This is a genomic window from Thermocatellispora tengchongensis (assembly GCF_014202315.1).
Taxonomy (GTDB): Bacteria; Actinomycetota; Actinomycetes; order Streptosporangiales; family Streptosporangiaceae; genus Thermocatellispora; species Thermocatellispora tengchongensis.
On sequence record NZ_JACHGN010000005.1, the window covers coordinates 226,984 to 284,452 of the forward strand.

General features: G+C 72.6%; 51 protein-coding genes, 1 tRNA gene and 1 pseudogene (3 of these 53 only partly in view). 24 read left to right on the forward strand and 29 right to left on the reverse strand.

The annotated features are described in order from the left end of the window. The 8 genes from mads6 to HNP84_RS13200 all read left to right on the forward strand — a co-directional run. Positions 1–1,393, forward strand: the 3' portion of a protein-coding gene (mads6, locus tag HNP84_RS13165; RefSeq protein WP_185049952.1) for a methylation-associated defense system protein kinase MAD6. The gene continues 116 nt to the left of window position 1, outside the view; 1,393 of the gene's 1,509 nt are visible here — the last part of the coding sequence; the start codon falls outside the window, past its left edge; the stop codon is at positions 1,391–1,393. Positions 1,394–1,561: 168 nt separating this feature from the next. Then, complete coding sequence (locus tag HNP84_RS13170; protein ID WP_221336213.1) at positions 1,562–2,656, forward strand: Gfo/Idh/MocA family protein; 1,095 nt, start codon at positions 1,562–1,564, stop codon at positions 2,654–2,656. Between the two features lie 63 nt (positions 2,657–2,719). Beyond that, complete coding sequence (locus tag HNP84_RS13175; RefSeq protein ID WP_185049954.1) at positions 2,720–3,622, forward strand: sugar phosphate isomerase/epimerase family protein; 903 nt, start codon at positions 2,720–2,722, stop codon at positions 3,620–3,622. Between the two features lie 407 nt (positions 3,623–4,029). Next, positions 4,030–4,770 (forward strand): FadR/GntR family transcriptional regulator, encoded by a 741-nt coding sequence (locus tag HNP84_RS13180; RefSeq protein ID WP_185049955.1) that lies wholly within the window; start codon positions 4,030–4,032, stop codon positions 4,768–4,770. 144 nt (positions 4,771–4,914) lie between these two features. Continuing rightward, the gene (locus HNP84_RS13185) at positions 4,915–6,426 is read left to right on the forward strand and encodes a M48 family metallopeptidase (RefSeq protein WP_185049956.1); all 1,512 of its coding nucleotides are present in this window, start codon (positions 4,915–4,917) and stop codon (positions 6,424–6,426) included. A gap of 210 nt (positions 6,427–6,636) precedes the next feature. Further along, positions 6,637–7,620, forward strand: a complete 984-nt coding sequence (locus HNP84_RS13190) for a BtrH N-terminal domain-containing protein (protein WP_185049957.1) — start codon at positions 6,637–6,639, stop codon at positions 7,618–7,620. A 162-nt stretch (positions 7,621–7,782) separates the two neighbouring features. Further along, positions 7,783–8,175, forward strand: coding sequence for a hypothetical protein (locus HNP84_RS13195; protein ID WP_221336214.1), 393 nt, complete (start codon positions 7,783–7,785; stop codon positions 8,173–8,175). A gap of 99 nt (positions 8,176–8,274) precedes the next feature. After that, positions 8,275–8,949 (forward strand): DUF6766 family protein, encoded by a 675-nt coding sequence (locus HNP84_RS13200; RefSeq protein WP_185049958.1) that lies wholly within the window; start codon positions 8,275–8,277, stop codon positions 8,947–8,949. Here the strand turns inward: HNP84_RS13200 and HNP84_RS13205 are convergent. Next, positions 8,874–9,791: a 1-aminocyclopropane-1-carboxylate deaminase/D-cysteine desulfhydrase gene (locus HNP84_RS13205; protein ID WP_185049959.1), complete on the reverse strand. Its 918-nt coding sequence runs from the start codon at positions 9,789–9,791 to the stop codon at positions 8,874–8,876. The two genes, HNP84_RS13200 and HNP84_RS13205, sit on opposite strands and share 76 nt — an antisense overlap. Positions 9,792–9,838: 47 nt before the next feature. Between HNP84_RS13205 and galK the strand changes: the two genes are divergently transcribed. Further along, a complete protein-coding gene (galK, locus tag HNP84_RS13210) occupies positions 9,839–10,960 on the forward strand; it encodes a galactokinase (RefSeq protein WP_185049960.1) in 1,122 nt (373 codons plus the stop codon). Positions 10,961–10,984: 24 nt separating this feature from the next. Here the strand turns inward: galK and HNP84_RS13215 are convergent, their stop codons facing one another. From HNP84_RS13215 to HNP84_RS13250, 8 genes are all read right to left on the reverse strand, one after another. After that, positions 10,985–11,758: an enoyl-CoA hydratase-related protein gene (locus tag HNP84_RS13215; protein ID WP_185049961.1), complete on the reverse strand. Its 774-nt coding sequence runs from the start codon at positions 11,756–11,758 to the stop codon at positions 10,985–10,987. A 58-nt stretch (positions 11,759–11,816) separates the two neighbouring features. Continuing rightward, positions 11,817–12,569 (reverse strand): ABC transporter ATP-binding protein, encoded by a 753-nt coding sequence (locus HNP84_RS13220; RefSeq protein WP_185049962.1) that lies wholly within the window; start codon positions 12,567–12,569, stop codon positions 11,817–11,819. Next, positions 12,566–13,510 (reverse strand): ABC transporter permease, encoded by a 945-nt coding sequence (locus tag HNP84_RS56015; RefSeq protein WP_221336215.1) that lies wholly within the window; start codon positions 13,508–13,510, stop codon positions 12,566–12,568. Before HNP84_RS56015 ends, HNP84_RS13220 begins: the two co-directional genes overlap by 4 nt. Then, complete coding sequence (locus HNP84_RS13230; RefSeq protein ID WP_185049963.1) at positions 13,507–14,514, reverse strand: ABC transporter substrate-binding protein; 1,008 nt, start codon at positions 14,512–14,514, stop codon at positions 13,507–13,509. The genes HNP84_RS56015 and HNP84_RS13230 overlap by 4 nt, the downstream gene beginning before the upstream one ends. After that, the gene (locus HNP84_RS13235; RefSeq protein WP_185049964.1) at positions 14,511–15,677 is read right to left on the reverse strand and encodes an agmatinase family protein; all 1,167 of its coding nucleotides are present in this window, start codon (positions 15,675–15,677) and stop codon (positions 14,511–14,513) included. Before HNP84_RS13235 ends, HNP84_RS13230 begins: the two co-directional genes overlap by 4 nt. 264 nt (positions 15,678–15,941) lie before the next feature. Beyond that, a complete protein-coding gene (locus tag HNP84_RS13240; protein WP_185049965.1) occupies positions 15,942–18,494 on the reverse strand; it encodes a M14 family zinc carboxypeptidase in 2,553 nt (850 codons plus the stop codon). Between the two features lie 108 nt (positions 18,495–18,602). After that, positions 18,603–19,868: a nitric oxide synthase oxygenase gene (locus HNP84_RS13245; RefSeq protein ID WP_312924660.1), complete on the reverse strand. Its 1,266-nt coding sequence runs from the start codon at positions 19,866–19,868 to the stop codon at positions 18,603–18,605. Positions 19,869–20,353: 485 nt separating this feature from the next. Next, positions 20,354–20,426 (reverse strand) — tRNA-Asn (locus tag HNP84_RS13250). A gap of 185 nt (positions 20,427–20,611) precedes the next feature. Between HNP84_RS13250 and HNP84_RS52870 the strand changes: the two genes are divergently transcribed. Continuing rightward, positions 20,612–20,905 carry a YtxH domain-containing protein gene (locus HNP84_RS52870; protein WP_312924661.1) on the forward strand — a complete coding sequence of 98 codons (294 nt, stop codon included), beginning with the start codon at positions 20,612–20,614 and terminating at the stop codon, positions 20,903–20,905. Positions 20,906–20,926: 21 nt separating this feature from the next. Here HNP84_RS52870 and HNP84_RS13260 read toward each other — a convergent pair whose 3' ends face one another. The 4 genes from HNP84_RS13260 to dnaG all read right to left on the reverse strand — a co-directional run bounded on the left by HNP84_RS13260 (position 20,927) and on the right by dnaG (position 26,964). Beyond that, positions 20,927–21,400: a hypothetical protein gene (locus tag HNP84_RS13260; RefSeq protein ID WP_185049966.1), complete on the reverse strand. Its 474-nt coding sequence runs from the start codon at positions 21,398–21,400 to the stop codon at positions 20,927–20,929. Between the two features lie 2 nt (positions 21,401–21,402). Then, complete coding sequence (locus HNP84_RS13265; protein WP_185049967.1) at positions 21,403–22,707, reverse strand: amylo-alpha-1,6-glucosidase; 1,305 nt, start codon at positions 22,705–22,707, stop codon at positions 21,403–21,405. A gap of 138 nt (positions 22,708–22,845) precedes the next feature. Beyond that, a complete protein-coding gene (gene rpoD / locus HNP84_RS13270; RefSeq protein ID WP_312924663.1) occupies positions 22,846–23,949 on the reverse strand; it encodes an RNA polymerase sigma factor RpoD in 1,104 nt (367 codons plus the stop codon). Between the two features lie 1,125 nt (positions 23,950–25,074). Then, a complete protein-coding gene (gene dnaG, locus HNP84_RS13275; protein ID WP_185049968.1) occupies positions 25,075–26,964 on the reverse strand; it encodes a DNA primase in 1,890 nt (629 codons plus the stop codon). A gap of 147 nt (positions 26,965–27,111) precedes the next feature. Here dnaG and HNP84_RS13280 point away from each other — a divergent pair, with 147 nt between their 5' ends. Then, entirely contained in the window at positions 27,112–28,014 is a 903-nt protein-coding gene (locus HNP84_RS13280; RefSeq protein ID WP_185049969.1) for a M23 family metallopeptidase, read from the forward strand. Between the two features lie 240 nt (positions 28,015–28,254). On the opposite strand, the gene HNP84_RS13285 is transcribed toward HNP84_RS13280, so the two are convergent. Together HNP84_RS13285 and ppdK are read right to left on the reverse strand one after the other, a co-directional pair. Then, positions 28,255–29,523 (reverse strand): deoxyguanosinetriphosphate triphosphohydrolase, encoded by a 1,269-nt coding sequence (locus HNP84_RS13285; protein ID WP_185049970.1) that lies wholly within the window; start codon positions 29,521–29,523, stop codon positions 28,255–28,257. Between the two features lie 72 nt (positions 29,524–29,595). After that, the gene (gene ppdK, locus HNP84_RS13290; RefSeq protein WP_185049971.1) at positions 29,596–32,247 is read right to left on the reverse strand and encodes a pyruvate, phosphate dikinase; all 2,652 of its coding nucleotides are present in this window, start codon (positions 32,245–32,247) and stop codon (positions 29,596–29,598) included. A gap of 389 nt (positions 32,248–32,636) precedes the next feature. Here ppdK and HNP84_RS13295 point away from each other — a divergent pair. Continuing rightward, a pseudogene (locus HNP84_RS13295) lies at positions 32,637–32,966 on the forward strand (GNAT family N-acetyltransferase); the annotation flags it as partial. A gap of 171 nt (positions 32,967–33,137) precedes the next feature. On the opposite strand, the gene HNP84_RS13300 reads toward HNP84_RS13295, so the two are convergent. The 10 genes from HNP84_RS13300 to HNP84_RS13345 form a co-directional block, all read right to left on the reverse strand. Next, the gene (locus HNP84_RS13300) at positions 33,138–34,391 is read right to left on the reverse strand and encodes a sensor histidine kinase (RefSeq protein ID WP_185049972.1); all 1,254 of its coding nucleotides are present in this window, start codon (positions 34,389–34,391) and stop codon (positions 33,138–33,140) included. A gap of 25 nt (positions 34,392–34,416) precedes the next feature. Continuing rightward, positions 34,417–35,088 carry a response regulator transcription factor gene (locus HNP84_RS13305; RefSeq protein WP_185049973.1) on the reverse strand — a complete coding sequence of 224 codons (672 nt, stop codon included), beginning with the start codon at positions 35,086–35,088 and terminating at the stop codon, positions 34,417–34,419. Between the two features lie 48 nt (positions 35,089–35,136). Continuing rightward, entirely contained in the window at positions 35,137–36,054 is a 918-nt protein-coding gene (locus HNP84_RS13310) for a S1C family serine protease (protein WP_185049974.1), read from the reverse strand. Positions 36,055–36,064: 10 nt separating this feature from the next. Further along, complete coding sequence (locus HNP84_RS13315) at positions 36,065–37,012, reverse strand: VWA domain-containing protein (RefSeq protein ID WP_185049975.1); 948 nt, start codon at positions 37,010–37,012, stop codon at positions 36,065–36,067. Then, positions 37,009–38,184, reverse strand: a complete 1,176-nt coding sequence (locus HNP84_RS13320) for a DUF58 domain-containing protein (RefSeq protein WP_185049976.1) — start codon at positions 38,182–38,184, stop codon at positions 37,009–37,011. Before HNP84_RS13320 ends, HNP84_RS13315 begins: the two co-directional genes overlap by 4 nt. Beyond that, complete coding sequence (locus tag HNP84_RS13325; protein ID WP_312924829.1) at positions 38,184–39,182, reverse strand: AAA family ATPase; 999 nt, start codon at positions 39,180–39,182, stop codon at positions 38,184–38,186. The genes HNP84_RS13320 and HNP84_RS13325 overlap by 1 nt, the downstream gene beginning before the upstream one ends. A gap of 68 nt (positions 39,183–39,250) precedes the next feature. Next, complete coding sequence (locus HNP84_RS52875) at positions 39,251–39,424, reverse strand: hypothetical protein (RefSeq protein ID WP_185049977.1); 174 nt, start codon at positions 39,422–39,424, stop codon at positions 39,251–39,253. A gap of 403 nt (positions 39,425–39,827) precedes the next feature. Continuing rightward, complete coding sequence (locus HNP84_RS13335) at positions 39,828–41,213, reverse strand: glycine--tRNA ligase (RefSeq protein ID WP_185049978.1); 1,386 nt, start codon at positions 41,211–41,213, stop codon at positions 39,828–39,830. Between the two features lie 134 nt (positions 41,214–41,347). Next, positions 41,348–41,668: an antibiotic biosynthesis monooxygenase family protein gene (locus HNP84_RS13340; protein WP_185049979.1), complete on the reverse strand. Its 321-nt coding sequence runs from the start codon at positions 41,666–41,668 to the stop codon at positions 41,348–41,350. A gap of 42 nt (positions 41,669–41,710) precedes the next feature. Beyond that, positions 41,711–42,994, reverse strand: coding sequence for a BtrH N-terminal domain-containing protein (locus HNP84_RS13345; protein WP_185049980.1), 1,284 nt, complete (start codon positions 42,992–42,994; stop codon positions 41,711–41,713). A gap of 341 nt (positions 42,995–43,335) precedes the next feature. Here HNP84_RS13345 and HNP84_RS13350 point away from each other — a divergent pair, with 341 nt between their 5' ends. From HNP84_RS13350 to HNP84_RS13370, 5 genes are all read left to right on the forward strand, one after another. Beyond that, positions 43,336–43,776 carry a DUF6703 family protein gene (locus tag HNP84_RS13350; RefSeq protein WP_312924667.1) on the forward strand — a complete coding sequence of 147 codons (441 nt, stop codon included), beginning with the start codon at positions 43,336–43,338 and terminating at the stop codon, positions 43,774–43,776. A gap of 1,214 nt (positions 43,777–44,990) precedes the next feature. Beyond that, entirely contained in the window at positions 44,991–46,007 is a 1,017-nt protein-coding gene (locus HNP84_RS13355) for a metal ABC transporter substrate-binding protein (protein ID WP_185049981.1), read from the forward strand. An 89-nt stretch (positions 46,008–46,096) separates the two neighbouring features. After that, a complete protein-coding gene (locus HNP84_RS13360; RefSeq protein WP_221336259.1) occupies positions 46,097–46,873 on the forward strand; it encodes a metal ABC transporter ATP-binding protein in 777 nt (258 codons plus the stop codon). Positions 46,874–46,964: 91 nt separating this feature from the next. Then, positions 46,965–47,798 (forward strand): metal ABC transporter permease, encoded by an 834-nt coding sequence (locus tag HNP84_RS13365; RefSeq protein WP_185050270.1) that lies wholly within the window; start codon positions 46,965–46,967, stop codon positions 47,796–47,798. Positions 47,799–47,853: 55 nt separating this feature from the next. Beyond that, positions 47,854–48,243: a Fur family transcriptional regulator gene (locus HNP84_RS13370; protein WP_185049983.1), complete on the forward strand. Its 390-nt coding sequence runs from the start codon at positions 47,854–47,856 to the stop codon at positions 48,241–48,243. Here the strand turns inward: HNP84_RS13370 and HNP84_RS13375 are convergent. Continuing rightward, positions 48,183–49,121: a DMT family transporter gene (locus HNP84_RS13375; protein WP_185049984.1), complete on the reverse strand. Its 939-nt coding sequence runs from the start codon at positions 49,119–49,121 to the stop codon at positions 48,183–48,185. The genes HNP84_RS13370 and HNP84_RS13375 overlap by 61 nt on opposite strands. A gap of 128 nt (positions 49,122–49,249) precedes the next feature. On the opposite strand from HNP84_RS13375, the gene HNP84_RS13380 reads away from it, so the two are divergent. Continuing rightward, positions 49,250–49,798 carry a CGNR zinc finger domain-containing protein gene (locus tag HNP84_RS13380; RefSeq protein WP_185049985.1) on the forward strand — a complete coding sequence of 183 codons (549 nt, stop codon included), beginning with the start codon at positions 49,250–49,252 and terminating at the stop codon, positions 49,796–49,798. A 421-nt stretch (positions 49,799–50,219) separates the two neighbouring features. After that, the gene (locus HNP84_RS13385) at positions 50,220–50,660 is read left to right on the forward strand and encodes a hypothetical protein (RefSeq protein ID WP_185049986.1); all 441 of its coding nucleotides are present in this window, start codon (positions 50,220–50,222) and stop codon (positions 50,658–50,660) included. 10 nt (positions 50,661–50,670) lie between these two features. Here the strand turns inward: HNP84_RS13385 and HNP84_RS13390 are convergent, their stop codons facing one another. After that, positions 50,671–51,465 carry an isoprenyl transferase gene (locus tag HNP84_RS13390; protein WP_185049987.1) on the reverse strand — a complete coding sequence of 265 codons (795 nt, stop codon included), beginning with the start codon at positions 51,463–51,465 and terminating at the stop codon, positions 50,671–50,673. Between the two features lie 22 nt (positions 51,466–51,487). Continuing rightward, a complete protein-coding gene (recO, locus tag HNP84_RS13395; RefSeq protein WP_185049988.1) occupies positions 51,488–52,216 on the reverse strand; it encodes a DNA repair protein RecO in 729 nt (242 codons plus the stop codon). A 184-nt stretch (positions 52,217–52,400) separates the two neighbouring features. Here recO and HNP84_RS54930 point away from each other — a divergent pair, with 184 nt between their 5' ends. The 5 genes from HNP84_RS54930 to rocD all read left to right on the forward strand — a co-directional run. Beyond that, complete coding sequence (locus tag HNP84_RS54930) at positions 52,401–53,966, forward strand: CDP-alcohol phosphatidyltransferase family protein (protein ID WP_185049989.1); 1,566 nt, start codon at positions 52,401–52,403, stop codon at positions 53,964–53,966. Further along, a complete protein-coding gene (locus HNP84_RS54935) occupies positions 53,963–54,688 on the forward strand; it encodes a DUF5941 domain-containing protein (protein WP_185049990.1) in 726 nt (241 codons plus the stop codon). The genes HNP84_RS54930 and HNP84_RS54935 overlap by 4 nt, the downstream gene beginning before the upstream one ends. Before the next feature lie 162 nt (positions 54,689–54,850). Next, a complete protein-coding gene (locus HNP84_RS13410; protein ID WP_185049991.1) occupies positions 54,851–55,309 on the forward strand; it encodes an Lrp/AsnC family transcriptional regulator in 459 nt (152 codons plus the stop codon). A 159-nt stretch (positions 55,310–55,468) separates the two neighbouring features. Continuing rightward, a complete protein-coding gene (gene ddaH, locus HNP84_RS13415) occupies positions 55,469–56,263 on the forward strand; it encodes a dimethylargininase (RefSeq protein ID WP_185049992.1) in 795 nt (264 codons plus the stop codon). After that, positions 56,260–57,469, forward strand: partial view of an ornithine--oxo-acid transaminase gene (rocD, locus tag HNP84_RS13420; protein ID WP_185049993.1) — the 5' portion only. 2 nt of this gene lie beyond the right edge of the window; the window shows 1,210 of its 1,212 coding nt (coding positions 1–1,210); it begins with the start codon at positions 56,260–56,262; the stop codon is cut by the window's right edge — 1 of its three bases falls inside, at position 57,469. The genes ddaH and rocD overlap by 4 nt, the downstream gene beginning before the upstream one ends. Then, a protein-coding gene (locus HNP84_RS13425) for an alkaline phosphatase D family protein (protein ID WP_185049994.1) crosses the window boundary here: on the reverse strand, positions 57,440–57,469 show its end. It continues 1,599 nt past the right edge of the window; 30 of the gene's 1,629 nt are visible here — the last part of the coding sequence; the start codon falls outside the window, past its right edge; its stop codon occupies positions 57,440–57,442. The genes rocD and HNP84_RS13425 overlap by 32 nt on opposite strands.

Consider the following 57,469-nt stretch of genomic DNA (forward strand, 5'->3'; position numbering starts at 1 on the left):
GCGCGGGGAGGAGATCTTCGAGGTCGATCTGATCGTGATCACCGGTCACTCCGTGTGCGTGATCGACGTCAAGGGCACCCACGGCCGGATCGAGGTGGCGGGCACGCGCTGGTTCCCGCCGCGTCAGGGCGCGTACGGCTCCCCGGTGGCCAAGGTGCGCGGCACGGCGCGGGCGCTGAAGGGCCTGATGGTGGACCAGCGCCGCGAGCTGGAGCGCGTCTACGTGGACAGCCTGGTCGTGCTGACCGCGCCGGACGCGGTGCTGGTCGATCCGGCCGGGCGCGACTCGCGCAACGTCACCGCCCTGGACCGGCTGCTGACCGTGCTGGGCGACGTCTCGCGGGTGCGCCGCGGGTGCAGCCCCGACGCGCGACCGTACCTGACCTCGATCGTCGAGGCGCTCAACGGCGCCGTACGCCGCTCGACCGCGCCGCCGCGCTACGGCAACTGGCAGGTGGAGGAGCAGCTCGGCGGCGACTCGCGGGTGACCGAGTACCGCGCCGTCAACGCCACCCTGGGCGGCGGCGAGACCGTGCTGCTGCGCGTCTACCAGGCCGACCCGCTCGCGGTGCGCAAGGAGCGCGACGCCGAGCGCGAGAGGATCGCCAACGCCTACCGCTCGCTCACCGGCATCCCGGCCCACCCGTGCGTGGTGCGCTCGCGCGACTTCTTCGCCATCGACGACGAGAGCCGGTTCGTGCTGGTGCTGGACGACGTGCACGGCCGGGCCCTGCACCTGTACCTCGGCTCGGAGCGGCGCGACGGCGACCCCCTCGACCTGGTGGAGGACGTGCTGCGCGGGCTGGCCCACGTGCACGGCAACGGCGTGCTGCACCGCGCGCTCAGCCCGGCGACCGTGCTGGTCACCGAGGACGGCCGGGCGATGCTGACCGGCTTCGACCACGCCAAGCCGGGCCCGCGCGACTTCACCGTGGCCAACGAGCTGCCCGGCCTGCTCGACGTGCACTACGTCGCGCCGGAGTGCCAGGCGCGGCCGGAGCTGGCGAGCTTCGCCTCCGACGTGTACGCCGCCGGCGTGATCGCCCACCAGCTCCTCACCGGCGAGCTGCCCGACCCCGCCCTGCCCGACGCCGGCCCGCCCGGCACCGGCGGGCCCGCCGAGATCATGGACCTGGTGCGGCGCATGCGCGCCCAGGACCCGGCCAAGCGCCCCACCGCCGCCGAGGCCCTGGACGCCCTCCTCCGGGCCCGCGCCGCTCCCCCGCCCGTGCCCGCTCCCCCGGCCGCCGCGCCCCCCACCGCCGTGCCCCCGTCCACTCCGCCGCCCCCGTTCGCCGCGCCGCCGCAGGAGCCGCGCCGGGCCGACGGCGGACGGCGTGACCGCGCGCTGTTCGACCGGCTGCGCGCGGGGCTGCGGCGGCACGGCCGCTGACTCCATTCACCCGGCTTTATCCGACAATCTCCGAACTTCATCAGACAAAGGGGGTAGCCAGCGCGCGCTCGCGCGTATACGCTCACGGCCATCCGACCATGCTCACGACCGCGCGACCGCCCAGGTGAGGACGGGCGCGGGACGCGAGCCGAGCCGATCGCGGAGGCCATGATGAGCGATGTCCCCGAGCTGGTGCCCGATCCGCCCGTGCGGTGCAAGGACTTCACGATCGGCGCCATCGGGGCCGGGTTCATCATGGCCGACGTGCAGCTCGCCGCGTACCGGAGCGCGGGCTTCACCGTGCACGCGCTCGCCTCGCGCACCCAGGCGCGCGCCGCCGAGGTCGCCGCCCGCTGGGACATCCCGGTCGTGCACGCCACCCCCGAGGCGCTGATCGAGGACGAGCGCGTCGAGATCCTGGACATCGCCTTCCCGCCGCATCTCCAGCCCGCCCTGATCCGGCACGCGCTGCGGCAGCCGCACATCAAGGGGATCCTCGCGCAGAAGCCGTTCGCGCTGTCCCTGGACGACGCCCGCGCGCTGGTCGAGGAGGCCGAGGCCGCGGGCAAGCCGCTGTCGATCAACCAGAACATGCGCTACGACCAGTCGATCCGGGTGCTGAAGCAGCTCATCGACCGCGGCGAGCTGGGCGAGATCGTCACCGCCACCATCGACATGCGCGCCGTGCCGCACTGGCAGGAGTTCCTGCGCGACTACGACCGGCTGACGCTGGTCAACATGAGCGTGCACCACCTCGACGCCCTGCGCTTCCTGCTCGGCGAGCCGGTGGACGTCTACACCGCGGCCCGCACCGACCCGCGTACCGCCTTCCCGCACACCGACGGCATCGTGGCCTCCACGATCCGCTTCGAGAGCGGCGCGCTCGCGGTCAGCCTGGAGGACGTCTGGACCGGCCCGATCGAGCGCGGCGTCGACTCCGACGTACGCATCCGCTGGCGGGTCGAGGGCACCGCGGGGCTGGCCCAGGGCACGATCGGCTGGCCCGACTACCCCGAAGGCTCACCGAGCACGCTGCGCTACAGCTCCGAGGGCACCGGCGGCCGGTGGGAGGAGCCGGTGTGGTCCACCCGCTGGTTCCCCGACGGGTTCGCCGGGGTCATGGAGCAGTTGCAGTACGCCGTCGCCCACGGGGAGTGCCCGGAGCTGGACGCGCGGGACAACCTGCGCACGATGGCCCTGGTCGAGGCCGCGTACCGCTCGATCGAGGAGCGCAGAGCCGTTCCCGTGGCCGAGTTCATCTGAGCTTCCCCGCATCGTTTCCCCCGCATCGTTTCCCCGCATCAATCGTCCAGCAGGAGGTTCACCGTGCTCCAGGTCGGCATCTTCTCCGGCATCTACCAGCACGATCTCGACGAGGCGGCACGGCGAATCCGCGCGCACGGGTTCAACGCGGTGCAGTTCGACCTCGACTTCAGCGACCCGGCGTTCGCCGAGGCGGCGCTGACCGACAAGCAGTGCGCCGAGATCCGCGACACCTACCGGCGGCACGACCTGCCGATCGTGAGCGTCTCGGGATACACCAACATCGTCCACCCCGACCCCGACGAGCGTAAGCGGCGCAACGAGCGGCTGAAGTCGCTGATCAGGAACGGCCGCGGCCTGGGCACGCCGTACGTGATCAGCGAGACCGGCACGTTCAACACCGACAGCGACTGGGCGCCGCACCCGCGCAACACCACCGAGGCCGGGTACGCCGAGTGCCTGGACGTGGTGGGCGAGCTGGTGGAGGAGGCCCGCGCGCACGACGCGGTCTTCTGCGTGGAGACCTACGTCAACAACGTGATCGGCTCCATCGACGCCACGCTGCGGCTGTTCCGCGACATCGACAGCCCGCACCTGGGCCTGGTCATGGACCCGACGAACTACTACGAGGACCACAACATCGACGACATGGACGGCGTGCTGCGCCGCATGTTCGCCGAGCTGGGCGACAAAGTGCGCATCGCGCACGCCAAGGACGTGGCACGGGCGACCGACACCGGGGAGAAGCACGCCGACACCGGCGCGGCCGAGTACCTGTCCTTCCGCGGCGTCGGCGCGATGGAGCTGCACGGCCCCGGCCAGGGCGCGCTGAACTACCCGCTGTTCTTCGAGCTGCTGGCGAAGCAGCACCCCAACATGACCGTGATCATCGAGCACGTCACCGAGGACGAGGCCCCGGCCGCCAAGCGGTTCGTGGAGGAGAAGATGCTGGAGGTCGGCGTCTGAGGCACGCCACTCCGACGCCGACCTCCGCCCCACGGGCGCCCGGCCCGACGCACGCGGGCCTCTGGCCCGATCCGGGCGCCCGTCCCGACGCGGACCTCCGCCCCACGGGCGCCCCGCCCGAGAGGGCGCCCGGCCCAAGGGGGCGCCCGGCTCGACGCACGCGGGCTTCTGGCCCGATCCGGGCGCCCGGCCCGACGCGGACCTCCGCCCCACGGGCGCCCCGCCCGAGAGGGCGTCCGGCCCAAGGGGGCGCCCGGCCCGATGCGGACCTCCGCTCCTGTGTGGCGTGCGGTCTGATGTGACGCGCGGTCCGATGTGGGCGTCCGGTCTGATGTGATGGGATGCGTACGCCCGGTGCCGTCGCGGCGGCGCCGGGCCACCCCCGTCCCTGACCCCGAGGAGACCGCGTGGCCACCCGCCCCAATCCCGAAGGCTCCCCCGGCGGCGGAGCGCGGCACGCGCGCGTCGCGCGTGTGCTCGGCCAGAGGATCGTCACCGGCGAGCTGGCCCCGGGCGACCCGCTGCCGACCGAGGAGCAGCTCGTGGCCGAGCTGGGCGTGGGCCGCTCGGCCGTGCGCGAGGGCGTGAAGGTGCTGGCCGGCAAGGGTCTGTTGGAGAGCCGTACCAGCGCCGGCACCCGGGTGCGGCCCCGCTCGTCGTGGAGCCTGCTCGACCCCGACGTGCTGGGCTGGCGGTTCGTCCCCGACCCCCGCCCCGAGGACGTGCGGCTGCTGGCCGACCTGCGGGTGGCCCTGGAGCCGGGCGCGGCCCGGGTGGCCGCCGAGCGCGCCGACGCCGACGCCGTCCGCCGCATCGACGAGGCCATGGCCGCCCTGTACGCCACCGCCGACGACGCCGACGCCTTCATCGAGGCCGACCTGTCCTTCCACCGCGCGGTGTTCGCCGCCGCCGGCAACGACCTGCTGCTGCACATCTACGAGATGATCAGCATCGCGCTGCGCTCGGTGCGCCAGGTGCACACCCGCGCGATCAGCCACAACAAGGAGACCCTGCCCGCGCACGAGCGGGTCGCCGTGGCCATCCGGCGTCACCACCACCGCAAGGCGGAGGAGGCGATGCGCGAGGTCGTGGAGGTCGCCCGCACCGACGCCGAGCAGCAGGTGGCCGCCCTCTGTTGCGGCGCGTGACCACCGGGGTCGTGGTGCGTGCCGCCGGCGGGCGGGCTTCCGTGGGATTTGCGGCATCTGCTGGTTTCGATGGGGAAATCTGGGGCGCCCGGCTCCACTAGGGTCTTTACCCGATATGACCCCTCACCATGGAGCCCTCCGCCCATGACCACCGCGTTCCGGGCCGCCCTGGCCTTCGCCCTGCTCGCCGGTTTCTACGTGCTGGTGGGGATCGTCCTGGCGGCCGCCGCGTTCTTCGACGTGTACCTGTTCATCGACTTCCACTCGCGCGGGCTGCAGGTGGCGATCGTGCTCACCCTGGCCGCGCTCGCCCTCGTACGGGCGCTGTGGACCGTGAGCCGCCGCACCAAGGGCGAGGAGCCGGGGGTCGCGGTCGAGCGCGGGCACGAGCCGGAGCTGTGGCGCACGGTGGAGGATCTGGCCCAGGTGGTGCGCACCTCGCCGCCGGACGAGATCCGGCTCGTCGCCGAGGTGAACGCGGCGGTGGCGGAGGACACCAGCCTGCTCGGCCTGCGCGCGACCAAGCGCAGGATGTACATCGGGCTGCCGCTGCTGCAGACCCTCACCGTGGACGAGATGCGCGCGGTGCTCGGGCACGAGCTGGGCCACTACAGCGGGGCGCACACCCGGCTGGGCGCCCCGGTCTACCGGGGCCGGGTCTCGCTGCTGGCCACCGTGCAGGGGCTCGGCAACCATCCGGTGATCCAGCGGGTGTTCTTCTGGTACGCCAAGCTGTACCTGCGCATCTCGCAGGCCGTCTCGCGGCGGCAGGAGCTGGAGGCCGACCGGTTCGCGGTGGCCATCGCGGGCAGGGACGCCATGGCGAACGCGCTGCGCAAGATCCACACCACCGCGCTGGGCTGGCAGTTGTTCATGGACGGCTACATGAGCCTGGCGGGCGCGGGCGGCAACCGCCCGGCGCAGATCATGGCCGGGTTCCACGCCTTGGTCTCCGACCCCGCGCGCCAGGCCGAGCTGGCCAGGGCGAGCGAACGGCCGCGGGAGACCTCGCCGTACGACTCGCACCCCGCGCTGGAGGAGCGGCTGGCGGCCATCGCCCAGCTCCCGGACCCGCAGCACGCGCCCGACCCGCGGCCGGCCATCGCCCTGCTCGCCGACCCGGCCATCGCGGCGGGCGCGGTGGAGAACACGATCTGGACCCCCGAGGCCATCGCCCGGCTCCGCCCGGTCTCCTGGGAGGACATGATCGCCCACGGCATGTACGCCCTGCGCAACGCCGAGGCCCTGTACGACCTGTCCGTGGCCGGTCAGCGCGTCATGGGCACCCCGCTGCCGTACCTGGACGCCGCCTTCGAGGCCATCGCCCGGGGCCGGCGCGACGCCCTGGAGCACGAGCTGCGGCAGCTCGGCTGGAACCCCACCGACACCCTCCTGGCCGGCGTGCTCGGCCAGGCCCTGGAGGCCGTGCTCATCCAGCACGGCCACGCCCGCTGGACCCTGTCCTGGTCCGGCCCCGCCCGCCTGCTCTACACCGACGGCGAGGAGGTCAGCCTGTCCCAGTACGCCGCCAAGGTCGCCGCCGACCCCACCGCCATCGCCGGCCTGCGCGAATGGCTGGCCGAGCACGGCGTGGCCCCCGGCTACGTCCCCCCGTCCCCCACCCCGTCCACCCCCCAACCCGCCATCCCCGCCTGACGCCCTCACCGCGGCGAGTCCAGGCGAAGCGCGTGGTCCCTCGCGCTGCCCCTCGTTTCGCTCGGTACGGTCACAGCAGGGCTCCGCATCCACGGCGGGTGCGTCGATCCCGGCTGGACTCTCCCCCTGTGGGAGGGCTCATGCTGCTCCTGACGATCCTGTCCTTTCGATCCTGGTGGCCGGTCAGGGAAGTAGCGAGGCGAGAGACGTATGACCATCGTGAAGGACATCGAGGCTCGCGGCATGCAGCACTGCGAGACGACGGCGCTGGGGGTGCTCTTACGGCATGAAGGACTCGATCTGTCCGAGCCGATGCTGTTCGGGCTGGGCTCGGGCCTGTCCTTCATCTATTGGGACGGCAAGGGCATGGCGTTCCCCTTTCTCGGGGGCCGCGTCAAGCCCTTCGACCTCACCAGGAACCTGGCCGCCAGGCTCGGGCTGACATTACTGGTCGAGGAGACCACCTCGCCGCGCAAGGCGTGGGAGAACGTGGCCGCCCACATCGACGCCGGCCGGCCGGTCGGCCTTCAGCTCGACTGCTACCACCTGGAGCACTTCCGGGCCAAGGTGCACTTCGGCGGCCACATCGTCGCCATGTACGGCTACGACGAGCACGACGCCTACCTCGTGGACACCGGACAGCAGGGAGGGGCGGTGCGTGCCGGCAGGGCCGCCTTGGCCATGGCGCGGGCCGAACGCGGCCCGATGACCGCCAAAAACCGATCTTTCACCATCACCCTGCCGGAGCGCTCGCCCTGCTGGCAGGACCAGATCATCCCCGCCATCAAGGACTGCGCCGACGCCTTCCTGGCCGCTCCGATCGCGAACCTGGGCCACCGCGGCATCGAGAAGGCCGCCGCGCAGGTGCCCAAATGGCTGCTGCGCGCCGGCGACCCGCGGCAGGACCTACCGCAGGCCGCCCTCCTCATGGAGAAGGCCGGCACCGGTGGTGCCCTGTTCCGCGCCCTCTATCGCGACTTCCTCGGCGAGTGCGTCCAACTGATCGACGACAGCGACCTCCGCGCCGGTCACAAGCTGTACGGCGAGGCCGCCATCCTGTGGACGGACGTGGCCACCTTGATCGCGAAGGCTGGAGAGAGCGGCGACGCGGGGTATCTGGAGCGGGCCCGCGTCCTGCTCCATGACCTTTCGCGCATCGAGAAGGACGCCATGCAGCTACTGCGTCGGTTGTAGCTCCAGGTCATCCCGCGCCGAACGGACGCCGAGACATTGCGAGGGCCTTCGCCCTGCTCGCCTTCGCCCTGCTCGCCTTTGCCCTGCTCATGGGCGAGCTTGGCGAGGGGCTTCTCGTTCCGGCGGGCTCATGGGAGGGGCGATCTCGGGTAGTGCCCTCCCATGAGGGTGACGTTAATGGCGTGCCTGGTGGCCTGCGTGGTGCTCGGGGGCGCCGGATGTGGGGTGGCGGCCGAGGCGGGGCCGCCGCGGGCTGTGACGGAGCGGTTCTTCGCGGCGCTCGCGGAAGGGCGGGCCGGGGAGGCGTGTGCGCTGCTCGCGCGGCAGGCGGCGGAGAAGGTGGCGGAGGAGGAGCCGTGTGACCGGGCGCTGGCCGGGCTGGGATTGCCGGCCGGTGGGGCGGTGCGCGAGGTGGCCGTGTGGGGTGACGAGGCGCAGGTGCGGATGGCCGGGGACACGGTGTTCCTGCACCGGTACGCCGACGGGTGGCGGATCAGGGCCGCGGGGTGCCGGCCGGATCCGCCCCGGCCGTACGACTGCGAGGTGGAGGCGTGAGCGGCATGCGCGCGGTCTTCGCGCTCACATTGGTCATCATCGCCATCGGGCTGGTCTTCTTCTTCGTCATCGGACTGCTGCACAGGTAGGAGGGGCGAAGTGAAGAGATTTCTGCGGGACAACGGGCTGACGCTGTTCTTCCTCGGCGCGTTCCTGCTGTCGCTGCTCGGACAGGCGCTGGCCGGACAGGCCCGGTACAACGAGCAGCAGCTCACCGACGGGGGCGACCCGATCCCCCTGCTGTCCTACGTCGGCTCCTCGGACTTCGCCGTGGACGTGGCGGAGAACTGGCAGTCGGAGTACCTGCAGTTCCTGCTGTTCATCGTGGTCACGGTCTGGCTGGTGCAGCGCGGCTCGCCGGAGTCCAAGCGGATCAAGGACATCGGCGACGAGTCGGAGGAACAGCAGCAGATGGGCGCGTACGCCCACGAGGAGTCCCCGGGCTGGGCCCGGGGGTACGGGTGGCGGCGCAGCGTGTACGCCAACTCGCTCGGCCTGGTGATGGGCCTGATCTTCGTGCTGTCCTGGCTGGGGCAGTCGGTGGCGGGCACGGCGGCGTACAACGCCGAGCGGCTGAGCCGGCTGCAGGACCCGGTGAGCTGGGGGCAGTACCTGGGGTCGGCGGAGTTCTGGAGCCGGACCTTCCAGAACTGGCAGTCGGAGATGCTGGCGGTGGCGTCGATGGTGGTGTTGTCGATCTACCTGCGGCAGCGGGCCTCGCCGGAGTCCAAGCCGGTCGGAGAGGCGCACGCGACGACGGGCGAGGAGAACTGAGCCGGTCCGGTGATCACGGCGACCACGGTGGTGCCGGGCGCGAGCGCACCGGAGGCGGCCATCGCATAGACGCCGTACAGCATCTTGGCCACGTAGATCCGCTCCACGGCGAGCCCGTGGCGGTCCTCGAAGTCGCGGGCGAAGGCGTCCAGCTCGGGCGGCACCTTGGCGTAGCCGCCGAAGTGGTGGTCCAGCGCGATGTCCCAGGTGCCGCGCACCTCGCCGTACGCCTCCCGCTGCAGCCTGGCGACCTCGCCGGCGAGGAAGCCGCCGCCCTTGAGCACCGCGAACCCCAGCGCCCGCCGCCCCGGCGGCAGCCCGGCCGCGATGCCGGCCAGGGTGCCGCCGGTGCCCACCGGGCAGCAGATCACGTCGTACGGCTCGGTGATCTCGCCCGGCAGCTCGGCGCACCCGCGCACGGCCGCCGCGTTGCTGCCGCCCTCGGGCAGCAGGTCGAACGGGCCGTGCTCCGCGCGCAGCCGGTCGATCACCTCGGGGGTGTGCTTGAGCCGGTACGCCGCCCGGTCGAGGTAGGCCAGGCGCATGCCGCAGGCGCGGGCGTACGCGAGGGTGGGGTTGAGCGGCAGGTGCTCCTCGCCGCGGATCACCCCGATGGTGGCGAGCCCGTGGCGCCGCCCCGCCGCGGCCACCGCCCGGATGTGGCCGGAGTACGCCCCGCCGAAGGTCAGGATCGTGCCGGTGCGGACCTCGGGCAGGTTGTACCGGAGCTTGCGCCACTTGTTGCCGGTGATCTCGGGGTCGATCAGGTCGTCGCGCTTGAGCAGCAGGCGCACTCGGCCGAGGCGCTCGTCGCGCACGGGCCGCAGCGTCAAATGGTCCACAGCACGCTAACCTACGTCAGGGCCGCGATGTTGAGGAGTGTGCGATCATGCGCGTTATTGAGGCTTTCCGTGAGGCGTACGGCGCCGCGCCGCAGGGAGTGTGGCACGCGCCGGGGCGGGTCAACCTGATCGGGGAGCACACCGACTACAACGACGGCTTCGTGCTGCCGTTCGCGGTCCCGTGGGGGGTGACGGCGGCGGTGTCGCCGCGCGCCGACCGCTCGGTGCGGCTGCTGTCGCTCCAGGCGCCCGGCGAGCCGCTGCTCATCGAGGACCTGGACCGGGCCCAGGGCTGGGCCCGGTACGCCGTGGGCGTGCTGTGGGCGCTGCGCGAGGCCGGGCACGACGTGGGCGGCGCCGACATCGTCCTCGACGGCGACGTGCCGCAGGGCGCCGGGCTGTCCTCCAGCGCCGCGCTGGAGGTCTCGGTGGCGGTCGCGCTCGACGAGCTGTACGGCCTCGGGCTGCCCCGCATGGACCTCGCCCTGCTGGCGCAACGGGCCGAGAACGACTTCGTCGGCATGCCGTGCGGGATCATGGACCAGGCGGCGTCGGCGCTGAGCGAGGAGGGCAAGGCGCTGTTCCTCGACTGCCGCAGCCTGGCCTCGCGCGGCATCCCGCTCGACCTGGCCGCGCACGGCATGCAGATCCTGATCATCGACACCGGCGTGCACCACGAGCTGGCCGACGGCCAGTACGCCCTGCGCCGCGCCGACTGCGAGCGCGCCGCCAAGCACCTGGGCGTGGCCTCCCTGCGCGACGTGACCGACCTGGCCGCCGCGCTGTCGCGGCTCAGCGGCGACGAGCGCAAGCGCACCCAGCACGTCGTCACCGAGAACCACCGGGTCGAGGCGGTGATCGGGCTGCTGCGCGCGGGCGCGATCGGCGAGATCGGCGCCCTGCTCAACGCCTCCCACCTGTCGCTGCGCGACCAGTACGAGGTCTCCAGCCCGGAGCTCGACCTCGCGGTGGAGGCGGCGTTCCGGGGCGGGGCGCGCGGCGCGCGAATGACGGGCGGCGGCTTCGGCGGCTCGGCCATCGCGCTGGTCGCCGACGAGAAGGCCGGCTCGGTGCGCGAGTCGGTGGCCGCGGCGTACGCCGAGCGCGGCTGGAAGGCCCCGCGCTTCCTGCCGGCCACCCCGGCGGCGGGCGCCCGCAGGATCGCCTAGCGCCGCCGCAGACGACCGGTTCGGCTAGAGCGGGGGGAAGCGCGGCGGGCGGCGCTCCATGAAGCTGGCGACGCCCTCGGCGAAGTCGGGGCGGCCGAACGATTCGAGCATCAGCCGGATCGCGGTGGAGTGGGCGGCGTCGAGGGTCTCGTTCCAGTCGCCCCAGATCTGGCGCTTCATCACCGCCATCGAGGCCGGGGAGCTGAAGGCGGCCAGCTCGCGGGCGTACGCGACGGCCTCGGCGAGCACGCCGTCGCCCGGCACGGCCCGCGAGGCCAGGCCCAGCTCGTACGCCTCCTGCCCGGTGAAGGTGCGGCCGGACAGCAGCAGGTCCATGGCCCGCGCCTGCCCGGCCAGGCGCGGGATCAGCCAGGACAGGCCGTACTCCGCGATCAGCCCGCGCCGGGCGAACGCGGTGGTCCACTTGGCGTCGGCGGCGGTGAACACCACGTCGCACACCAGCGCGTGCACCATGCCGAGCCCGGCGCACGCGCCGTTGACCGCCGCGACGACCGGCTTGCGCAGGCTGATCGGGAAGGTGTTGGGGCGCTTGTCCGGCACGGCGGTGTACTCGCCCGACTGCAGCGCGGTGAGGGTCTGGAAGTCGGCGCCGGCGCAGAAGCCCTTGCCCGCGCCGGTCACCACGATCGCGCGGACCTCGGGGTCGGCGTCGGCCTGCTCCAGCAGGTCGAAGTAGCGCCGGCCCATCTCCTCGGTCCACGCGTTCAGCCGCTCGGGGCGGTTGAAGGTGAGCGTGAGCACACCCTGCTCGATCTCGGACAGCACCAGCTCGGACATCCCAGCCACCCTTCCGCCGTCGGCCGAACAAAATTCTACGACAGCGGCCCCTGGCGGCTCAGCGGGTGGACATGTTGGCCCGCACCAGATCCTCGACGGTGGACCGCAGCGCGTGGAACCCGGCCGTACGCTTGATCTCCAGGGGGCGCTCGGCCGGGAGCGTCACCGGCACCTCGGCGGCCACCCGGCCCGGGTCGCAGCCGAGCACGATCACCCGCTGCGCCAGCAGCACCGCCTCCTCCACGTCGTGGGTCACCATGAGCACCGTGGTGCCGGTGTCCAGCCACACCTGGCGCAGGAAGAGCTGCATGTCCTCCTTGGTCTGCACGTCCAGCGCGCCGAACGGCTCGTCCAGCAGCAGCACCGAGGGCTCGCAGGCCAGCGCCCTGGCGATGGCCACCCGCTGCCGCTGGCCGCCCGACAGCTCCTTGGGCAGCGCCCCGGCCAGCGGCAGCAGGCCGACCTCACGCAGGTACCACTCCACCCGGGCGGCGCGGTCGGCGCGCGGGAGCGGCAGCAGCCGCAGGCCGAAGGCGACGTTCTCCGCGACGGTGAGGAACGGGAACAGCGCCCCCGACTGGAACACCAGCCCGCGCTCCGGCCCCGGCCCGGTGACCGGCTCGCCGTCGAGCGTCACCGTGCCGCGGGTCGCGGGTGCGAGCCCGGCGATCAGCGACAGCAGCGTGGACTTGCCCGACCCGCTGGCGCCGACGATGCACACGAACTCGCCGGGCGCCACGGTCAGGTCGATGCCGTCCAGGACCCGCAGCCGGCCGTACTCCTTGCCGACGTCGCGCAGCGCCAGCGTCACGCCGACCACCTCCCCACGCGGTCGCGCAGCACCCGCAGCAGCACGTCGATGCACAGGCCGATCAGGCCGATCACCACCAGCACCGCGAAGATCGTGTCGGTCTGCAGGAAGCGCTGCGCCCGCACGATCCGGTAGCCGAGCCCCGACTCGGCCGCGACCAGCTCGGCCACCACGACCAGGTTCCACGCGGCGGCGGCGTTGACCCGCATCGCGTCCAGGATGCCGGGCAGCGCGTGCGGCCAGACGACCTTGCGCACGATCTCGCCCGAGGTGGCGCCCAGCGTGGCCGCCGCCTGGCGCAGCTCGCCCGGCACCTTGCGGACCACGTCGGCGGTCATCAGCGTGTTGAAGAACACCACCCCGATGACCAGGATCGCCACCTTCGACGCCTCGCCCAGGCCCAGCCAGATGATCAGCAGCGGGATGAACGCGCTGGCCGGCATGTAGCGCAGCAGGCCGACGCCGGGCTCGAACAGGGCCTGCCCCGCCGCCGACATGCCCATCACGAAGCCGAGCGGCACCGAGATCAGCACGGCCAGGCCGAACCCGGCCCCGACCCGGCCCAGGCTGGCCAGAGTGTCGGAGACCAGCCTGCCGTCGGCGAGCATCTCGGTGAACGCGGCCCACACCGCGGCCGGCGAGGGCAGGAACGTCTCCTCGACGAGCTGCGCGCCGCCGATCACCAGCCAGGCGGCCAGCGGGACGAGCAGCGAGGCCGCGCGCAGCGCCCACTTCGCCCGCCCCGGCAGGCCGCGCCCGGACGGGCGGGCCCGGACCGCGCGGCGGGGCAGCGGGGCCCAGCCCTCCCGCCCGGCTCCGGTCGCCGCCGCGGCGGGCGGCCGGGCCGGGGTCAGCGCGCCGGCGAGGTGGGCGGCGAACTGCACCCGGCCGGGCAGCAAACCCCGGCCGTGTCCCCCGCCGTGTCCCCGGCCCCCGGTCACGGCTTCAGCCCTTTGACGAACCTCGGCTCGAACAGGCCGTCCAGCTCCGGCTTGACGTCGGTGAGACCGGAGTCGACCAGGAACTGCGCGATGTTGGCGGCCTGGTGGTTCAGGTTGGCGTCGGTGGTGCCGTCGGCGAACGCGGCGAGGTTGTCCTCCAGCGAGAAGATCGTGGTGCCCTCGTCGTACGCCTGGTACTCCTCGGGCGTCACGCCGGCCCGCTTGGCCATGATCGCGACTGCCGCCTCCCGGTTGGCGGCGATCCACGCGGTCGTGTCGAACCACGTCTTGACCAGCGCCTGCACCGCCTCCGGCCGCTCGGCCACCAGCGTGGCGTCCACCACCAGGTGGTCCGGGATCGCGCCGGGGAAGTCGCGGGAGGTGGCGATGGCCGTGGAGCCGGGCAGCTCCAGCGCGGTGGTGGTGAACGGCGCGAACACGCCGACCGCGTCCACCTGGCCGGCCTTGAACGCCGCGGCGGCGGCGTCGGTGAGCAGCGGCTTGAAGGTGACGTCGTCCTCGCTGAGCCCGGCCTTGCGCAGCGCGAGCAGCAGCAGGTAGTGGTCCACCGTGCCCTGCTCGGCCGCCACCGTCTTGCCCTTCAGGTCGGCGACGGTCCTGATCCCGGGCCTGGCGATGATCTGGTCGTTGCCGGTGGAGTTGTCGTTGACCAGCACGATCTTCTGTCGCGCGCCGCCCGACACCGAGGCCAGCGTGTCGTTGAGGGTCTGGCTGTTGGCGTCCAGGTTGCCGGTGGCCAGCGCGGTCAGGCTGTCGGTGTAGCTGTCGAAGTACTTCAGCTCCACCTTGACGCCGTTCTTGGCGAACAGGCCCTGCTCCTGGGCGACCTGCCAGGGGAACCAGCCGGGCCAGGCGGAGAAGCCGAGGGTGATCGCCTCCTCGTCCCCACCCTGCGCGGAGCCCTCCTGCCCGCCCCCGGTGGAGGCGCATGCGGTGCCCAGGGCCAGGATCAGTACGGCGGCGAGCGTGCGTCGGAGCGTCATGACGAGGCTCCCTTCCTCTTGGGCAGGTGTCCGGAGCGGACCAGGCAGCCGAGGGTGTCGCAGATGACGCGGGTGGCGATGAGCGAGGTGATCTCCGCGTTGTCGTACGGCGGGCTGCACTCCACGACCTCGATGCCGGCCAGCGGCGCGGAGTCCGCGATGATCTGGATAAACTTCAGCACCTCGCGCGGCAGGAACCCGCCCGGCTCCGGCCAGCCGGTGCCGGGCACGAACGCGGCGTCGAGGCAGTCCACGTCGAAGGAGAGCCACACCGCCTCCGCGTCGCGCCAGGCCACCTCCAGGGCCCGCTCGGCCGCGGCCTCGATGCCCATCTCGACGCAGTCGGTCACCGTCATGATCGTGGTGCCGCGCTCCCGGCCCACCTTGACCCCGGGACGCGGCGCCTGCCAGCCGCCGATCCCGATCTGCACCAGGTTGGCCGGCGGCACGTTCGGGATGTCGGTGGCGTGGAACCACGGCGTGGTGTGCATGCGCTCGTCGAGGTCGGTCTCCTGGGTGTCCACGTGCCGGTCGAAGTGGATGATCCCGAGGTTGCCGGTCAGGTGCTCGGCGACGCCGCGCACGGTCGGGTAGCCGATGGAGTGGTCGCCGCCCAGCACCACCGGGAACGCGCCGCTGGCGTAGACGTGCGAGACGGCCTTGGAGATCTGGTCGAAGGTCTTCTCGATGTTGCCGGGGATGGTGAACACGTCGCCGAGGTCGGCGATCGTGATCGACTCGCGCAGGTCCACGCCCAGCTCGAAGCTGTACGGGCCGTACAGGGCGGAGATCTTCCTGATGCCCTGCGGGCCGAAGCGGGTGCCGGAGCGGTAGGTGGTGCCGCCGTCGAAGGGCGCGCCGAGCACGGCGACGTCGTACTCGCCGCAGCGCCGCACGTCCTCGACGTACGGCGCCTTGAGGAAGGTGTTGATCCCGGCGAAGTGCGGCAGCTCGCCCCGGGAGAAGGTGGGGATGCGCCGGTCCACGATGGAGTCGGCGCCGGGAAGGCCGACCTCCAGCGCCCAGGCCACCTCGCGCTCCCAGGCGGTGGTGGGGATCTGGGCCTCGCGCTCCACGGCGTAGCGCGCCTCTGGACCGTAGTGGTCGTGCAGCGGGCCGTCCTGCGGTGCGTCCTCGTACGGCTTGCGGGGGTGCCAGTGCATGCGGGCTCCGGATGTGCTCAGCCCCGGCCGGCAGGCAGCCGGGATCGGCCGGCCTCCCGGGCTTTTGTCCCGCCGTGGAGCGGCCCGCACGGGCCGCCTGCCCCTCTCGGACCAGGCCCGCCGGGAGCCGTACGGCGTCGCGCCGAGCGCCGTACGCGCTCCCGGCGGCGGAACCCTAGGTGCGCCTCACGTGGTTCGTGAGTCCCTGATAGTGCAACCCCGGCCGATTACCTCCGCGTTACCGCCGTGTTCCGACCCGGTGACTCACGGGGAGACCTGGGCGCCCGCGGTCGCCGCGGCCCAGTGGATCGCCCCGCCGACCTGGCCGAACAGGCCCTTGGGGTGGTTGCGGAACAGCGGCTCGGTGCCGAACACGACCACCGACGCGCCGCGCTCGTCCTCGCCGCGGATCACCGCGGCCTGCCCGGCGGCGGCGTCGGGGCCTCCCGTGCCGTCGCCGCCGGCCCGCCAGTGTCCGGCCACGAGCGGGTTGCCGGTCGCGTACGACTGCACGACGCTCACCTCCGGGCCGAGCCCGGTGTACCAGCGCGGCGAGTACACGAACGAGTGCCCCGCCGCCCCGCCGGGACCGGTCACCCTGACCACGCCGTTGGCGTCGCCGCGCCCGGCCACCGGGGTCGCGGTGAGCAGCCCGGCCGCGGTGTTGAACGCCGCGCCGGTCGCGCCGCGGCCGATCACACCGCCCCGGGCCAGGAACGCGTCCAGCGCGGTCCTCGCGGCGGGGTTCAGCGCCGCGTACGACAGGCCGCTGGAGACGTACAGCACGTCCGTGCCCGACCAGTCGAAGCCCGCGTTCAGCACGGCGGTGGAGACCGGGGTGACCGCGAAGCCCATCTCGCGCAGCGTGAACAGCTCGTCGGCGCTCGCCGCGGCGGCGATGCCGAGCTTGCGCAGCGGGGTGACGCCGGGCTGCGCGGCGCGGGCGAAGGCGACGCCGTACCGGTCGGCCAGCGTACGGGCCTGCCCGCGCGCCGACGCCGGGACGACCGCGGTGCCGTCCGCGGCCAGCTTGACCGCGACGCCCGAGGCGAGCAGCTCGTTCAGCGCGGCGACCTCCTTGCCGTCGTCGAGCCGCAGCGCCAGGTCGCCGTACGGGGCGACGTAGCCGGTCGGCCAGGCGGCCTTGACCGGGCTCGTGCGCACGCGCGGCAGCCGGTCGCCGGTGACCGGGGTGACGGTGGCGCCCCAGAGCAGGGCGTGGCTCCAGCCGGAGATGTCGTACATCGCCTCCACGTCCGGGCTGATGTCGCGCCCCGGCTCCAGCATCACGTTGGCGAGGCCGCGCTTGGGCTGGTGCATGTCCACCAGGTACGACCCCGCCGGGTAGCGCACGCCGCCGATGACGGCATCGCGGTCGATCCGCTCCACCTTCACGTCGTTGGCCACCAGGTGGTCCACCAGCCGGGCCGCGGCCACCGCCGAACGCTGCCCGGCCCCGGCCGGGATGACGTAGGCGCGCGGGAAGGTGGTGGTGTAGACGTCCTCGGGCCCCCAGCCGGGGATGCTGCCGATCGGCAGGGTCCGCTGCGCCTCACCGGCCGCGCCGCGCCGGAACATCTCGATCTGGTCGGCGATCAGCGAGTCGCGGTTGGCGTGGGTGAAGGAGATCGCCGCCCGTACGGTCGCCGCGGCCACATTGGTGTTGATCGCCGCGCGGCGGCGCAGCTCGGCCTCGGTCTCGGTGTCGTAGGACTGGTTGTTGACCCGCAGCGGGATCTCCACCGTGTGCGAGGCGACGGTGCCGTGGAAGGGGGCGTACTGCGGGGTGAAGATCGGCGGCCAGTCGTCCCAGCCGTCCACCGAGTCGCGGAAGGGGATCTGCGGCGGCTGCACGCCGTCCTTCTCGGGCGTGTAGCCCAGCGCCAGCACCGCCGCCTCCATGCCCAGGCCGTTGCGGTAGGCGTTCTTGATGAACAGGTCGTACTCGTAGTTCTGGCCGTGCGGCGGCGTGGTGGGCTCGATCAGCGTGCCGTTGACGTAGCCGTGCAGGTCCAGCATGACCAGCGGCTGGGTGTCGATCATCACCTGGCGCATGGCCCGGTCCTCCGGCTGGGAGGCGGTGATGAAGTCGCGGTTGAGGTCGAAGCCGTTGCCGTTGGCGCGCTGGCCCGCCACCCGCCCGTCCGGGTTGGCGGTGACGTTGAAGTAGATCCTGGACCTCTTCAGCAGGTCCCGGGTGGCGGCGTCCTGGGCGGTGGCCAGCTCCTCGGCGACGCGCAGGATCGCGTCGGTGCCCTCCCACTCGTTGCCGTGGATGTTGCCGTTGACGAAGATCGGCGCCTTGTACTCCCCCGGCAGCCTGCGGTCAGCGGCGGCCCGCGCGGAGTCGTTCTCGATCCGCTCGCGCATCGTCTCCTGCCGGGCCGCCTCCTTGGCGCTCTCCGGCGCGGTCAGCGTGACCAGGTACATCTCGCGCCCCTGGGTGCTGTGCCCGATGACCTCGACGCTGACCCGGTCGCTGCGCCGTTGCAGGTCGTTCAGCCGCGCCGCGATGTCGTGGTACGGGACCAGGCCGAGCTTGATCGACCGGTCGGCCGGGTTCGCCGGCGGGACCCGCAGCGTGACCTGCCGGGGGTAGCCCTTGACCCGGTCCACGGGCCGGTGCCCGCCGCCACGCCAGTTGGCGCCCTCCTGGCCGCCCAGCCCGGCGGCCCGCTCGTTCCGCTCGGGCCCGTTGGCCTCCCCCTCGGCGCGCTCGCGCACCGGATCTGGGGGCGTCAGAGTCGTCCGTACGGGGGCGGCCGCCGGGGTCGCCAAGGCCGGCACGGGCGCCAGGAGGGCGGCCGTCAGTGCCATGCCTAAGATCGCCGGCACGGTAGTCCTGCCCACGAGTGACCTCCTTTTTCGGGATATGTCACACGCGACTATCGCCCGACTCGCGTCTCGGACATAGAGTGCGGAGCATCACGAGATGATCGCAGTCGTCTCACCGGCGCGATCACCTTGGGGTTGTCCCGGCGGCAGCGCGTCGGGGTGGTGCACGAACCGCGGGGTCAGCGCCACGTCGTCGTAGTAGCGGTGGAACACCGGCGTCGCCGACCCCGACAGCGGCGGCACGATCCAGCTCCAGTCGGCCGGGCACACCCGGCCCGCCCGCTCCTCCCGCTCCAGATGGGTCAGGAACCGGCGCGACTCGGTGTGGTGGTCGCTGATCGTGACCCCGGCGGCGTCGAAGCTGTGCAGCACCGCGACGTTGATCTCCACCAGCGCGTGGTCCCGCCACAGCGACCGTTCGGTGGAGGTGTCCAGCCCCATCTTCTCCGCCACGATTGGCAGCAGGTCGTACCGGTCCTCGTCGGCCAGGTTGCGCGCCCCGATCTCGGTGCCCATGTACCACCCGTTGAACGGCGCGCACGGGTAGCGCACCCCGCCGATCTCCAGCGCCATGTTCGAGATGGCGGGCACGGCGTGCCAGCGCACCCCGAGGCGGGCGAACCACGGATAGTCCGGATGCGCGATGCCGACCTCCAGCACCGCGTCCCCCGGGATCGCGCACTGCAACGGCCGCCCGCCGGCGCCGGACACGACCAGCGGCAGCACGTCGAACGGCGTACCGGGCCCGCCCCGCCACCCGCGCCGCAGCAGCATGGTGGTGAACTCCGCACTGCGCGGGTCCCCGAGCACCGACCCGTCGGGCATCCGGTAGCCGGCGTACCTGATGAGCTGCTCGTTCCAGATCCGCGGCCCCGGCGCGCCGGGCCGGTCGGGCGCGAACACCGTGATCGTCGGGCGCACCTTCCCGCGCGGCGCCGCCTCCCGCAGATGCTCCACCGCCTCGACCGCCACCCCCTCGGCGGTGGCCACCTTCCTGCGGTCGCGCACCCGCAGCGACTTCCAGTACAGCCGCCCGATGCACCGGCTGCTGTTGCGCCAGGCCACCCGCGCCCCGAACGCCAACTCCTCCGGCGTGTGCGTGTACGTCCCGGTCTCCGCGACCTCCGCCCGCACCTCCCGCAACCGCGGCCTGATCGACCCGGCCCCGGGATTCTCGGCGTAGAACATCGCGAGGAACTCCCCCGCCTCACCCAGCACCCGCTCCAGCGACGCCTCCTCCCCCGCCTCCGGACAGGCCCGCCCGGCCTCACGGCCGTCCCGCCCGTCCCGCTCTTCCTTCCGGACACCTTGCTCCGGCCCCGGCCCCACGGGCCGGAACCTCCGCCAGGTCAGCACGTAACCAACCGCCCACTGTTCGCACACGGACGACGGCGCAGCTCCGGGCAGCGCAGACGCCCTCAGCGCAGCGGCCCTCTCCCCGCTGCGACTCGGTCCTTCCGCGGCTCCACGCCCCCGCAACCCCCGGCGCATGGGATCAAAGCGGCAGGCGTGGCATATGACATCTTCTGTGATCTTCTCTGATTTGTCCCGCAAACCCAGAAACCCGCATGTCAGAGCCGCCGCCCCGGGAACCGGCCGAGACGGCACCCCAAGATCATGCAAAAACCCGCCCCCCGGCAACACGGGCGTGTCGCACGGCGACCGCCCCACGCACACGCCGAACAGCGGGCCGACAGCGGCCCGTACACAGCGCGCCCCCGTCCCCCAAGGAGGGAACAGGCCCGGAAGCCACAGCAGGAGCGGTGGAACGCGCAGTGCCGCGCGACCGCCGGGAGGAGAAAGCGAAACGCCCGTGCCGGGGGCACGGGCGTGGATCACAGCTCCCGCGATAGGACTCGAACCTATAACCTGCCGGTTAACAGCCGGACGCTCTGCCGATTGAGCTACGCGGGATCGTCGCTGCACGCCACCCGGCTCGGGCCCGGGGGCCCGCTCCTTGCGGCGCGGAACTAGATTAGCGCACATCCGGGGGTGCGTGTTCCACGTCGGGGCGCGGGGTAGATCAGGATGGAACCGCGCTCCTGGGGTAGGGGGCCGCCACGCGGGGAAGGCCCCAGTGACAGGCGGAGGTGTTGACAGTGCGTTATCGGGTGACGTTCGCCGTCGGATTGGCGGTGGGCTACGTCCTGGGCAGCCGGGCGGGGCGGGAGCGCTACGAGCAGATCAAGCGGACGGCGCAGCGGGTCGCCGACAGTCCGGCGCTGCAGGAGGCGGCGGGGCTGGTCGGGGCGCAGTTCTCCAAGGCGACGGAGGCGGCCAGGTCCAAGGCCGCCAACGCGCTGGGCGACCGGGTGCCCTTCCTGTCGCGGCCGCATCCCGCCCATCAGCCCCACCCCGACGGCACTCCTTCGGAGGCCCCCATCCCGAAGTGACGGGCGCCCTGGAGCGGGGGATCAGACGCCGAGGCTGCGGCGTACCTCCTCCAGGGCCTGCTCGGCGTGGGCGCGCAGGCCGGGGTCGTCCGGGTCGAGCCCCTGGTCGAAGACGAACTCCCACAGCAGCTCCGGCTGCCCGGGGACCCTGCGCGCCACCAGTCGCACTCCCCCGCGTCCCGGCAGCGGCACGTGCTGGTTGACCACGATCGAGGACGTGACCCGCTCGCGCACCGCCTCGGGCACCCGGCCGGGGTCGGGCAGGAGGGCCCGGTGCCGGCCGCCGTCGGTGGTGATGACCGTGATGCCGTCCTCGTCCCACAGGCCGCGGTCGATGGTGTGCCAGGGCAGGCGGGTGCCGTCGTCCAGGTAGAGCGCGTTGTCGGTGACGACGACGTGGCCGCCGCCCGCCGCCTTCGCGTAGGTGAGCGCGCGGTCGCCCTTGGCCAGCTCGACCCCGGCGGGCAGGCCCCGCCGCCCGAACGTGAATCTCATGGCTAAACGCTATCGGCGCTCCGGGCCGCCTCGGCGAGCAAGTCCAGGGTCAGCGCGGCGGACCAGGAGAAGTCGCGGCAGCCGCGCCCGCTGCCGTCGAAGGGGTCGAAGCACTCGCGGAAGCCGCCCTGGCGTACCAGCCTGAGGGTGCCGGCCTGGAGCGTGTGGGCCAGTTCGTCCAGGCCGTGCACCAGCGCCGCGTGCCGGATCAGCCAGTTGGTGTTCACCCACGACGGGCCGCGCCAGTAGCGGGACCGGTCGAACTGCGGGGCCCTGATCTCGCAGCTCGGCACCGGGTAGCCGGTGGCGGCCATGAACCGCGCCGACTCCAGCGTGGCGACGAGCGCGGTGACCAGGTCGCCCGGGAGCCCGGGGTCGAGCAGCGGCCCGAACGACCCCACGGTGGCGACCGGGATCAGCCGGTTCGCCCGCAGGTCGCGGGCGTGGAACAGGCCGTCCCACAGCCGGGCGGCGAGCGCGCGCCTGATCCGGTCGGCCAGCTCGCGCTGCGGGCGCGGGTCCTCCCCCACCACCGCGGCCAGCTCGGCCAGCGCCTCGCAGGACGCCACCCAGATCCCGTTGAACAGCGGGTCCTCGACGGCGAAGGGGTGGTCGCGCTTGAGGTAGGCCGGGTCGTAGCCGGAGTCGCGATAGCGCAGCGCCAGCCACACGTACCGGTCGTGGTGGTTGTCGGGATGCCGGTCGGGCAGCTCCTCGCGGTGGTAGGCATACCGGACGGCGGGCAGCGCCTCCAGCGGCGCGTCCCAGGACGGGCTGTCGTCCATGCCCGACTCCCAGGGGTGCACGATCGCCGCCAGGCCCTCGCCGCCCAGGTCGCGCGCCGTCTCCAGGTAGCGGTGCTGCGCCACCAGCCTGGGGTAGATCCAGCGTACGAACTCCTCCGCCTCGCCAGCGTCGCGCGCGTGCCGCCACAGCCACCGCACCGCGAGCGCGTGCAGCGGCGGCTGGGTCAGCCCCGAAGTGGGCAGCGCCCGGGGCGCGTCGCCGCACTCCTGCGAGCGCCACACGCCGGGCCCGGGGAAGTATCCGCCCGTGGCGCTGTGGAAGACGATGTGCGGCACCATGCCCGTACGCCACTGCCCGGCGAACAGGTTGCGCAGCTCGGCCCGCGCCCGGGCGGGGTTGGCACGTGCCAGGCCGATGGCGACGAACGCGGAGTCCAGGCTCCACTGGTGCGGGTACAGCCCGGGGGCGGGCACGGTTCCCGCACCCGTCCAGTTCGCGTCGAGCACGGCCTGTGCCTCGCGCCCGAGCGCGGCGTCGTCCACGGCCGGCCGCGCCTCCATCAGATGTACATACCCCCGCCCCGCCCACTCTCACCTGCGGCGGCGTCGCAGCCGGCGCCCGAACGGGCCGGGGCCGGTCTCCGGAGTTGTCCCGGTGACCGGCCCCAACGGCCTCACATATCCGTCAAGCCTGATATCTCAGTCAAGATAGTCGCGCAGCATCTGGGCCCGCGTCGGATGGCGCAGCTTGGCGAGGGTCTTGGACTCGATCTGGCGGATGCGCTCCCTTGTCACGCCGAACTCGCGTCCGACCTCCTCAAGCGTCCGGGGGTGGCCGTCGGAGAGGCCGAAGCGCAACTGGATGATGCGCTGCTCCCGATCGGACAGTGTCGCGAGGATGTCGTCGAGCTGGTCCTGGAGCATGATGAACGCGGCGGCCTCCATGGGCACGACCGCGTCGGCGTCCTCGATGAAGTCGCCGAGGTCGGAGTCCTCCTCGCCGATAGGCGACTGGAGCGACACCGGCTCCTGCGCGATCCGCTGGATCTCGACCACTCGGTCCACGGGCAGGTCCATCTCCAGCGCGATCTCCTCGGGCGCGGGCTCACGGCCGAGGTCCTGGTGGAGCTGGCGCTGGACGCGCACCAGCTTGTTGATCGTCTCCACCATGTGCACCGGAATCCTGATCGTACGCGCCTGGTCGGCGATGGCCCGCGTGATCGCCTGGCGAATCCACCAGGTGGCGTAGGTGGAGAACTTGTATCCCTTGGTGTAGTCGAATTTCTCGACCGCCCGGATCAGACCGAGGTTGCCCTCCTGGATGAGGTCCAGGAACAGCATGCCCCGCCCGACATATCGCTTGGCGATCGAGACGACGAGGCGCAGATTGGCCTCGATGAGTCGCTGCTTGGCCCGCGTGCCCTCCCACACGAGTTCCCGGAACTCCGGGAAGGCCATACGTGCGACACCGTTGGCGAGCTTGTCCTCGGCGAACAGGCCCGCCTCGATGGACTTGGCGAGCTCCACCTCCTCCTCAGCGGTCAGCAGCGGGACCCTGCCGATCTCGCGCAGATAGATGCGGACGAGATCACTCGTTGGCGCCCGCTTGCCGGCGTCCTCCTCATCGACCCGGGCGGTGTCCTCGTCCCCCTGGGGTTCGAGGACCTCGACTCCGTGTTCGGCCAGCATGCGCACGACACGCTCAAGCGCGTCGGACGGCAGCTCGGACCGGTCGAGCGCGGCGGCCACGTCGTCGACCGTGACGCTTCCGCGCTCCCTTCCCTTCGCGACGAGGTCCGCCACCTGGTCTACCGATGGCGGCCCACTTGGCAGCACCGATGCACCCACGCATCACAGTCTGCTGTATTGGGCCCGTAAAACGGCAGACCCATTTTTGTCACCCAAGGTAAGGCCGCAGTCATTACCAAAATGAGATCAGACCAAGGTTTGGCAGCCCGGTGACCAGGAAAGTAATGCCGATTACGCGATCAGATCGCCGCGCGGTTCGCGGAGGCACCGTGAACCCATAGTGATCGCTGCCCAAAACGCGATCACCCCGAGTTGACGATCTCTGTCAGACGCTTTCCGCCATTCCTCCACCCTATTCAAGATCGCTTTCGGCGCGGACGCGCCCACCCCCCTCCGGCCCCCGTCGGGGGCCTGGCCGGCCCCAGCGGCTCTGACGGCTCCCGGTGAGTCTGGAGGGCTTCGGCGGATTCAGGTGGGTCCGGCCGGCCAGATTCAGGTGGGTCCAGGCCGACTCCAGCCGGTCCGGGCCGCCCCTGACGGGTGCAGGCCAGCCCTCGCCGGTCCAGGCCGACCCTGGCCGGTCCAGGCCGACCCTGGCCGGTCCAGGCCGACCCTGGCCGGTCCAGGCCGACCCTGGCCGGTCCAGGCCGACCCTGGCCGATCCAGCCCGACCCTGGCCGATCCAGCCCGACCCTCGCGGGTCCAGGGGGACCCTCGCGGATCCGGGCCGCCCTGGCGGGTCCGGGTGGCTGCCCCAGGACACGTAGACCACGCGTGGAGCGGCTGCGACCGGCACAGCCCCTGCGACCGGCACAGCATCTCCGACAACCGTTCCCCGAGCGTGCCGCGTCACGACCCGGCAGTGGCCGCTACCGGTGGCCGCTACCGGTGGCCGCTACCGGTGGCCGCTACCGGTGCGGCCCTCCGGCAGCCCCTCCCGGGACGCCCGCACCACGACCCCGTAGCGGCTACGGCCGATACCGCTTCCCGGCGGCCGTGCGCTCCGCTCCCCCCGGCCTGGCCGCCGCCCGCCCGGCCGGTCGGCCGGCTCCGCGGCATCGGCTTCGGGTCTCCGCCCCTCCGAGCCTCCCGGCCTGCGGCCCTTGCCGGGGCGGGCCGGCCCATCCCCGTGCCGAGATCGCCGGCGGGTGCTGCGCTTTCTTGCGGACGGGGTGGGGGTCAGGGGGTGCCGGCGGCTCGTTCTCGTAGGAGGCGGCGTTGTTGTTCCAGGGCGACCAGCTCGCCGAACAGGCGGTTGTACTCCTGCACCTCGTCCACCGGGTTCAGGCGCTGGAGGCGGGCCTTGACCTGGGCTATGGCGCGGTCGGTGGAGATGGCCTCCAGGGCGGCCAGCATGGCGGCGCCGTAGCGTTCCTCGTTGTCCAGGTCGGCGCGGAGGGTTTCGACGGCCAGGCGGGTGATGAGCGGGCGCAGGTTCTCGGTGGCGCCGGCCAGGAGGCGGTCCACCCACTCGCGGCCTCCGGGGCCCGCGTGGGTGGTGCCGCCGGCGGCGAGGATCCAGGCGTACAGCTCCACGTGTTCGGGGGTGGTGAACGCCTGGGGGCCGACCGTGTCGAAGCCGGGGCCGAGGAGGGCGGGGCGCTGGATGGCCAGCTTGAGCACTTCGGCCTCGACGCGCTGGGCGGGGTCGGTGGGGTCGGGGCGGGGCTGGTCGGCGGGGCGGGCGCGGGACGGGGCGGGGGCCTGGCGGCGGGCGGGGCCCTGGGACTGGGGGGCGGAGGCGGCGGTGACCTCGGCGATGCGGTCCATGACCAGGCGCTCGTTCATGAAGCCGAGCCAGCGGTCCAGGTCGACGGCGTACATCTGGCGCAGCGCGCGGTCCTTGATGCCGGCGACGATGGGCGCGGCGGCGTCGAGCGCGGCCAGGCGGCCCTCGTTGGTGGACAGGTCGTAGCGGCCGATGACGCTGCGCACGGCGAAGGCGAACAGGGGCTCGCGGCTGGCGATCAGGTCGCGCACGGCGGCGTCGCCCTGCTTGACCCGCAGGTCGCACGGGTCGAGGCCGTCGGGCTGGACGGCGACGTAGGTCTGGGTGACGAACTTCTGCTCCTGGGTGAAGGCGCGCTGGGCCGCCTTCTGGCCGGCCGCGTCGCCGTCGAAGGTGAAGATGACCTCGCCGCGGAACTCGGCCTGGTCGAGCAGGAGCCGGCGCAGGATCTTGATGTGCTCCTCGCCGAAGGCGGTGCCGCAGGTGGCCACGGCGGTCGGCACGCCGGCGAGATGGCAGGCCATCACGTCGGTGTAGCCCTCGACGATCACGGCCTGGGAGCGCTTGGAGATCTCGCGCTTGGCGAGGTCGATGCCGTAGAGGACCTCACTCTTCTTGTAAAGCGGACTTTCGGGCGTGTTCAGGTATTTCGGCCCATCGTCGCTGTCCAGCAGCTTGCGGGCGCCGAACCCGATCACGTCGCCGGTGATGTCGCGGATCGGCCAGAGCAGGCGGCCGCGGAACCGGTCGATGGGGCCCCGGCGGCCCTCGCGGGCCAGGCCGCCCTTGATCAGCTCGGCGGCGGTGAAGCCGCGGCCCATCAGGTGGCGGGCGAGGCGGTCCCAGTCGGAGTGGGCGAAGCCCACGCCGAAGTGCTCGGCATCGACCCGCTCGAAGCCCCGCTCGGACAGGAAGCGGCGCGCGGGGGCCGCCTCGGGCGCGGAAAGCTGCTCGGCGTAGTACTCGGCCGCGGCCCGGTGGGCCTCCAGCAGGCGGGTGCGCTCGCCCTGCTCGCGCCCCGGGACGTACCCGCCCTGCTCGTAGCGGAGCTGGATGCCGGCCCGCTGCGCCAGGCGCTCGATGGCCTCGGAGAACGACAGGTGCTCCAGCCTGCGTACGAAGGTGATGACGTCGCCGCCCTCGCCGCAGCCGAAGCAGTACCAGTAGCCGCGGGCCGGGGTGACGTTGAAGGACGGGCTCTTCTCGTCGTGGAAGGGGCACAGCCCCTTGAGGTTGCCGCCGCCGGCGTTGCGCAACTGGACGTGCTCGCCCACGACGTCGGCGATCGGTGAGCGCTCGCGGACGAGCGCGATGTCGTCGTCACTGATGCGGCCTGCCACGTCGTGAGTCTATTGGCGGCGACGGACAGAACGCGCGGGGGTCGCCGGGTTCCCGATCGGTACCGGATTCTCGGAACACCTCATGACCAATGTGGAGGTCCGTTACAAAGGTAGCGGCGAATCTGGGACAGTACGCGGGTGGGAAGCATGCGATCGGGCTATCGGATCTGGCTGGCCGTCACGGCGGGTGTGGTGCTCACGGGCGGGTGCGGCTCGGTGAGCGGGGCGGCCGAGGTGACGACGCTGCCGCCCGCGCCCTCGCCCGACGTCTCCACCGCCCCCGCGCCCGGACGGATCGCGCCGACCGGCGCCGAGACGCCGCAGCCCGAGGAGACCGCCGCGGGCGAGGGGAGCGACGTGGAGCGCCCGCCCGGCACCGGGCCGGTGCAGGTGCCGCCGCCGAAGCTGTCGGAGCACACCTACACGTTCCCGGTCAAGGGGTGCAAGGTCAGCTATGCCCGCAAGCTGCTCGTGCTGCCCAAGACCACGATCTGGACGCGTCCCGGATGCTCGTTCGTCTCCCCCGTGGACGGCACCGTGGACGAGGTGCGCACCACTGACTCCTGGTCGCCGAGCACCGACCACGGCGCCGACCGCGAGGGCAGGTTCGTCACCGTGATCGGCGCCGACGGCGTGCGCTATCTCGGCGGCCACCTGGAGTCGGTGGCCGCGGGCATCGAACCGGGCAAGAAGGTCAAGGCGGGCCAGCTCCTCGGCACGATCGGCAACTCCGGCAACGCCCGCGCGACCGCGGCCAACCTGTACTTCGCGATCTCCTGGAAGGCCGACCCGGGCCTGTGGTGGGTGCGCCGCGGCATGGTGAAGCCGTGGGACTACCTCGACGCGTGGCGCAACGGCAACAAGACGCTCTCGCCCCGCGAGGAGACCCTGGCGCTGCGCCGCAAGGTGGGCGCCTCCCCGGCGTGCACGATCCTGTGCGCGTCGAAGTCGGTCACCCAGCCCAAGCCCTCGCCGACGCCGACCAGGAAGAAGCCGACCCAGCGCCCGCCGGACCCGCAGCCGACGGTGCTGGAGCCGATCGACAACTGAGCCGCGGCGAGGTCTCCAGCGGGACGGCCGGGCCGGCGGCTTCGCGGTGCCGCGCGGTCAGGCGCCTGACGCCGAAGGCGCGGCCGTTACGCATCCTTCCGCGCCCCCTCAGGGCCCGGACAGGCGGCCGTGACGCATCATCCTTCCGCCCCTCAGGGCGCGGACAGGCGGCCGTGACGCATCATCCTTCCGCCCCCTCAGGGCGCGGACAGGCGGCCGTGACGCATCCTTTCCGCGCCCTCAGCGCCCGGACAGGCGGGCGTGCCAGGAGATGGCGGAGGTGTCGGTGAGCGAGGCGATCTGATCCACGACCACGCGTACGCGGTCGGGGTCGCCGCCGGCCCGCTCGAACGCGGGCCGCAGTGCGGGCTCCAGCGTGTCGGGGGCGCCCCGCATGATCAGCTCGGCCAGCTCGGCGATCAGCTCGCGCTGCCGGGCCTGGTTGGCGTTGTGCTCGCTGCTGCACATGACGTAGTGGGCGGTGATCCCCTTGAGCAGCGCGCACTCCAGCCGGGCCGCCGCCGGGACCACCAGGTCGGCCTCGTAGCCCCGCGCCCCCGGCCCGTACGCCTCCAGGGTCGCCTCCTGCGCCGCGCGGCACAGCCGGCCGATCAGCGTGCTCGTCAGGGCCTTCAGCGCCGCCTGGGCGGCCAGGGAGCCGTCGAAGCGGCGCGGCCAGAACGGCTCGGCCACCAGCCGGGCGAGCAGCGACTCCAGCTCGGCCGGATCGGCGTCGGGCGCGTACCAGCCGATCGTGCGCTCGCACACCTCGGCCCGCTCGGACGGGGAGCGCAGCGCCTCCAGCGTGACGTGCCCGGAGTGCAGCGCGTCCTCCAGGTCGTGCACCGAGTACGCCACGTCGTCGGCCCAGTCCATCACCTGGGCCTCGAACCTGACCCGCCCGGGGGGCGCGCCGCGCCGCATCCAGCTGAAGACCGGCAGGTCGTCGGGGTACACGCCGTACGGGCCGCCCTCGCGCCCGTGCGCCGCGGCGTCGGGCGCCCCGCCCCGCGGCCAGGGGTACTTGGAGGCGGCGTCGAGCGAGGCCCGGGTCAGGTTGAGCCCGGCGCTGCGGCCGTCCTCGGTGACCACCTTGGCCTCCAGCCGGGTCAGCAGCCGCAGGCTCTGCGCGTTGCCCTCGAACCCGCCGCACGCCGCCGCCAGCCGGTTCAGCACGGTCTCGCCGTTGTGCCCGAACGGCGGGTGCCCCAGGTCGTGCGCCAGGCACGCGGTCTCGACCAGGTCGGGGTCGCAGCCGAGCGCCTTGCCCATCTCGCGCCCCACCTGGGCGCACTCCAGGGAGTGGGTCAGCCGGGTGCGCGGGATGTGCTGGCCGCTGCTCACCGTCTCGCCCGGCCCGACGACCTGGGTCTTGGCCGCGAGGCGGCGCAGGGCCGCGGAGTGCAGCACCCGGGCGCGGTCGCGCTCGAACGCGCCCCGCTCGGGGTTGCCGGGGGGTTCCGGCACCCAGCGCTGTTGATCGTGATCGTGCTCGCCGTGGTGTTCCATCTGAGGTGAAGACTATGCCCCGGCGAGCGCGTTCCACCCCCGGCGCGCGGGCCGGGGGTGGAACGCCCCACGTCAGCGGGTGTCGGAGCCGCCGAAAGTGAGCAGCGCGCGGGCCGCCTCAAGCCGGGCGACCGGGATGCGGAACGGGGAGCAGGAGACGTAGTCGAGCCCGATCTCGTGGCAGAAGTGCACCGAGTCGGGGTCGCCGCCGTGCTCGCCGCAGATGCCGAGCTTCAGGTCCGGCCGGACCGCCCGGCCCTCCTCCACGGCCAGCCGCATCAGCCTGCCGACGCCGTCGCGGTCGATCGTCTCGAAGGGCGAGACGCCGAACACCCCCAGCTCCAGGTACTTGGCGAAGAACGCCGCCTCCACGTCGTCGCGGGAGAAGCCCCAGGTCATCTGGGTCAGGTCGTTGGTGCCGAAGGAGAAGAACTCCGCCGCCTCGGCGATCTGGCCCGCGGTCAGCGCCGCCCTGGGCACCTCGATCATGGTGCCGATCAGCGCCTCGACGCCGGTCTCGCGCAGGATGGCCGCGGCCTCCTCGCGTACGGCCTCAAGCTCCTGCACCGCGCCCACCAGCGGGATCATGATCTCCGGACGCGGGTCGCCGCCCTGCTCCCTGCGCTCGCGCGCCGCCTCGGCGATGGCCCGCACCTGCATCGCGAACAGGCCCGGCACCACCAGCCCGAGGCGTACGCCGCGCAGGCCCAGCATCGGGTTCTGCTCGTGCAGCCGCTTGACCGCCTCCAGCAGCTTGGCGTCCTTCTCGGTGCCCTTGCCGGTCGCGACCTTGACCGCCAGCTCGACGTGGTCGGGCAGGAACTCGTGCAGCGGCGGGTCGATGAGCCGGATCGTGACCGGCAGCCCGTCCATCGCCTCCAGGATGCCGGTGAAGTCGGCCTTCTGCAGCGGCTCCAGCGCGTCCAGCGCCGCCTGCCGCTCCTCCTCGCCCTCGGCCAGGATCAGGTCCTCCACGAGCTGCCGGCGCTCGCCGAGGAACATGTGCTCCGTACGGCACAGGCCGATGCCCTGCGCGCCGAACCTGCGGGCCCGCGCGGCGTCCTCGGGGGTGTCGGCGTTGGCGTACACGCCCAGGGCGCGCACCGCGTCGGCGTGCGACATGATCCGGTGCACGGCCCGGACCAGGTCGTCGCCGCCGGCCTCGCGCTCGCCCTCGAAGTACCGCACCACCGGCGAGTCGGCCACCGGCACCTCGCCCAGGTAGACGGCGCCGCTGGTGCCGTCGATGGAGATGACGTCGCCCTCACGCACCACGACGCCGCCCGGCGCGGTGAACCTGCGCTCGGCCGGGGAGACCTCCAGCTCCTCCGCGCCGCAGACGCAGGTCTTGCCCATGCCCCGGGCGACCACCGCGGCGTGCGAGGTCTTGCCGCCGCGCGAGGTCAGCACGCCCCTGGCGGCGATCATGCCGGCCAGGTCGTCGGGGTTGGTCTCGCGGCGGACCAGGATGACGTCCTCGCCCCGCTCGGCCAGTTCGACCGCGCGCTCGGAGGAGAACACCGCCTGGCCCACGGCCGCGCCCGGGGAGGCGTTCATGCCGGTCGCGATGCGCTTCTTGGCGGCCTTGTCGTCGAAGCGGGGGAACATGAGCTGGGCGAGCTGGTCGCCGGTGACCCGCTGGACGGCCTCGTCCATGTCGATCAGGCCCTGGTCCACGAGCTGGGTGGCGATGCGGAAGGCGGCCCCGGCCGTGCGCTTGCCGACCCGGGTCTGCAGCATCCACAGCTTGCCACGCTCGATGGTGAACTCGATGTCGCACAGGTCGCGGTAGTGGTTCTCCAGCGTCTCCATGATGCCCAGGAGCTCGCGGTACGCCTCGGGGTGGATCTTCTCCAGGTCCTGGAGCGGCACCGTGTTGCGGATGCCGGCCACGACGTCCTCGCCCTGCGCGTTCTGCAGGTAGTCGCCGTACACGCCCTGGTGGCCGCTGCCCGGGTCGCGGGTGAAGGCGACGCCGGTGCCGGAGTCCATGCCGCAGTTGCCGAACACCATGGCCACGACGTTCACGGCCGTGCCCAGGTCGGCCGGGATGCGCTCCTGGCGGCGGTACAGGACCGCGCGGGGCGCGTTCCACGACTCGAACACCGCCTTGATCGCCAGTTCCATCTGCTCGCGCGGGTCGGCGGGGAACTCCCTGCCGGTCTCCTCCCGCACGATCCCCTTGTACGTCTCGACCAGCCGCTGCAGTTCCTCCGGCGTGAGGTCGTAGTCCTGGCGGGCGCCCTTGAGGTCGTCGAGCGCGTGCTCGAAGCGATCGCCGTCGATGCCGAGCACCGTCTTGCCGAACATCTGGATGAGGCGGCGGTAGGAGTCCCAGGCGAACCGCTCGTTGCCGCCCGCCTGCTTGGCCAGGCCGTGGACCGACTCGTCGTTGAGGCCGATGTTGAGGACGGTCTCCATCATGCCGGGCATGGAGAACTTCGCGCCGGACCGTACGCTGACGAGCAGCGGGTCGTCGGCCTGCCCGAGCCGCCGCCCCATGGTCTTCTCCAGCGCGCCCAGGTGCTCGCCGATCTCGCGGTCCAGCCCCTCGGGGGTGCGGCCGTCGGCGAGGTACGCCCGGCACGCCTCGGTCGTGATCGTGAAGCCGGGTGGCACGGGCAGCCCGAGATTGGTCATCTCGGCGAGGTTCGCGCCCTTGCCGCCGAGGAGGTCTTTGAGGTCCTTGTTGCCCTCGGTGAAATCGTAAACGAACTTGGCCACGGCTGCTCCTTCTCCGACCTCAATGAAACGCCAGGATCCCGCCTCACCGTTGACTGTACCGATGAAGAACATGATGAAACGGCACCCCGCCCAGCGCAAGGCATAAGAGCAGGTCAGGTGGCTTGACGCGGTCTAATCCATTTTCTTGGCACACGTTCCGGAGGGTTCCGGGAAATTGGTTTACACCAATTGGTGTAAACCAATTTCGGGGGCGTTCCCACCCCTCACGGCGAGGGCCGTACGGCGGTGATCCGGATTACGCCCCGGTCCCTTTTCCGGCGTGCCGGGCCCGCGCGCCCCGCCCGCGCGTGAGGCAGGATGTGACGGTGATCACCATCGAGACCCCGCGGCTTCTCCTGCGCGGGTGGCGCGAGGAGGACGTCGCCCCCATGGCCGCCATCAACGGCGACCCCGAGGTCATGCGGCACATCGGCGACGGCTCGACGGTGGACGAGGAACACACCCGTGCCGCCGTCAAGCGGCTGGGCGAACTGTGGGACAAGGAGGGCTTCACCCTGTTCGCCGTGGAAGTCCGCGAGACCGGCGAGCTCGCCGGCTTCACCGGCCTGGGCATCCCCGCCTTCCTCCCCGAGATCCTCCCCGCCGTCGAGATCGGCTGGCGTCTGGGCCGTCCCTTCTGGGGTCGCGGGCTGGCCACCGAGGCCGCCCGCGCCGCGATGCGCTTCGGCTTCCGCGACCGCGGCCTCGACCGCGTCGTCAGCATCGCGCAGACCGCGAACCCGGCGTCCATCCGGGTCATGGCCAAGCTCGGGATGCGCCTCGACCGCAGGACCACCGATCCGGGCAGCGGGCGTCCGATCGAGGTCCACGCGATCACCCGCGACGAGTACGCCCGCCTGGACCCCCCCGGCCTGAGGGGCGCGCGGGCGTCAGCGTCCGCGGCGGGGCGTTTCGGCGAGGGGCTGGGCGGCCGGCTCCAAGGGGTTGTCGTCGGGGGCGTGGGTGGGGTTGGCGCCCCGGGCCGGGAGCCAGAGGACGAAGGTGCTGCCGCTGCCGAGTTTGGAGAACAGCCGCACCTGGCCGCCGTGGGATTCCACGATCTGGCGCACGATGGCCAGGCCCAGGCCGGTGTGGCGGTCGCGGGAGGACGGCGTGGTGTGGGCCGGGGCGCGCCAGAAGCGGTCGAAGACCCTGGGCTGGTCGTCCTCGGCGAGGCCGGGGCCGGCGTCGCGGACGGCTATCCAGAGCCAGCCCTGGCGGCGGCCTGCGGCCACGGCCACCGAGCTGCCGGGGGGCGCCAGGCGTACGGCGTTGGACAGCAGGTTGCCGACGGCGCGGCGGAGGGCGTCGGGGTCGCCGATGGCGATCAGGCCGGTGGGAAGGCGGCGGGTGATCTCCAGGGCGCGTTCGGCGGCCAGGGTGGTGAACTCGTCGCAGGCTTCGGCCGCGACCACGCCCACGTCCATGTCGGCGTCGGCCAGGGCGGGGGCCGCGCGTCTGGCGGTGGCCAGGAGGTCCTCCACCAGGCGGGTCATCCGGGTGGTGGCGCGGTCCACGATGTCGGCGGCGCGCATCCGCTCGGCCTCGGTGCTCTCGGGGGAGCTGAGCACGGCGTCCACGTTGGCCCTGATGATGGCCAGCGGGGTGCGCAGCTCGTGCGAGGCGTCGTCGATGAGCTGGCGCTGGGCGCGGAAGCCGTCCTCCAGGCGGTCCAGCATGGTGTCCACGGTGTCGGCCAGGTCGCGCAGCTCGTCCTTGGGGCCCTGCAGCCGGATGCGCCGCGACAGGTCGGTGGCCTGGATCTCGGCGGCGGTGCGGGTGATGGAGCGTACGGGGCGCAGCACCCGGCCGCTGAGCACCCAGCCGATGCCCAGGCTGGCCACGAACAGGCCGCCCAGGGTGTAGCCGGAGTAGCGCAGCAGGCGGCTCTGGGACTTCAGGTTGACCAGGTTCTCGACCTCTTCGATCAGCACGACCTGCTGCTTGCCCAGGACCTCGCCGCGCTTGTTGACGACCTCCACGTACTCCTTGGTGTAGGGCCGGTCCTCGGAGTTGGCGCGCAGCGAGAGGTAGATGACGCCGAGCACGGTGGCGGCCAGCACGAACAGCAGGCCCGTGTACAGGACGGTGAGGCGGAACCGGATCGTCTGGGCGAACGGCGGCAGCCACGGCAGACGGCTCACGGTCGCTCCTCGGGGCGGCGCTCGTTCACACCCGTTCCTTCAGGCGGTACCCCCGGCTGATCACGGTCTCGATGACGCCTTCGCTGCCGAGCTTGCGGCGCAGGTTGCCGACGGTGACCCGGACGGTGTTGGTGAAGGGGTCGGTGTGCTCGTCCCAGACGTGCTCCAGCAGCTCCTCGGTGGAGACGACGTGCCCGGGGCGGGTCATCAGGTAGTGCAGGACGCCGAACTCCTTGGGCGTGAGGGAGAGCTGGCGTCCGTCGCGGTAGGCCTCCACCCTGGCCGTGTCGAGCCGCAGATCGCCGACCTCCAGGACGGCGGTGCCGGCCGGGGAGTCGCGGCGCAGCAGGGCGCGTACGCGGGCCAGCAGCTCGGGGAAGGCGAAGGGCTTGACGAGGTAGTCGTCGGCGCCCTCGTCGAGCCCCTTCACCCGGTCGTCCAGGCGGTCGCGCGCGGTCACCATGATGATCCGCACGGCGCTGCCGCCCTCGGCGCGGCGTACGGCGCGGCACAGCTCGAAGCCGTCGCCGCCGGGCAGGTTCAAGTCGAGCAGCACGAGATCGTAGGAGTTGACGTGCAGCTTCTCCTCGGCCTCGGCCACGTCGTAGGCGACATCGACGGCGTAACCGGCCCGGACCAGGCCGACGCGGAGCGCGTCGACGAGGTCCTCCTCATCCTCGACCACCAATAGGCGCATGTCTCGAACCTATTTCCGATCCGGCGGGATTCATAATTCCGCCGCCACCTAGTTTCTGATGATGCGTTCCGCCACGTCGGCGGCGCGGTCGATGGGGATGGCGAAGCCGATGCCGATCGAGCCGCCGCCGCGCCGTGACAGGATCGCGGTGTTCACCCCGATCACCTCGCCGCGGGCGTTGACGAGCGGCCCGCCGGAGTTGCCGGGGTTGATGGAGGCGTCGGTCTGCAGGGCGGTCAGCCCGGCGCCGGAGCCGCCGAAGGGCACCTCCCGATCGACCGCGCTGACGATGCCGGACGTCACGGTGCCCTGGAGACCGAGCGGGGAGCCGATGGCCAGCACCTGGTCCCCGACCGCCACGTCGGCCGAGCGGCCGAGCACGGCGGGCGTCAGGGCCGTGGCGTCCCGGACGGCGAGGACGGCCAGGTCGTTGGTCTCGTCGGAGCCGACGACCTCGGCCGAGGCGCGGCGCCCGTCGTCGAACACCACCGACACCTGCGTACGCCCGTCCACGACGTGCGCGTTGGTCAGGATGTGCCCGGTGGCGTCGATCACGAATCCGGAGCCGTTGCCGCCACCGGTCTCCACCGACACGACGCTGGGCAGCACCTGGGCGGCGATGCCGCTCAGGCCCCCGGGCACGGTCACCGGGCCGGCGGTGGACCGGGGCAGCGCCACGGGGGCGGCGCGCTGGGGCTCGGCGCCCAGCCTCGCCCCGGCGACCCCCGCCCCGCCGCCGACGACCGCGGCCACGAGGGCCGCGGTCAGCAGGACCCGGCCCCTGCGGGGGGCCGCGACCGGCGCGGCGGGCGCGGGCCCCACGCCGGCCCCGGGTGGCGGCGCGGCGGGGGGCGCGGACGCGCCGGGCAGGAAGTCGGGGCCGCGGGGGCGGCCCAGGCCGAGTGCGCCGCCCCGCGCCGCCGCGTCGTCGTCGTACGCGGTCCTGTGGTTCGTCGTGTTCACCATGGTCTGCCCCCTAGGGAATCCGCGAGAACCACAACATCGAGGTGCCCGCGGCCAGGACTGCGCCGATCAGGGCGAGCCCGACGAACCACGGCCAGATCTCCTGCCGTTCCATCTGGTAGCCCACGGAGGTCCCGATGTCGTCGTACACGGCCTGGAGCTCGTCGCCGGACGCGGCCTCGTAGAAGCCGCCGCCTGTGGAGTCGGCCAGGCTCTTCAGCGCGGGCCCGTCCACCGGCACGGGGACGGTCCTGCCGCTGAGCTCGATCACGCCCTCCTCGGTGCCGTACGCGATCGTGGTGACGGGCACCCGGCGCGTGCCGGCCTCGGTGGCGGCCTCGGGGACGTCCCTGCCGGTGGTGTTGGAGCCGTCGGACAGCAGCACGATGTGCGCGGGCGGCGGCTCCTCGTCCGCCTGGGCGTCCAGGGTGCTGATCGCCTGCAGCGAGGAGAAGACGGCCTCCCCGATGGCGGTGCCGGAGTCGGTCTCCAGCCGGTCGATGGCGTTGAGCACCGCGTTGCGGTCGGTGGTGGGCGCCACGGTCACCGCCGCCGTCGATGAGAACGCCACCAGGCCGAGGTTGAACCGAGGGGGCAGGTCCCGTACGAACTGGCGCGCGGCGTTCTGCGCGGCGGCGAACCGGTTGGGGGCCACGTCGGTGGCCCGCATGGAGGCGGACACGTCGAACGCGACCATGATCGTCGCTCGCTCGCGCGGAACGCGCACCTCGGCGGTCGGCCGCGCGTACCCGACCACGAGCAGCACGAGCATGACCCCGAACAGCGCCGCCGGCACGTGCCGCCGCCAGCCGGGCCCTTTGGGCGCCACCTTGTCCAGCAGGTCCAGGTTCGTGAAGCGTACGGCGTACTGGCTGCGCCGTAGATGCATGACCACATAGACGATCGCGATCGCGAGTACCGGAATGAGCAACAGGAGCCAGACGGGGGACAGGAAGGTCATGCCGCGTCACCTCCCGTGCCCCTTCCGGCCGCGCCGGGCGCCGGGGCCGGACTGGAGAACGGGGCCGGGCTGGAGAACGGGGCCGCAGCGGAGACGCCGGGTGCCGGGGCCGCACTGGAGACGCCGGGCGCCGGGGCCATGCCGGCGGGCCGGGACGCGCCGGGCGCGCCGGCGCGCGGGGCCGGGGCGGCCCTGGCCAGGCGGCGCTGGGCCAGGACGTGCATGACCAGGTCCTTGACCCAGTCGCGGTCGGTGCGCAGCCGCAGGTGGGCGGCGCCGCTGCGGCGCAGGGCCGCCCCGATCGCGCCGCGCTGCTCGGCCGCCGCCGCGGCGTAACGCTCGCGCAGCCGGGCGCTGGCGGTGGAGATCTCCCTGCGCCGCCCGGTCTCGGGGTCGATCAGCGTCAGCACGCCCACGTCGGGCAGGGTCAGCTCGCGCGGGTCCACGACCTCGACGGCGAGCACCTGGTGCCGTACGGCCAGGCGCCGCATCGGCCGCTCCCAGGTGCCGGGGTCGTCCAGGAAGTCCGAGACCACCACGACCAGGCCGCGCCGCCGCAGGGTGCGGGCGAGTTGGTCGGCGTGCTCGCCGAGCGGGCGGGGCCGCTCGCCGGCGGGCGTGCGCGGGAGCGCGAACATCGCGTGCAGCAGCGCCATCAGGTGCGGGCGCCCGGTGCGCGCGGGCAGCCGGCGTACGCCGGTGCCGTGCAGGATGTGCGCGCCGATCCGGTTGCCGGTGCGCTCGGTCAGGAAGCCCACGGCCGCCACCGCGGCCAGGGCCAGCTCGCGCTTTTCCATCTGGCCGGTGCCGAAGTCCATGCTGGCGCTGGCGTCGAGCAGCGCCCAGGTCTCCAGCTCGCGGTCGGCGATCACGTCCCGCACGTACGGGTCGTGGGAGCGCGCGGTGACGTTCCAGTCCATCCGCCGTACGTCGTCGCCGTCCTCGTACGGCCGCGCCTCCGCCGGCTCGCTGCCGGGGCCTGGCATCAGGCCCAGGTGCTCGCCCTGGAGCAGTCCGTCGAGCCGGCGCACGATGGTCAGCTCCAGCCGGCGCAGCGCGGCCTCGGAGACGCCCGCGTCGCGCACGGAGCGGATCGCCGCCCCCCGGTCAGGGGCATGGCCGGCCTTGCCCGGCTTATCGGGCTTGGCGGGCCTGCCGGGCTTGTGCCACATCAAGCCGCCGCCTCTCTCCTGTTCGGGGCGATCACGGGCACGGGCACGGCGGCGAGCACCCGCGCGACCACGTCCCTGGGCCGGATGCCGTCGGCCAGGCCGTCGAAGGACAGCACGAGCCGGTGGGCCATCACGTCGGGCGCGAGGTCCCGGACGTCTTCGGGCAGGACGTACTCGCGCCCGCGCAGCAGTGCCAGCGCCCGCGCCGCCGCGACCAGGCCGAGCGTGGCCCTGGGGCTGGCGCCGAAGGCCAGCATCCCGGCCACGTCGGGGATGCCGTATCGTTCCGGCTCCCGGGTCGCGTAGACCAGCCGGACGACGTACTCCGCGACGGCGTGGTGCACGAACACCCGCTCGGCCGCACGCTGGAGCTCCAGCAGGTCGGCGGGGTCCAGGATGCGCTGCGCCTCCGGCGGGTCCACGCTCATCCGGTACAGGATCGCCAGCTCCTCCGACTCGGTGGGGTAACCGACGTCCACCTTCAGCAGGAAGCGGTCCCGCTGCGCCTCGGGCAGGTGGTACACGCCCTCCGACTCGATCGGGTTCTGCGTGGCCAGCACCAGGAACGGCGTGGGCACCGGGTGGGTCTGCCCGCCGATGCTGACCTGCCGCTCGGCCATGACCTCCAGCAGCGCCGACTGCACCTTGGCCGGCGCCCGGTTGATCTCGTCGGCGAGCACGATGTTGGCCATGATCGGGCCGAGCTGGATGTCGAAGCTCTCCTGCGACGGCCGGTAGATCCTGGTGCCCACGATGTCGGCGGGCACCAGGTCCGGGGTGAACTGGATGCGCGCGAAGGAGCCGCCGACGACCGCGGCCAGGGTCTCGGCCGCCAGCGTCTTGGCGATGCCGGGCACGCCTTCGAGCAGGCAGTGCCCGCGGGCCAGGACCGCGACGAGCAGCCGCTCGACCATGTGGTCCTGCCCCACGATCACCCGCTTGACCTCGAACAGCGCACGCTCCAGCCGTTCGGCCGGCCCGGGGCCGCGGGTGCTCACCTCCTGCGTGTACGCCCGCTGTTCCCCCGCCTCGTAGCGGTCGAGCGCCTCGTACGGGTCGAGCTCCGTCACGGCGCTACCGCCCCCGACAGGTATTCGCACTCGTCCACGACAAGACGCAGGGTGACATCGTCCGCCGCGGGGTCGGGGTCCGCGAAGGCGGCGCTCCCCGTCGCGAAGAACGCACCGCCGCTCAGGGCCAGAACGCCCACGACGGACCTCCAGCGTGATGTGCGTGCCATGGGTAGGTTCTCCGTATCCTCGATGGGTTCTCTGGGCGCCCTCGCACGGCCGGCTGCGGCCGGGCGAACGCCCCCATAGGACCATGTACGGGACCTATCTGAGCAACAACCCCCGAAAACCGGCGTAAGGGAGAGGTTTATCCAACCTTTCGCGGCTCATCCGGATACCGGGGTTCATCTGCGCTTTCGCCGGGCGGCACCGACATTCGCCCCCATGACGCCCTTCCCGCGTCACCTCACGGAAAAGGGCGTACTCGATCCACCGAGGAGATCACCTTCGCCGCGCCACGGGAGGCAGGGCTGACCGGGCGGCACAACACGACCAGGCCGCCTCCGCTACGGCGTACGAGCGGATGACGGCCTGGTTCGGCGCTCACCTGGCCTTGACCCAAGGCCAGGTGGATCAGTCGTTGAGGTGCTGGCGCAGGTAACCCTCGACCTGATCCAGCGCGATGCGCTCCTGCCGCATGCTGTCGCGCTCGCGCACCGTCACCGCCTGGTCCTCAAGGGTGTCGAAGTCGATCGTGACGCAGAACGGCGTGCCGATCTCGTCCTGGCGGCGGTAGCGGCGGCCGATCGCGCCGGCGTCGTCGAACTCGACGTTCCACCTGCGGCGGAGCTGCGCGGCCAGGTCGCGGGCCTTGGGCGAGAGGTCGGCGTTGCGCGACAGCGGCAGCACGGCCACCTTGACCGGCGCCAGCCGGTGGTCCAGCCGCATCACGGTGCGCTTTTCCATCTGGCCCTTGGCGTTGGGCGCCTCGTCCTCGGTGTAGGCGTCGAGCAGGAAGGTCAGCGTGGCGCGATCGACACCGGCCGCGGGCTCGATGACGTACGGGACGTAGCGCTCGCCGGTGTCCTGCTCGAAGAACGACAGGTCGGTGCCGGACGCCTTGCTGTGCGCGGTCAGGTCGAAGTCGGTGCGGTTGGCGATGCCCTCCAGCTCACCCCACTCGCCGCCGGTGAAGTTGAAGCGGTACTCGATGTCCACCGTGCGCTTGGAGTAGTGGGACAGCTTCTCCTTGGGGTGCTCGTAGAGCCGGAGGTTGTCCTTGTTGATGCCCAGGTCGGCGTACCAGCGGAACCGCTCGTCGATCCAGTACTGGTGCCACTCCTCGTCGGTGCCCGGCTTGACGAAGAACTCCATCTCCATCTGCTCGAACTCGCGGGTGCGGAAGATGAAGTTGCCCGGCGTGATCTCGTTGCGGAAGGACTTGCCGATCTGGCCGATGCCGAACGGGATCTTCTTGCGCGCCGACTGCTGCACGTTGAGGTAGTTGATGAAGATGCCCTGCGCGGTCTCGGGACGCAGGTAGGCCAGGCCCGACTCGTCCTCGACCGGGCCGAGGAAGGTCTTCAGCAGGCCGCTGAACTGCCGGGGCTGGGTGAAGGCGCCCTTGTTGCCGCAGTTGGGGCAGGTGATGTCGGCCAGGCCCTGGGCCGGCGGGCGGCCGTGCTTGTCCTCGTACGCCTCCACCAGGTGGTCGGCGCGGAAGCGCTTGTGGCACGACTGGCACTCGGTCAGCGGGTCGGTGAAGGTCTCGACGTGGCCGCTGGCCTCCCACACCTCGCGGGCCAGGATCACGCACGAGTCGAGGCCCACGACGTCCTCACGGGCCTGGACCATGGCCTTCCACCACTGCCGCTTGACGTTGTTCTTCAGCTCGACGCCGAGCGGGCCGTAGTCCCACGACGCCCGCAGACCGCCGTAGATCTCGCTCGACGGGTATACGAGCCCGCGGCGCTTGGCGAGGCTGACGATGGTGTCCATGACGTCGGTTCGGCGTGCCATAGGGAAGGTCTCCATCCGGCTGGAGGTCGGCGAGGATTCGGTGCCGGCGTCGGCTCGGACACCGGACTTGATGAGCTCCCAGCTTAGGGGACTTCGGACGCGCTTCGCGCGCGCATAACGCTCCCCCGGCGGTCTCAGGGGGATTCATCCCCTTTCTCGCCCGCGTTCTCACCCCCGGGGACGGCGTAGACCTCCTCGAAGGCGCTCGGCTCGTTCAGCATCAGGGTCATGAGCGGGTACATCGCCATCCGGGCCGCCGACAGGGCCCGCCGGTAGAACCCGGCGCCCTCCCACTCGCTCACCAGCGCCCACACGCCGGGCTCGTCCACCGAGCGCCCCACCCGGCCACGCAGGTAGCCGGGCTGGGCGGCGAAGGTGTCCAGGATGCCGCCGGCATCCTCGGCGAAGGCCGGCGCGCGGTCCTCGGGCACGGTGAAGCGGATGATGGCAAGCACCGGCCCAGCATGCCAGAGCGCGCGCCGGCCCCGCGGCGGGGGTCAGACCAGGGCGCGCAGCCGGGCCACGGCCTCCGTCTCGGCCTCGTGGACGGCGTGCAGGCGGGCCGAGAGGTCCTCGAACAGCGGGCCGGGGTCGCCGAGCGGGAAGCGCACGTCGTACTCGGCCCGCGCCGCCCACAGCTCCCCGGCCGCCTCCTCGATCTCGGCGGCGCCCGCGGTGCCCTCGGCGTGCAGCGTCTCCCTGACGGCCGCGGTCAGCTCGCGCAGCCGGGCGAACTCCGGCACGTCCGCGGGCAGCGCGGCCTCGGCCAGGTCGTGCCACATCGCGTCCACGCCGCGCCACTCCGCGGCCCGCTCCTTCAGCTCCGGTACGCCGAGCGGCTCGGCGGCCGCCTCCAGCGCGTCGCCGAACAGGCCGCGCAGGTTCCCGCCGTCGGCGCCGACCGGCTCCACGCCCTCCCAGACCGCCAGCAGCGCCCCGGCGAGCCCGCGCCCGTCGGCGAACACGGCCGGCCACGCCTTGGCGTTGCGGGTGTCGGTCATGAGCCGGGCCCACTTGCGCCAGGCGGGCAGCGAGAAGGAGTCGGACGGCTTGGAGAGCTGCCCGACACACTCGCCCAGGCCCTCGCGCAGGGCGCGTACCAGGGTCTCCTCGGCGACGGGCGTCGGATCGGGCACCACGTGCAGCACGTTCTTGTACGACGAGACGCGGGCGCGGGCGGCGTCCAGCCGCTCCTGCGGCACCAGCAGCGGCGCGAGCCCGCGGTCGTCGAGCCGCACCACGCCGTCCTCGCGGCGGTAGGCGATCACCGGGTGCCCGCCGTGCCCGTCGAGGTGCGCGGGCAGCCCCCACAGCCCGAGGTGGTAGCGGTCGGGCAGGATCACGCACGGCCGCCCGGCGTCCAGCTCGGCGGCCAGCCGCGCCGCCGCGCCCTTGGCGCCCGCGGTGCTGTGCGTCTCGTACCGGACGCCGAGCCTGCCCAGCGTCTTGTCCATCCACGCGATCGGGTACTGCCACTGGTTGCGGAACCCGAGCGTGAGGTGGCGGCTGTCGTGCCGCTTGAACTCCCACAGGATGTACCCGGCCCCGATGCCGCCCCCGGCCAGGAACACCAGCGGCTCGGCGACCTCCGCCCCGCCGTTGCCCAGAACGGACGCGATCACCGCCGACCCGGCGTGCACACCCCCGTGGAACCGCCACGCACCATCACGGGGCCCGGCGACACCGGCCCCGGCCACATGGCGTCGCGCGGCGGTGTAGCTCTCGCCGGTCTTGGCCATACGGGCACGGATGCGGGCCTTGAGCTGCTTCTTGCTGGTCATCGTTCGTGACTCCACGCGCGGCGGACCCCGGCGCCCGGCCCACGCCCGCGGCTCCGGCCGCCGCTCGTCGTGCGCGCGTACGTGACCCGACCGCGCTCCCGAGGCGCACAGGTCCCCTTTGCCTCCACAGGCGGCGGGCCGCGTGGGGACCCGCATCGGAGGTTGGGCGCGAGAGCAACGCCGCGACCACACCCTAGCCCCCACACCTCCCCCGGTCCACCCCCCGCCCCCCGACCCCAGGCAGGACCCCACCCCACCCCGGGACCGGGAACAGACCACCGAACCCGGCCCGGGAGCCGTGATGTTGGCCTGGGAACGGGGGCGGGCGTTAGGCTCGGGGCGTGGCTCGACAGCGCGATTCCCGCTCCCCTGCCGCACGACGGGCGCCGGCGCACCCGCTCGCCCGCAACGCCGGGGCGGGCGGCGGAGCGGGGCCGAGGCGGGGCGGCGGCACGAGGCGGCCCCTGCCCCCGGGCGAGCAGTTCTTCACGCCCAGCGCGACGGGCCTGCGCAAGGAGCTGGAGCGCCGCAGCGCGGCCCCGCTGGTGTTCCTGTTCCAGTTGCCCCGCTGGATCCTGCCCGTCGTCCTGGTCGTGCTGCTCCTGGTCGGCTTCGCGGTCCCGTCGTGGCCGGGCGGGCTGGCGGCGCTGGCGGTGCTCGCCTTCGTGGCGTGGCTGGCGTACATGTCGTGGCCGTCCCTCGGCCTGAAGGGCCGCCTGCTGCGCGTGGCGGCGGCCGCCTTCCTCATCCTGCTGGTCCTCGACCGTTTCGGCGCCTTCTGAGCCGTCGCCTTCTGAGCCGTCGCCTTCTGAGCCGTCGCGGCAGCAGACCGGCGAGCACCCGGGGCTGAACCTTGTGCGGCACCACGGCCTCCTCGCCCACGGGCACGTCCAGCACCACCCCCGGCATCCCCTCCGCCCGGCTCGTCAGGGTGCGCAGATCGCCCGCCACCACCAGCGTCGCCTCCCCGTCGCGAGGCACCCGCGCAGCCATCGCCGCGTCCCATACCGATCACCCATGGGCACCACCGCCGCCCCTTGAGCCTGATCAAGCCCCGCAAACCCGTCAAGCCACACGGGAATCAACCGGAGTGCCGCGCGGCTGAAGGGGGCATGGGGCACAGGGGGAAGGACGACAGCGGGCGCCCTGACCGACGTGCCCCTGAGCGCGAGCCCGGAGGCATGCGGTCGTGGGCGCACCGGGAGCGGGGCGGTGCCGCAGTGCGGGGCGAGGATGTCAGCGAAGCCGGGCGAGGGGCGTCGCAGAGCGCATGCACTGCCGCTCCCGGACCGAGCGGACGCCACATCGAGCCGGGCACCGTCCATGACCGTGCTCGGCTGGGCGACGCGCCGGGCGACGCCGCCCCAAAGGGCCCGCTCCGGACGGACGCCTCATCGGGGCGAACGCCGTCTCTCGCCCGCCCCTCACAGGAGCTGCACGCCGCCCCACCAGAGGCCGGGGCCCGTTGCCCGGCCCGAACGGGCGCCGCATCGAAGCGCCGTCCGCCCCGCACCTGGGCCGGCGGCGCGTCAGGGCGGCATCACGACAAGCACTTACGCCGGCTCCCGCCTTGGGCGGGAACCGCATCCCGCCTCTCACCCCGTTCTCGGCCCATCGGAGCGTCGCCACGACCCGAGATGGGCGCCGCGCGCGAGAGCGCGTCCGGCCGAGCGCCGGATCCGGGCCCGCGCTTTGCGGGGCGGCGCCACGGCAAGGAGCGAACGCTCCGGGGCAAGGCCGCGGCCATCGCCGCATCGGGAGGAGCACCGGCCCAGGCGCCGCCTCTCGCCGGTCCCTGGCAGGACGGGGGGCCGAGGTGCCGCCCGCGAGCGGAGACATGGGGCCGCGGCAGGTCTGGGCAGAACGGGGTGTTTCGCCCGCACCTTGGGGGGTGTCCGGGATGTCCTTTGGAGGGGGCTGCGGGGATGATCGTGCAGGTCGGAGGGGAAGAGTGGCTTTGACAACGGTTTTCATTTTGCGCATACTGAGACCTGTGATGCCTGATTCGTCCCGTCTGCGTGTACGTGCGGGCGGCCTCCTCGCCGGGGTCGCGCTGCTCGGTTCTGCCGTTGCCTGTGGTGCCTCCGGGGCCGAGGGGTCGGCCTCTTCTGAAGGCAAGCCGCAGGTGCTCGCCGCGTTCTATCCGCTTCAGTGGGTGACCGAGCGGGTTGGGGGTGGCGATGTGACGGTGGCGACGCTGACCAAGCCGGGCGTCGAGCCGCACGACCTGGAGCTGTCGCCGCGGCAGGTCGCCGAGGTGGAGTCGGCGGCGCTGACCGTGTACATCAAGGGGGTGCAGCCCGCGGTGGACCAGGCGGTCCAGCAGAACGCGGCCGACCGGGGGTTCGACGCGGCGTCCGTCGTGCAGACCATTCCGGCCACGGGCGTGGACGAGCACGGCCATGGTGAGGAAGAGCACGGCCACGGTGAGGAGGCCGGCGGGGAGCACGCCGATGAGGCCGGGCACGAGGCGGAGGGCGAGGGGCACGAGGAGGCCGTGTCGTACGACCCGCACATCTGGCTCGACCCGAGCAGGCTGGCGACCGTGGCCACCAAGCTGGGCGAGCGGCTGGCCGCCGCCGACCCCGCGCACGCGCAGGGGTACAGGCAGCGGGCCGCCGCCACCGCCACCGAGCTGGGCACGCTGGACGCGGAGCTGAAGAAGGGGCTGTCGTCCTGCTCCGGCCACGCGATCGTGACCAGCCACACGGCCTTCGGCTACCTGGCCAACCGCTACGGCCTTGAGCAGGTGGGCATCAGCGGCATCGACCCCGACTCCGAGCCGTCGCCGGCCCGCCTGGCAGAGGTGGCGAAGGTGGCCAAGCAGGAGAAAGTGACTACGATTTTCACCGAGGCCCTTGTCAGCCCCAAGGTAGCCGAGGTCCTCGCCCAGGAGGTGGGCGCCAAGACGGCCGTTCTCGACCCGATCGAGAGCAAGCCGGCTTCGGGCGACTACTTGTCGGCCATGCGCCAGAACCTCACCGAACTTCGCACCGCGTTGGGATGCAGTTGAGCTTTATCTCCCGAGTAGTCTCCGGCCAGGCGGACACCGCGCCGCCGGCCGGTGTCGCCGCCGCCTCCCTCGCGCCCGCCGTGTTCGCCATGACCGGCGGGCAGGTGACGTTGGAGGGCCGTCAGGTCCTGCGCGGTGTGGACGTCACCATCCGCCCCGGCGAGGTCGTCGCGGTGCTGGGCCCGAACGGCTCGGGCAAGTCCACCCTGGTACGCACGCTGCTCGGCCTGGTCCCGCTGTCCGGCGGGCGCACCGAGCTGTACGGCACGCCGCCCGCCCGCTTCCGGGAGTGGTGGCGCATCGGCTACGTGCCGCAGCGCCTGTCGGTGGGCGGCGGCGTGCCCTCCACGGTGCGTGAGGTGGTCGCCTCCGGGCGGATCGCCAGGCAGCGCCGTCTGCGCCCGAGCACGGCCGCCGACCGCGACGCGGTGAACCGGGCGCTCGAAGCGGTGGGCCTGACCGACCGCGCCGGCGACTCGGTGCACTCGCTGTCCGGAGGCCAGCAGCAGCGGGTGCTCATCGCCCGCGCGCTGGCCGGCGAGCCCGACACGTTCGTCATGGACGAGCCCACGGCCGGGGTGGACGCCGGCAGCCAGCGGCTGCTCGCCGACACGCTCACCACGCTCGTCGCCGAGGGGCGTACGGTCGTGCTGGTCGCGCACGAGCTGGGCCCGCTGGAGGCCCTGGTGCGCCGGGCCGTGGTGATCAGGGACGGGCTGGTGGCGCACGACGGCCCGCCGCCCGCCGCCGTGGGCGCGCACGCGCTGCCGGGCCACGACCACGTGCACCCGCACGGGTTCACCCCGGAGTGCGGGCCGCTGTCGTGGGAGTCCGGCCCGGCCGGGCAGCCGGGAGCGGCGTCGTGACCGGCCGTCCCGCCGGGCGCGGCCCGGCGTGCCCTTCCGTCTCCGCCCCGCGGCGGGACCGACCCCCTCGACCCGTCTGGACGTGACCCCCGTGTTCGACCTCCTCCAATCCTCGATCATGCAGCGGGCGCTGATCGCCGCGCTGCTGGTCGGGCTGTGCGCGCCCGCCGTGGGCACCTTCATCGTGCAGCGGCGGCTGGCCCTGCTCGGCGACGGCATCGGGCACGTCGCGCTCACCGGGGTGGCGCTGGGCTTCCTGACCGGCACGGCCCCGGTGCTGACCGCGGTGGTGGTGGCGGTGCTCGGCGCGGTGGCGATCGAGCTGGTGCGCGAGCGCGGCAGGACCGGGGGCGACGTGGCGCTCGCCCTGCTGTTCTACGGCGGCATCGCGGGCGGCGTGCTGCTGATCGGACTGTCCGAGACCGGCAGCAACGCCACGCTGATGTCGTACCTGTTCGGCTCGATCAGCAGCGTCACGCAGGAGGATCTGTGGGTGATCGGCGCGCTGACCGTCGCCGTGCTGGGGATCGTGGTGGTCTTCGGCCGTGAGCTGTTCGTGCTGTGCCAGGACGAGGAGGTCGCCAAGGCCAGCGGGCTGCCGGTGCGGTTCCTGAGCCTGCTGATCGCGGTGACCGCCGCGCTGACCGTCGTGGTCGCGATGCGCGTGGTCGGCCTGCTGCTGGTGAGCGCGCTGATGGTGGTGCCGGTGGCGGCCGGGCAGCAGCTCACCCGGGGCTTCCGGGCGACGCTGCTGATCGCGATGGTGTTCGGGGTCGTGGCGACGGTCGGCGGGCTGACCTACACCGCGTACGTGGACGTGGCGCCGGGCGCCGCGATCGTGCTGCTGGCCCTGGCCGGGTTCGCCGTCTCGCTGGGGGTCGGTACGCTCGTACGCCGAAGCCGAACCCGGGAGTCGAGCCCATGAGCACTGGAGCGAACCCGACGCAGCGAGCGCGGCGAGCGAGGAGGGGGAGCTACCGATGAGCAGCCGCAGAGACGCCGTTCACGACATCCTCCGCCGCAGCACCGGTTTCCGCAGCGCGCAGGACATCTACGCCGAGATGCGCGCCGAGGGCGCCAAGATCGGCCTGACCACGGTCTACCGCGCGTTGCAGGCGCTGGCCGACAACGGGCAGGTCGACGTGCTGCGCACCGACGACGGTGAGGCGGTCTACCGGGCGTGCGCGAGCGGGGATCACCACCACCATCTGGTGTGCCGGCGGTGCGGGCGCACGGTCGAGGTGGCCGGGCCCGCGGTGGAGCGCTGGGCCGAGACCGTGGGCAGGGAGCACGGCTTCAGCGACATCACTCACACGGTCGAGGTCTTCGGCACCTGCTCGTCCTGCGCGTCGGCGCTGCGGGCGGGCTGATCGCGGCGCGAGCCGTACAGCACTCCCAGGGCGATCACGGCGCAGCCGGCGAGCTGGAGCGGCGAGGGGCGCTCGCCGAGCACGGCGGCCGAGACGGCTAGCGAGCCGATCGGCTGGATGAGCAGCAGCAGCGCGGTCAGCGCCGCGGGCTGGCGCGGCAGCGCGTACGTGATCAGCATCCAGCCGCCGACCTGAGGCCCCAGGGCCAGCGCCAGCAGCCAGGCGTGCGCGGGCCAGGAGGGCGTGAAGTCGGCGCCGCCCGACAGCGGGCTCACCGCGGCGATCAGCAGGGCGGCGACGAGGGTGGCGTGCGCGAGCGGGCCCGCCACGCGGCGCCTGCCGCCCGACCCGGCACGCATGATCAGCATGAAGGCGGCGTACGTGAGCGAGGTGGCCACGCCGTAGGCCACGCCGAGGCCCGGATTCTCGCCGTACGCCCGGCTGTCGAACAGGCCGGAGATCAGTACGACCCCGGCGAACACGACCGGCGTGCCGATCATCAGGGCCCGCGAGGGCCGCTCGGCGAACAGGGCCCAGGCGGCGAAGGCGACCACGAACACCTGGAGGTTGCCCAGCACCGTGGCCGGCCCCGCGCCGACGTAGCCTATGGAGTGGTGCCAGAACACCAGGTCCAGGCCGAAGAAGATCCCCGCGGCCCAGGCCAGGAGGCGCTCCCGGGTCGCCATGGGGCCCAGCCGGCGCCGTTCCAGCCAGGCCAGGACGACGAGCGGCGGCACGGCGTACAGGCAGCGGTAGAACGCCGACGTGGCCGGCGCCACGCCGGAGAGCCGCACCAGCGTGGCCGAGGTGGCGATGATCAGCGCGCCCGTGACGGCGATGAGGACGACGCCACGATCCCGTGCCGGTTCTCGCGTCACCCGGGAGCCCTTCCGCCGTCTTGTGTGGGGGCCCCTCAGGAGACCTCACTTCGCGGTGTGGTCCCCTGAGGGGCCTAGGGGTTATACGCTTCACGACACGCTAGAACCCGGGCGAGACAGGAGTCAACATGCCATTCAGTCATGACATGGCGTACTCACTCGCCACCGTCGTGGAGCTCATCAACACCTCTCCCGCGACCGGTGGCGGCGAAGGACTTGCCGGCCTGGACCAGCTCGGCGAGTTCCTGCGCCAACGCCAGGTGAGCGGCGTCTCCGCGCTCGCCGAGAGCGACCTGGACCAGGTCCGGGCGCTGCGCGAGGCGTTCCACCGGGTCTTCACCGCACCCGACCTGGCCACCGCCGTGATCCGGCTCAACACGCTGCTGAGCGAGACCCGTATGACGCCGCGCCTGGTCGATCACGACGGCCATCCGTTGCACGTGCACTATTTCGCGCCGGGCGCCTCGGTGGCCGAGCACCTCGCCGCCGACTGCGGCATCGCCCTGGCCCACCTGATCGTCGAGGGCGAGTGGGAGCGGCTGCGCACCTGCTCGGCGCCCGACTGCGCCCGGGTCTTCGTTGACGAGTCGCGCAACCGCTCGCGGGTCTACTGCGACAGCCGCACCTGCGGCAACCGCATGCACGTGGCCGCCTACCGCGCCCGCCGCCGCGCCTGACGCCCCGGCCGCGAAGGGACGCCGCCCCTGACGCCCGTCCGCGCCTCAGAGGTCACGCCTGACGCCCCGTCCCGCCCGGACGCCACATCTGACGCCCCGGCCGGGCCCCAGAAGTCACGTCCAACGCCCTGTCCCCGCCCCGACGCCACGTCCAACGCCCTGTGCCCGCCCCGACGCCACGCCTGACGCCCTGTGCCCGCCCGCCGCGACGCCCCGGACAGCCCGGCCTCGCCCGGACGCCGTACACGCCCTCTGGAGGCCGCTCCGCCCACCCGCCCGGTCCCCGCGGCCACAGATACCCTGTTCGTTACTCTACGCAACCATTTCCTTGCCTGCAGTATCGATCTCCTGCCTTGTGATCTGGGCCACACCGCGCGGAGACTCGGAGGGGTAGGAGTCGTCACGGCGGGGGGTGGTCCTCGTGCAGGAAGGGTTCAGCGCCCGCGAGACCTGGCCGTTCGAGTGCCTGCACTGTCTTCACGTCTGGCAGGAGGAGTACCTCGTCAGGAGGCAGTCCGACGGGCACGGCAACGAAACGGTCGTCTGGCTGCGTTCGGAGGTTCCGGTGCAGCCCCCGTGGGCGGAGGCCGTCTGTCCGGAATGCGGTGACATCAGGGTGAAGTCGTTCCCGGCGGGCTACCTCGCCCACCACGCAGAGCTGCTGCCCGCGCCGCGGAAGCCGGGTGACGCGGCCCGGCCCCTGGACGCCGTGCCCGCCGGGAGGGCGGCGGGCGACGGGATCGGCGGGCCGCAGGGGCGGCGGGTGGTCACGCGGTTCCGCCTGCTGGCCGCGGTCGCGACCGCGGTCATCCTGGTGCTGGGCCTGGAGTTCTTCGAGATCGCCGTCGCCGCCTCACGCTGAGCCGCCGGCCTCAGCGCCTCTCCTCGCGCGGGAGCTGCTCGTTGGGCACCGCGCCGCCGTAACGGCGGTCGCGCTTGGCGAAGATCTCGCACGCCTCCCACAGGTCGCGCCGGTCGAAGTCGGGCCACAGCCGGTCCAGGAACACCATCTCGGCGTACGCCGACTGCCACAGCAGGAAGTTGGAGAAGCGCTGCTCGCCCGAGGAGCGCACGAACAGGTCGACGTCGGGGATCTCGGGCTCGTCCAGGTAGCGGTGGAAGGCGCGCTCGTTCACCTTGTCCGGCCTGACCCGGCCCGCGGCGATGTCGGCGGCCAGCTTGACCGCGGCGTCCACGATCTCGGCGCGCCCGCCGTAGTTGACGCAGAACTGCAGGGTGAGCACGTCGTTGCCGCGGGTCATCTCCTCGGCGTCGCGCAGCTCCTTGATCACGCTCTTCCACAGCCGGCCCGGCCGCCCGGCCCACCGCACCCGTACGCCCATCGCGTTCAGCTCGTCGCGGCGGCGGCGGATCACGTCGCGGTTGAAGCCCATCAGGAAGCGCACCTCATCGGGCGAGCGCTTCCAGTTCTCGGTGGAGAAGGCGTAGGCCGACAGGTAGGGGATGCCCAGCTCGATCGCGCCCTCGATCACGTCGAACAGCGACGCCTCGCCCGCCTTGTGCCCCTCGGTGCGCGGCAGGTGGCGCAGCTTGGCCCAGCGGCCGTTGCCGTCCATCACGATCGCGACGTGCCGGGGCACCAGGTCGCGCGGGATGGGCGGCGGGGTCACCCCGGACGGGTGGGGGGACGGGGGACGGACGTTCACCGGTGAACTCCTTAGACGGGTGTCATACGCGCTCGACGTGCCGGAGAGAGCGTATGCCGTGTTCGAGGTGCCATTGCAGGTATGCGGCGACCAGGCCGCTGCACTCGGCCCGGTGGCGCGACTCGGAGGCGTCGGCGGCGGGCCAGTCGCCGCGCAGCAGTGCGATCATGAGCGCGATGGTCTCGGGGGCGGGCACGGCGGCGCCGGCCGGGCGGCAGGCGGCGCAGACCACGCCCCCGGCGACGATGGCGAACGCGCGTACGGAGGTCGCCGAGCAGCGGGCGCAGGACTCCAGCGCGGGCGCCCACCCGGCCACGGCCAGCGAGCGCAGGAAGTAGGCGTCGAGCACCAGCCTGGCCTCGTGCTCGCCCTCCACGAGGGTGCGCAGCCCGCCGACCAGCAGCAGGAACTGGCGCAGCGCGGGCTCCTTCTCGCCCAGGGTGAGCCGGTCGGCGGTCTCCAGCATGGCGCTGCCCGCGGTGTACTTCGGGTAGTCGGCCGCCAGCGCCTCGCCGTAGGGGCGCAGGGTCTCGGCCTGGGTGATGACGTCGAGCGTGCGGCCGGTGTGCAACTGGAGATCGACGTGGGTGAACGGCTCCAGCCTGGCCCCGAACTTGGACGTGGTGCGGCGCACGCCCTTGGCCACGCCGCGGACCTTGCCGGTGCGCTTGGTGAGGATCGTGATGATCCGGTCGGCCTCGCCCAGCTTCTGCGTGCGGAGCACGACACCCTCATCACGGTAAAGACTCACACTCACCAGTCTAGGGAGCATCGCCGCCGGCTTCGCCGTAACCGTGCGTGACGGTACGTCGCGGATGAATCACGGGTAAACCTCAAGTGGATTTACTTGACCATGAGGTCACTAGACTTTGGCGTCTGGCGGACCTCCTCCGCGCCATTGGTTCACTGCCACCGCACGTGCCCGAAAGGCTGTCATGACCCGCGTGGTCCTGCTGGGATCCTCCCCCGGCCTCACTCCCCCCTCCGGCCGGCCGCTGCTCGCGGCGCTGCCGGGTTCTCCCACGGTCACCGGTCGCCTGTACGGCCAGCTCGCATCGCTGGACCCGAGGCCCACGACCATCGCCCGCGCCGCCGACGCCGACGAGTACCGCGGATATCCGGGCACGCTCGTCGAGACCGCCGATCTCGCCGGCGACCTGCGCGCCCTGGCCGACGCGATCGAGGACACGACGGAGAACCTGTTCATCCTCCCGGCCAACTCGCTGATCCACGACGAGCTGATCTACCAGATCACCAAGTCCAAGCGCGGCGCCCTCGCCCTGGTCGCCAAGGAGCCCAAACCCACCGACGAGAACGGCGAGCGCGTCGTCGAGGAGGACTACGTCCCGATCGGCGAGGCGCTGCCCGAGATCGGCGACCACGTGCACGAGGACCTCATGGTCCGCGCCCGCGTCGGCAAGTCGCGCGTGGTCTCGGTCGGCTCGGCGTTCCACGCGGTCACCCGGCCCAACGCCGTGCTGCTCGGCCCGCTCCACCTGCACGCCAAGCACGCGCCGACCCTGGCCGAGGCGGCGCGCGAGCTGGCCGGCATGGCCCACCTGCTCGGCCCCGAGGACGACCTGGTCCAGCTCCTGGTGCTGTGCCTGGTGCGCCGGGGCGTCTCGGTCGGCATCCGGGGCCGCCGCGACCTGTTCTACGCCCGCATCACCTCCCAGGAGCGCGCCGACGAGGCGCTGGAGGTGATGGCCGGGATCAACGAGGACCGCGCCCGGCTGAACCACGCGGTCAAGGGCGCCGACGGCTTCTTCACCACGTTCTTCGTCAGCACCTACTCCCGGTTCATCGCGCGCTGGGCGGCCCGCCGCGGGCTGACCCCGAACCAGGTGACGCTGATCTCGATCTTCCTGGGCGTGGCGTCGGCGGCCTGCTTCGCCACCGGCACCCGCGCCGGGGCGGTCGCGGGCGCGGTGCTGATCTACTTCGCGTTCGTCTTCGACTGCGTGGACGGCCAGCTCGCCAGGTACGCCCGCAAGTTCGGCGTGCTGGGCGCCTGGCTCGACGCCACCTTCGACCGGTTCAAGGAGTACGTCGTCTTCGCCGGCCTGGCGATCGGCGCGGCGGTGGCCGGCCAGGGCGACGTGTGGACGCTGGCGCTGATCGCGCTGGCCGTGCAGTCGGTGCGCCACCTGCTCGACTTCTCCTTCGGCGCCGCGAACCGCCGCAAGCCACCCTCGCCGCTGCCGACGCTGGACCTGACGGTCAGCGCCGACACCGAGCTGCGCTCGGCGCTGGAGCAGCGCCGGGTGGCCCGGCGCACCGGCGTACGGGCGCTGCTGAAGATGTGGAGCAAGGCCGGCAGGTTCCGGCCCGTCCACTGGGCGCGCAAGATGATCGTCTTCCCGATCGGCGAGCGGTTCGCCGCCATCGCGATCACCGCCGCGTTCTTCGAGCCGCGCATCACCTTCCTCACGCTCGTGATCTGGGGCTCCATCGCCTTCGCCTACACCCTGACCGGACGTCTCATGAGGTCGCTCGCATGATCACTCATCCCCAGACCACCCCGGTGCCGCTGCCCGACCCCGACGAGGAGCGGCGCAGGGTGCAGACCGCGCGCCTGCTCGCGTACCGCGACGACGGCCCGCTGGCCACCTGGCTGCGCGAGCGGATGGGGCCGGGGCTGCCCGCGGTGCCCGCCGCCCTGGCCGCCCTGCTCGCGGTCGCCGCGCTCGGCGTGAGCGGCGTGCTCGAACCGGGCCCGATCCTGCTCGTCCCGGCGCTGGTCATGGTGGCGCTCGTGGTGCCGACCTCGGCCCGCGACCACCTCGGCCGCTTCGACTGGCTGGTGCCCCCGCTGATCCGCGGCACCGAGTTCCTGGCCGTGCTGCTCATCGGCATCACCGCGGACGTGCCCAAGTGGCTGCTGTTCGTGCTGCTCTACGTCGTGGGCTACCACACCTACGACACCGTGTACCGCACCCGGCAGCGCATCTGGCCGCCCACGTGGGTGTTCCTGGCCGGCCTCGGCTGGGAGCTGCGCCTGCTGCTGATCGGCGCGGGCGCCGCGTTCGGCTGGGGCACCTGGGTGGTGGCCGCGCTCACGCTGTACCTGGGCGTGCTGTTCGCCGTCGAGAGCGTGACGAGCTGGGTCAGGCTGGACAAGGAGTCCGCGGTCGCCGACTCCGGCGACGACCTGGAGGCATCCCCGGAGGAGGTCCAGGAGCAGGCCACCGGCGAGGTGGAGGGCGAGGCCGAGCGCGTCTGACCGTCCTCGGCCCGGTCCTCGGCCGGGCCCCGCGTCGGTCCTCGGCAGGTCCTCGGCAGGTCCTCGATCGGCTCTCGATCGGCTCTCGGCCGGTCCTCGATTCGGCTCATGGCAGGGGGTCGCGTTTCGCACGCGGCCCCCTTTTCGGCTAATACAGGCAAGGTGGAGTTGGATCGGCTGGATCGCGCCATCATCGGGGCGCTCATCGAGGACGCGCGTGCCACCTACGCCGAGATCGGGCACCGGGTCGGCCTGTCGGCCTCGGCGGTCAAGCGGCGGGTGGACCGGCTGCGCGACACGGGCGCGATCACCGGGTTCTCCGCGCGGGTCCAGCCGCGCGCGCTGGGCTGGACCACCGAGGCGTACGTGGAACTGTTCTGCCGCGGCAAGACCTCCCCGGCCGAGATCGGCCTGGCCGTCTCCCGGCACCCCGAGGTGATCTCCGCGGCCACCGTCACCGGCGAGGCCGACGCGCTGCTGCACATCATGGCCACCGACATGCGGCACGTGGAGCAGGTGATCGAGCGCATCGCCGCCGAGCCGTTCGTGGTCAGGACCAAGAGCGCGGTCGTCCTGACGCGGCTCATCGACGGCACCCCCATCTCGGCCCCCACGCCCTGAGCAACGGATCGGCGCCAAAGGGCCGAAGAACGCAACGGATCGGCGTGGGCGCGCAATGGGGAGAGCTGGCCGAAGACCGCGCGCGTTCCTAGGCTGATTGGCGTTTCCCCTCGTCAGCCGGGCTGTCCCGGTCATCGAGCCGTGCGCAAGGAGTGATACATGCGGTCCAGGCACTACCTGATGTGTCGGCCCGACTACTTCTCGATCGACTACGCCATCAACCCCTGGATGGACCCGGCGGCCGGGGCCGACCGGGAGCTGGCGATCCGGCAGTGGGAGGCCCTGAAGTCCGCCTACGAGGAGCTCGGGCACACCGTCAGCCTCATCGACCCGGTCGAGGGGCTGCCCGACATGGTGTTCGCCGCCAACGGCGCCCTGGTCATCGACGGCCGGGTCTACGGCGCCCGCTTCACTCATCCCGAGCGGGCCGCCGAGGCGGAGGCGTACCTGTCCTGGTTCGCCGCCCGCGGCATGCCGGCGAAGGAGGCCGCCTTCACCAACGAGGGCGAGGGCGACTTCCTGGTCCTGGACGACATGGTGCTGGCGGGCACCGGGTTCCGCACCGAGATCGGCGCGCACAAGGAGGCGCAGGAGTACTTCGGCCGCCCGGTCGTCACGCTCCAGCTCGTCGATCCGCGCTACTACCACCTCGACACCGCGCTGTTCCCGCTCGACGGGCGCAACGTGGCCTACTTCCCCGGGGCGTTCTCGCCCGGCAGCCTGGAGGTGCTGCGCCGGCTGTTCCCGGACGCCGTCGTCGCCTCGGCCGCCGACGCGGCCGTGCTCGGGCTGAACGCGGTCAGCGACGGCCGTACGATCGTGGTCAACGCCGAGGCCGCCGACCTGCAGCTCGACCTCAAGCGCCGCGGGTACGAGGTGGTCCCGGTGGACATGTCCGAGCTGCGCAAGGCCGGCGGCGGCCCCAAGTGCTGCACCCTGGAGATCCGCTCATGAACACGTCGTCCGAACTCATCGAGGTGAGCGAGCGGCGCAGCGCGCACAACTACCACCCGCTGCCCGTGGTGATCCGCTCCGCCGAGGGCGCCTGGGTCACCGACGTGGAGGGCCGGCGCTACCTCGACTGCCTGGCGGGCTACTCCTCGCTCAACTTCGGCCACGGCAACCCGCGGATCATCGCCGCGGCGCGCGAGCAGCTCGACCGGCTCACGCTGACCAGCCGGGCGTTCTTCCACGACCAGTTCGCGGCGTTCTGCTCGGGTCTGGGGGATCTCACCGGCAAGGACATGATCCTGCCGATGAACACCGGCGCCGAGGCCGTGGAGACCGCGATCAAGGTGGCCCGCAAGTGGGGCTACGAGGTCAAGGGCGTGCCCGAAGGACAGGCCACCATCATCGTGGCCGAGGGCAACTTCCACGGCCGCACCACCACGATCGTGAGCTTCTCCACCGACCCCGACGCCCGCGGCGGCTTCGGCCCCTACACGCCCGGCTTCCGGGTGGTGAAGTACGGCTCGGCCGACGCGATCCGCGAGGCGATCGACGAGACCACGGTGGCGGTGCTGATCGAGCCGATCCAGGGCGAGGCGGGCGTGCTGGTGCCGCCCGACGGCTACCTGCGCGAGGTGCGCGAGATCTGCACCGAGCGGCGGGTGCTGTTCGTCGCCGACGAGATCCAGTCGGGCCTGGGCCGCACCGGCCGTACGTTCGCCTGCGACCACGAGGGCGTGGTGCCCGACATGTACGTCATGGGCAAGGCGCTCGGCGGCGGGGTCGTACCGGTGTCGGCCGTGGCCGCCGACGAGGACGTGCTGGGCGTGATCAAGCCCGGCCAGCACGGATCGACCTTCGGCGGCAACCCGCTGGCGTGCGCGGTCGGCATCGCGGTGCTCGACCTGCTGAGCACCGGTGAGTACCAGGCGCGGGCCGCGCGGCTGGGCAAGCTGCTGCACGACCGGCTGCGCGGCCTGGTGGGCGAGGGCGTGGTCGAGGTGCGCGGCCGAGGCCTGTGGGCCGGCATCGACATCGACCCGGCGCTCGGCACCGGCCGGGCGTTCTGCGAGGCGTTGCTGCGGCGGGGCGTCCTGGCCAAGGACACCCACGGCTCGACCGTGCGCCTCGCGCCGCCGATCGTGGTCTCGGAGGACGACCTGATGTGGGGGCTGGACCGCTTCACCGAGACCCTTCGCGAGCTGCGCGGCT

Coding starts and splice junctions, on each gene's coding strand:
- HNP84_RS13170 (WP_221336213.1), top strand. CDS start 1,562: ATGATGAGCGATGTCCCCGAGCTGGTGCCCGATCCGCCCGTGCGGTGC.
- HNP84_RS13185 (WP_185049956.1), top strand. CDS start 4,915: ATGACCACCGCGTTCCGGGCCGCCCTGGCCTTCGCCCTGCTCGCCGGT.
- HNP84_RS13190 (WP_185049957.1), top strand. CDS start 6,637: ATGACCATCGTGAAGGACATCGAGGCTCGCGGCATGCAGCACTGCGAG.
- HNP84_RS13195 (WP_221336214.1), top strand. CDS start 7,783: ATGAGGGTGACGTTAATGGCGTGCCTGGTGGCCTGCGTGGTGCTCGGG.
- galK (WP_185049960.1), top strand. CDS start 9,839: ATGCGCGTTATTGAGGCTTTCCGTGAGGCGTACGGCGCCGCGCCGCAG.
- HNP84_RS13215 (WP_185049961.1), bottom strand. CDS start 11,758: ATGTCCGAGCTGGTGCTGTCCGAGATCGAGCAGGGTGTGCTCACGCTC.
- HNP84_RS13230 (WP_185049963.1), bottom strand. CDS start 14,514: ATGACGCTCCGACGCACGCTCGCCGCCGTACTGATCCTGGCCCTGGGC.
- HNP84_RS13235 (WP_185049964.1), bottom strand. CDS start 15,677: ATGCACTGGCACCCCCGCAAGCCGTACGAGGACGCACCGCAGGACGGC.
- HNP84_RS13240 (WP_185049965.1), bottom strand. CDS start 18,494: ATGGCACTGACGGCCGCCCTCCTGGCGCCCGTGCCGGCCTTGGCGACC.
- HNP84_RS13260 (WP_185049966.1), bottom strand. CDS start 21,400: ATGAGATTCACGTTCGGGCGGCGGGGCCTGCCCGCCGGGGTCGAGCTG.
- HNP84_RS13265 (WP_185049967.1), bottom strand. CDS start 22,707: ATGGAGGCGCGGCCGGCCGTGGACGACGCCGCGCTCGGGCGCGAGGCA.
- HNP84_RS13280 (WP_185049969.1), top strand. CDS start 27,112: ATGCGATCGGGCTATCGGATCTGGCTGGCCGTCACGGCGGGTGTGGTG.
- HNP84_RS13285 (WP_185049970.1), bottom strand. CDS start 29,523: ATGGAACACCACGGCGAGCACGATCACGATCAACAGCGCTGGGTGCCG.
- HNP84_RS13305 (WP_185049973.1), bottom strand. CDS start 35,088: ATGCGCCTATTGGTGGTCGAGGATGAGGAGGACCTCGTCGACGCGCTC.
- HNP84_RS13310 (WP_185049974.1), bottom strand. CDS start 36,054: ATGGTGAACACGACGAACCACAGGACCGCGTACGACGACGACGCGGCG.
- HNP84_RS13315 (WP_185049975.1), bottom strand. CDS start 37,012: ATGACCTTCCTGTCCCCCGTCTGGCTCCTGTTGCTCATTCCGGTACTC.
- HNP84_RS13320 (WP_185049976.1), bottom strand. CDS start 38,184: ATGTGGCACAAGCCCGGCAGGCCCGCCAAGCCCGATAAGCCGGGCAAG.
- HNP84_RS52875 (WP_185049977.1), bottom strand. CDS start 39,424: ATGGCACGCACATCACGCTGGAGGTCCGTCGTGGGCGTTCTGGCCCTG.
- HNP84_RS13335 (WP_185049978.1), bottom strand. CDS start 41,213: ATGGCACGCCGAACCGACGTCATGGACACCATCGTCAGCCTCGCCAAG.
- HNP84_RS13345 (WP_185049980.1), bottom strand. CDS start 42,994: ATGACCAGCAAGAAGCAGCTCAAGGCCCGCATCCGTGCCCGTATGGCC.
- HNP84_RS13355 (WP_185049981.1), top strand. CDS start 44,991: ATGCCTGATTCGTCCCGTCTGCGTGTACGTGCGGGCGGCCTCCTCGCC.
- HNP84_RS13360 (WP_221336259.1), top strand. CDS start 46,097: ATGACCGGCGGGCAGGTGACGTTGGAGGGCCGTCAGGTCCTGCGCGGT.
- HNP84_RS13370 (WP_185049983.1), top strand. CDS start 47,854: ATGAGCAGCCGCAGAGACGCCGTTCACGACATCCTCCGCCGCAGCACC.
- HNP84_RS13380 (WP_185049985.1), top strand. CDS start 49,250: ATGCCATTCAGTCATGACATGGCGTACTCACTCGCCACCGTCGTGGAG.
- HNP84_RS54930 (WP_185049989.1), top strand. CDS start 52,401: ATGACCCGCGTGGTCCTGCTGGGATCCTCCCCCGGCCTCACTCCCCCC.
- HNP84_RS54935 (WP_185049990.1), top strand. CDS start 53,963: ATGATCACTCATCCCCAGACCACCCCGGTGCCGCTGCCCGACCCCGAC.
- ddaH (WP_185049992.1), top strand. CDS start 55,469: ATGCGGTCCAGGCACTACCTGATGTGTCGGCCCGACTACTTCTCGATC.